The organism is Micromonospora sp. C81 (assembly GCF_018070425.1).
GTDB lineage: Bacteria > Actinomycetota > Actinomycetes > Mycobacteriales > Micromonosporaceae > Micromonospora > Micromonospora zamorensis.
The window spans coordinates 1-57,671 of record NZ_JAGPXS010000006.1 but is presented as its reverse complement, the minus strand read 5'-3'; the positions used below and the strand labels follow the sequence as shown (position 1 = coordinate 57,671).

Annotated in this window: 47 protein-coding genes and 5 pseudogenes (1 of these 52 running past the window's edge); 33 read left to right on the top strand and 19 right to left on the bottom strand. The window is 68.7% G+C overall.

The genetic code is table 11. The features are described 5' to 3' along the window. From KBX46_RS12900 to KBX46_RS12885, 4 genes are all read left to right on the top strand, one after another. Positions 1-688 carry the 3' portion of an ABC transporter ATP-binding protein gene (locus KBX46_RS12900; RefSeq protein WP_210792666.1) on the top strand. It extends 389 nt beyond the left edge of the window, so 688 of the gene's 1,077 nt are visible here — the last part of the coding sequence; its start codon lies off the left edge, out of view; it ends in the stop codon at positions 686-688. Between the two features lie 150 nt (positions 689-838). After that, a complete protein-coding gene (locus tag KBX46_RS12895) occupies positions 839-2,299 on the top strand; it encodes an NAD-dependent succinate-semialdehyde dehydrogenase (protein ID WP_210792665.1) in 1,461 nt (486 codons plus the stop codon). A gap of 105 nt (positions 2,300-2,404) precedes the next feature. Continuing rightward, positions 2,405-3,658 (top strand): iron-containing alcohol dehydrogenase, encoded by a 1,254-nt coding sequence (locus KBX46_RS12890; RefSeq protein WP_210792664.1) that lies wholly within the window; start codon positions 2,405-2,407, stop codon positions 3,656-3,658. 343 nt (positions 3,659-4,001) lie between these two features. After that, a complete protein-coding gene (locus KBX46_RS12885) occupies positions 4,002-4,205 on the top strand; it encodes a cold-shock protein (protein ID WP_013283833.1) in 204 nt (67 codons plus the stop codon). 82 nt (positions 4,206-4,287) lie between these two features. On the opposite strand, the gene KBX46_RS12880 is transcribed toward KBX46_RS12885, so the two are convergent. After that, positions 4,288-4,644 (bottom strand): nuclear transport factor 2 family protein, encoded by a 357-nt coding sequence (locus tag KBX46_RS12880; RefSeq protein WP_210792663.1) that lies wholly within the window; start codon positions 4,642-4,644, stop codon positions 4,288-4,290. Between the two features lie 262 nt (positions 4,645-4,906). On the opposite strand from KBX46_RS12880, the gene KBX46_RS32870 reads away from it, so the two are divergent. Continuing rightward, the gene (locus KBX46_RS32870; RefSeq protein WP_255508804.1) at positions 4,907-5,041 is read left to right on the top strand and encodes a hypothetical protein; all 135 of its coding nucleotides are present in this window, start codon (positions 4,907-4,909) and stop codon (positions 5,039-5,041) included. Between the two features lie 336 nt (positions 5,042-5,377). Here KBX46_RS32870 and KBX46_RS12875 read toward each other — a convergent pair whose 3' ends face one another. The 5 genes from KBX46_RS12875 to KBX46_RS12855 form a co-directional block, all read right to left on the bottom strand. Beyond that, positions 5,378-6,016 carry a CGNR zinc finger domain-containing protein gene (locus tag KBX46_RS12875; RefSeq protein WP_210792662.1) on the bottom strand — a complete coding sequence of 213 codons (639 nt, stop codon included), beginning with the start codon at positions 6,014-6,016 and terminating at the stop codon, positions 5,378-5,380. A gap of 662 nt (positions 6,017-6,678) precedes the next feature. Then, positions 6,679-7,662 carry an alpha/beta hydrolase gene (locus KBX46_RS12870; protein WP_210792661.1) on the bottom strand — a complete coding sequence of 328 codons (984 nt, stop codon included), beginning with the start codon at positions 7,660-7,662 and terminating at the stop codon, positions 6,679-6,681. Beyond that, positions 7,662-8,069, bottom strand: a complete 408-nt coding sequence (locus KBX46_RS12865) for a RidA family protein (RefSeq protein WP_088947628.1) — start codon at positions 8,067-8,069, stop codon at positions 7,662-7,664. Before KBX46_RS12865 ends, KBX46_RS12870 begins: the two co-directional genes overlap by 1 nt. Before the next feature lie 110 nt (positions 8,070-8,179). Beyond that, complete coding sequence (locus KBX46_RS12860; RefSeq protein WP_210792660.1) at positions 8,180-9,424, bottom strand: cytochrome P450; 1,245 nt, start codon at positions 9,422-9,424, stop codon at positions 8,180-8,182. Next, the gene (locus tag KBX46_RS12855) at positions 9,421-12,669 is read right to left on the bottom strand and encodes a non-ribosomal peptide synthetase (protein ID WP_210792659.1); all 3,249 of its coding nucleotides are present in this window, start codon (positions 12,667-12,669) and stop codon (positions 9,421-9,423) included. Before KBX46_RS12855 ends, KBX46_RS12860 begins: the two co-directional genes overlap by 4 nt. Before the next feature lie 174 nt (positions 12,670-12,843). Here KBX46_RS12855 and KBX46_RS12850 point away from each other — a divergent pair, with 174 nt between their 5' ends. The 5 genes from KBX46_RS12850 to KBX46_RS12830 all read left to right on the top strand — a co-directional run bounded on the left by KBX46_RS12850 (position 12,844) and on the right by KBX46_RS12830 (position 21,538). Beyond that, positions 12,844-15,852 (top strand): type I polyketide synthase, encoded by a 3,009-nt coding sequence (locus tag KBX46_RS12850; protein ID WP_210792658.1) that lies wholly within the window; start codon positions 12,844-12,846, stop codon positions 15,850-15,852. A gap of 79 nt (positions 15,853-15,931) precedes the next feature. Continuing rightward, positions 15,932-17,899 carry a non-ribosomal peptide synthetase gene (locus tag KBX46_RS12845; protein WP_210792657.1) on the top strand — a complete coding sequence of 656 codons (1,968 nt, stop codon included), beginning with the start codon at positions 15,932-15,934 and terminating at the stop codon, positions 17,897-17,899. A 5-nt stretch (positions 17,900-17,904) separates the two neighbouring features. Beyond that, positions 17,905-18,651 carry a thioesterase II family protein gene (locus tag KBX46_RS12840; protein WP_210792656.1) on the top strand — a complete coding sequence of 249 codons (747 nt, stop codon included), beginning with the start codon at positions 17,905-17,907 and terminating at the stop codon, positions 18,649-18,651. Next, positions 18,648-20,063: a glutamine synthetase family protein gene (locus KBX46_RS12835; protein WP_172862006.1), complete on the top strand. Its 1,416-nt coding sequence runs from the start codon at positions 18,648-18,650 to the stop codon at positions 20,061-20,063. Before KBX46_RS12840 ends, KBX46_RS12835 begins: the two co-directional genes overlap by 4 nt. Before the next feature lie 206 nt (positions 20,064-20,269). Continuing rightward, positions 20,270-21,538, top strand: coding sequence for a helix-turn-helix domain-containing protein (locus KBX46_RS12830; protein WP_210792655.1), 1,269 nt, complete (start codon positions 20,270-20,272; stop codon positions 21,536-21,538). 50 nt (positions 21,539-21,588) lie between these two features. Here the strand turns inward: KBX46_RS12830 and KBX46_RS12825 are convergent, their stop codons facing one another. Together KBX46_RS12825 and KBX46_RS12820 are read right to left on the bottom strand one after the other, a co-directional pair. Next, positions 21,589-22,725 carry an aminotransferase class V-fold PLP-dependent enzyme gene (locus KBX46_RS12825; RefSeq protein WP_210792654.1) on the bottom strand — a complete coding sequence of 379 codons (1,137 nt, stop codon included), beginning with the start codon at positions 22,723-22,725 and terminating at the stop codon, positions 21,589-21,591. After that, complete coding sequence (locus KBX46_RS12820) at positions 22,722-23,930, bottom strand: fatty acid desaturase family protein (RefSeq protein WP_210792653.1); 1,209 nt, start codon at positions 23,928-23,930, stop codon at positions 22,722-22,724. Before KBX46_RS12820 ends, KBX46_RS12825 begins: the two co-directional genes overlap by 4 nt. Positions 23,931-24,292: 362 nt before the next feature. Here KBX46_RS12820 and KBX46_RS12815 point away from each other — a divergent pair, with 362 nt between their 5' ends. Together KBX46_RS12815 and KBX46_RS12810 are read left to right on the top strand one after the other, a co-directional pair. Next, positions 24,293-25,546 (top strand): helix-turn-helix transcriptional regulator, encoded by a 1,254-nt coding sequence (locus tag KBX46_RS12815; protein WP_088947619.1) that lies wholly within the window; start codon positions 24,293-24,295, stop codon positions 25,544-25,546. Between the two features lie 4 nt (positions 25,547-25,550). Next, a complete protein-coding gene (locus KBX46_RS12810) occupies positions 25,551-26,432 on the top strand; it encodes a GNAT family N-acetyltransferase (protein ID WP_210792652.1) in 882 nt (293 codons plus the stop codon). 70 nt (positions 26,433-26,502) lie between these two features. On the opposite strand, the gene KBX46_RS12805 is transcribed toward KBX46_RS12810, so the two are convergent. Continuing rightward, positions 26,503-27,780 carry an alanine racemase gene (locus tag KBX46_RS12805; RefSeq protein ID WP_210792651.1) on the bottom strand — a complete coding sequence of 426 codons (1,278 nt, stop codon included), beginning with the start codon at positions 27,778-27,780 and terminating at the stop codon, positions 26,503-26,505. A gap of 266 nt (positions 27,781-28,046) precedes the next feature. On the opposite strand from KBX46_RS12805, the gene KBX46_RS12800 reads away from it, so the two are divergent. Next, complete coding sequence (locus KBX46_RS12800; RefSeq protein ID WP_210792650.1) at positions 28,047-28,958, top strand: TauD/TfdA family dioxygenase; 912 nt, start codon at positions 28,047-28,049, stop codon at positions 28,956-28,958. A gap of 212 nt (positions 28,959-29,170) precedes the next feature. Here the strand turns inward: KBX46_RS12800 and KBX46_RS12795 are convergent, their stop codons facing one another. Genes KBX46_RS12795 through KBX46_RS12785 form a run of 3 tightly spaced genes read right to left on the bottom strand, consistent with a single transcriptional unit; the run spans position 29,171 to position 32,280 of the window. Next, complete coding sequence (locus KBX46_RS12795; protein WP_210792649.1) at positions 29,171-30,121, bottom strand: GNAT family N-acetyltransferase; 951 nt, start codon at positions 30,119-30,121, stop codon at positions 29,171-29,173. A 4-nt stretch (positions 30,122-30,125) separates the two neighbouring features. Then, positions 30,126-31,379 carry an ATP-grasp domain-containing protein gene (locus KBX46_RS12790; RefSeq protein WP_210792648.1) on the bottom strand — a complete coding sequence of 418 codons (1,254 nt, stop codon included), beginning with the start codon at positions 31,377-31,379 and terminating at the stop codon, positions 30,126-30,128. Between the two features lie 40 nt (positions 31,380-31,419). Beyond that, entirely contained in the window at positions 31,420-32,280 is an 861-nt protein-coding gene (locus KBX46_RS12785; protein ID WP_197699617.1) for a TauD/TfdA family dioxygenase, read from the bottom strand. 311 nt (positions 32,281-32,591) lie between these two features. Here KBX46_RS12785 and KBX46_RS12780 point away from each other — a divergent pair, with 311 nt between their 5' ends. The 6 genes from KBX46_RS12780 (at position 32,592) to KBX46_RS12755 (ending at position 39,470) form a co-directional block, all read left to right on the top strand. Next, a complete protein-coding gene (locus KBX46_RS12780; protein WP_210792647.1) occupies positions 32,592-33,833 on the top strand; it encodes an MFS transporter in 1,242 nt (413 codons plus the stop codon). 2 nt (positions 33,834-33,835) lie between these two features. Beyond that, on the top strand, positions 33,836-35,074 hold the full coding sequence (locus tag KBX46_RS12775) for an ATP-grasp domain-containing protein (RefSeq protein ID WP_247667469.1): 1,239 nt from the start codon (positions 33,836-33,838) through the stop codon (positions 35,072-35,074). Between the two features lie 78 nt (positions 35,075-35,152). Continuing rightward, on the top strand, positions 35,153-35,587 hold the full coding sequence (locus tag KBX46_RS12770; RefSeq protein WP_210792645.1) for a VOC family protein: 435 nt from the start codon (positions 35,153-35,155) through the stop codon (positions 35,585-35,587). Positions 35,588-35,628: 41 nt separating this feature from the next. Further along, positions 35,629-36,165: an alpha/beta hydrolase gene (locus KBX46_RS12765; RefSeq protein ID WP_210792644.1), complete on the top strand. Its 537-nt coding sequence runs from the start codon at positions 35,629-35,631 to the stop codon at positions 36,163-36,165. A gap of 216 nt (positions 36,166-36,381) precedes the next feature. Then, complete coding sequence (locus KBX46_RS12760) at positions 36,382-37,722, top strand: MFS transporter (RefSeq protein ID WP_308159482.1); 1,341 nt, start codon at positions 36,382-36,384, stop codon at positions 37,720-37,722. Beyond that, positions 37,719-39,470, top strand: a complete 1,752-nt coding sequence (locus KBX46_RS12755) for a glycoside hydrolase family 2 protein (RefSeq protein WP_210792643.1) — start codon at positions 37,719-37,721, stop codon at positions 39,468-39,470. The genes KBX46_RS12760 and KBX46_RS12755 overlap by 4 nt, the downstream gene beginning before the upstream one ends. Before the next feature lie 36 nt (positions 39,471-39,506). Here the strand turns inward: KBX46_RS12755 and KBX46_RS32495 are convergent. Next, a pseudogene (locus KBX46_RS32495) lies at positions 39,507-39,732 on the bottom strand (transposase); the annotation flags it as partial. Positions 39,733-40,789: 1,057 nt separating this feature from the next. Here KBX46_RS32495 and KBX46_RS12750 point away from each other — a divergent pair. From KBX46_RS12750 to KBX46_RS12735, 4 genes are all read left to right on the top strand, one after another. Next, positions 40,790-43,000 (top strand): S8 family serine peptidase, encoded by a 2,211-nt coding sequence (locus KBX46_RS12750; RefSeq protein ID WP_210792642.1) that lies wholly within the window; start codon positions 40,790-40,792, stop codon positions 42,998-43,000. 407 nt (positions 43,001-43,407) lie between these two features. Next, a complete protein-coding gene (locus KBX46_RS12745; RefSeq protein ID WP_210792641.1) occupies positions 43,408-44,091 on the top strand; it encodes a hypothetical protein in 684 nt (227 codons plus the stop codon). A 9-nt stretch (positions 44,092-44,100) separates the two neighbouring features. Beyond that, positions 44,101-44,418 carry a hypothetical protein gene (locus KBX46_RS12740; RefSeq protein WP_210792640.1) on the top strand — a complete coding sequence of 106 codons (318 nt, stop codon included), beginning with the start codon at positions 44,101-44,103 and terminating at the stop codon, positions 44,416-44,418. Between the two features lie 42 nt (positions 44,419-44,460). Further along, complete coding sequence (locus KBX46_RS12735; RefSeq protein ID WP_210792639.1) at positions 44,461-45,210, top strand: hypothetical protein; 750 nt, start codon at positions 44,461-44,463, stop codon at positions 45,208-45,210. A 12-nt stretch (positions 45,211-45,222) separates the two neighbouring features. On the opposite strand, the gene KBX46_RS12730 is transcribed toward KBX46_RS12735, so the two are convergent. After that, positions 45,223-45,852, bottom strand: a complete 630-nt coding sequence (locus tag KBX46_RS12730) for a hypothetical protein (RefSeq protein ID WP_247667457.1) — start codon at positions 45,850-45,852, stop codon at positions 45,223-45,225. A 65-nt stretch (positions 45,853-45,917) separates the two neighbouring features. Here KBX46_RS12730 and KBX46_RS12725 point away from each other — a divergent pair, with 65 nt between their 5' ends. After that, a complete protein-coding gene (locus KBX46_RS12725) occupies positions 45,918-46,175 on the top strand; it encodes a transcriptional regulator (protein ID WP_099852337.1) in 258 nt (85 codons plus the stop codon). A gap of 63 nt (positions 46,176-46,238) precedes the next feature. On the opposite strand, the pseudogene KBX46_RS33120 reads toward KBX46_RS12725, so the two are convergent. Together KBX46_RS33120 and KBX46_RS33290 are read right to left on the bottom strand one after the other, a co-directional pair. After that, positions 46,239-46,439 (bottom strand): annotated as a pseudogene (locus KBX46_RS33120) (hypothetical protein); the annotation flags it as partial. 163 nt (positions 46,440-46,602) lie between these two features. Next, the gene (locus tag KBX46_RS33290) at positions 46,603-46,968 is read right to left on the bottom strand and encodes a transposase family protein (RefSeq protein WP_374224964.1); all 366 of its coding nucleotides are present in this window, start codon (positions 46,966-46,968) and stop codon (positions 46,603-46,605) included. Positions 46,969-47,182: 214 nt separating this feature from the next. Here KBX46_RS33290 and KBX46_RS12710 point away from each other — a divergent pair, with 214 nt between their 5' ends. Both KBX46_RS12710 and KBX46_RS33285 read left to right on the top strand, forming a co-directional pair. Beyond that, positions 47,183-48,847, top strand: coding sequence for a hypothetical protein (locus tag KBX46_RS12710; protein WP_247667456.1), 1,665 nt, complete (start codon positions 47,183-47,185; stop codon positions 48,845-48,847). A gap of 62 nt (positions 48,848-48,909) precedes the next feature. Then, a pseudogene (locus KBX46_RS33285) lies at positions 48,910-49,029 on the top strand (IS701 family transposase); the annotation flags it as partial. A 418-nt stretch (positions 49,030-49,447) separates the two neighbouring features. On the opposite strand, the pseudogene KBX46_RS12700 reads toward KBX46_RS33285, so the two are convergent. Further along, positions 49,448-49,616 (bottom strand): annotated as a pseudogene (locus tag KBX46_RS12700) (SDR family oxidoreductase); the annotation flags it as partial. Positions 49,617-49,619: 3 nt separating this feature from the next. On the opposite strand from KBX46_RS12700, the pseudogene KBX46_RS12695 reads away from it, so the two are divergent. From KBX46_RS12695 to KBX46_RS12680, 4 genes and pseudogenes are all read left to right on the top strand, one after another. Next, positions 49,620-50,307: pseudogene (locus KBX46_RS12695) on the top strand (alpha/beta hydrolase family protein); the annotation flags it as partial. A 264-nt stretch (positions 50,308-50,571) separates the two neighbouring features. After that, positions 50,572-52,476: a hypothetical protein gene (locus KBX46_RS12690; protein WP_210792636.1), complete on the top strand. Its 1,905-nt coding sequence runs from the start codon at positions 50,572-50,574 to the stop codon at positions 52,474-52,476. Further along, positions 52,473-52,985 carry a hypothetical protein gene (locus tag KBX46_RS12685; RefSeq protein WP_210792635.1) on the top strand — a complete coding sequence of 171 codons (513 nt, stop codon included), beginning with the start codon at positions 52,473-52,475 and terminating at the stop codon, positions 52,983-52,985. Before KBX46_RS12690 ends, KBX46_RS12685 begins: the two co-directional genes overlap by 4 nt. 555 nt (positions 52,986-53,540) lie before the next feature. Next, positions 53,541-54,251: a hypothetical protein gene (locus KBX46_RS12680; protein WP_210792634.1), complete on the top strand. Its 711-nt coding sequence runs from the start codon at positions 53,541-53,543 to the stop codon at positions 54,249-54,251. Positions 54,252-54,628: 377 nt separating this feature from the next. On the opposite strand, the gene KBX46_RS12675 is transcribed toward KBX46_RS12680, so the two are convergent. Together KBX46_RS12675 and KBX46_RS12670 are read right to left on the bottom strand one after the other, a co-directional pair. After that, positions 54,629-55,237: a hypothetical protein gene (locus KBX46_RS12675; protein WP_210792633.1), complete on the bottom strand. Its 609-nt coding sequence runs from the start codon at positions 55,235-55,237 to the stop codon at positions 54,629-54,631. A gap of 28 nt (positions 55,238-55,265) precedes the next feature. After that, a complete protein-coding gene (locus KBX46_RS12670; protein ID WP_210792632.1) occupies positions 55,266-55,736 on the bottom strand; it encodes a hypothetical protein in 471 nt (156 codons plus the stop codon). Between the two features lie 393 nt (positions 55,737-56,129). Here KBX46_RS12670 and KBX46_RS12665 point away from each other — a divergent pair, with 393 nt between their 5' ends. The 3 genes from KBX46_RS12665 (at position 56,130) to KBX46_RS12655 (ending at position 57,508) form a co-directional block, all read left to right on the top strand. Then, positions 56,130-56,306, top strand: a complete 177-nt coding sequence (locus tag KBX46_RS12665) for an AbrB/MazE/SpoVT family DNA-binding domain-containing protein (protein WP_210792631.1) — start codon at positions 56,130-56,132, stop codon at positions 56,304-56,306. After that, entirely contained in the window at positions 56,296-56,484 is a 189-nt protein-coding gene (locus KBX46_RS12660; RefSeq protein WP_210792630.1) for a hypothetical protein, read from the top strand. Before KBX46_RS12665 ends, KBX46_RS12660 begins: the two co-directional genes overlap by 11 nt. Before the next feature lie 658 nt (positions 56,485-57,142). After that, positions 57,143-57,508, top strand: a complete 366-nt coding sequence (locus KBX46_RS12655) for a VOC family protein (RefSeq protein ID WP_210792629.1) — start codon at positions 57,143-57,145, stop codon at positions 57,506-57,508. The last annotated feature ends 163 nt before the right edge of the window (positions 57,509-57,671 follow it).

Below are 57,671 nucleotides of genomic sequence, written 5' to 3'. Positions count from 1 at the left end.
TCCCGCGCAGTTGTCGGGCGGTGAGATGCAGCGTGTCGCCCTGGCCCGGGCGCTGGTCCGTCGCCCGCGCGCGTTTCTCATGGACGAGCCGCTGACGAACCTCGACCTCAAGCTCCGCGTCGAGATGCGCACCGAGCTCACCCGCATCCACCGGAGCCTCGGAGCGACCTTCGTCTACGTGACCAACGACCAGGTCGAGGCCCTGTCCATGGCCGACCAGGTCGCGGTCCTCAAGGAGGGGAAGGTGCAACAGGTCGGAACGCCGACCGAGGTGTACGAGCGTCCAGCCAACCAGTGGGTCGCAGGATTCGTCGGGAGCCCGCCGATCAGCCTGCTCGCCTGCCACGCCGAGGGTGATCGTCTGGTCGGCGCTGAAGGGTGGACGCTCCCGAGGCCCCGCTGGGCCACGGCCGAGGACGGTCGTGCGCTGATGCTGGGCCTGCGCGCGGAGGACCTGTCCGTCGAGCAGCGTGGGAACGCGTCGTTGTCGGGTGAGCTCTACGGGCTTGAGCCGCTCGGTGACCGGACAGTGGTCGACGTCCGAGTGGGGACGGAGATCCTCAAGGTCAAGGCACGACCCACCGTCACCGGTACGCCGGGCGAGTGGCTGCTTGTCACTGTCGACCTGGATCGTGCGCACCTGTTCGATGCGGACACCGGGCTGTCGCTGTCCGAGGCGGGGCGGTAACCGCGCCGGGCGGCGACGGCAACATGCGCCCGTACGGGGCAATCGAGCGTCGGACCGTCACCAGTGTGCACGGCCTGACGACGGTGGGACGGCCGTGGCGATCGCTGAGGCACGCCGGACATCACCAGGAAGATCACAGGAGGCGACGCGATGAGTGACCCGATGGACGTCCTGGCCCCCGAGCACCGGCGGCTCCGGATCGGCGACGCCTGGCGCGACGCCGCAAGCGGAGCCACCTTTGCCGTCGAGGACCCGGCCACCGGCAAGACCATCGCCGAGGTGGCGGACGCCGACGTCGTCGACGGGCTCGCCGCTCTGGACGCGGCGAGCAAGGCAACGGCGGAGTGGGCGGCCACCCCGCCGCGGAAACGGTCGGAGTTGTTGACCGCGACGTACCGGGCACTGACCGAGCGATCCGAGGAGGTCGCCCGGCTGATAACGCTCGAGATGGGCAAGCCGCTCGCCGAGGCTCGGGGAGAGGTGGCCTACGGCGCCGAGTTCTTCCGATGGTTCGCCGAGGAGGCGGTACGTGTCGAGGGGCGCTACAGCACCGCTCCGGCAGGTGGATATCGCATCCTCACCGTGCCGAAGCCGGTCGGACCGTGCGTCTTCGTGACGCCCTGGAACTTTCCGTTGGCCATGGGTGCCCGCAAGATCGCTCCTGCGCTGGCCGCGGGCTGCACGACGATCACCAAGCCAGCGGCCCAGACGCCACTCACCATGCTGTTCCTGGCCCGCATCATGGAGGAGGTCGGCGTTCCCCCGGGCGTCGTCAACGTGGTGACCACCAAGCGCGCCGGCGCGGTGGTCTCAGCACTGCTGGCCGACAGTCGGACCCGCAAGCTCTCGTTCACCGGGTCGACCGAGGTCGGGCGCGTGCTGCTACGACAGGCTGCGGACAACGTGCTGCGTACCTCAATGGAACTGGGCGGCAACGCGGCCTTGATCGTGTGTGCCGACGCTGACCTGGACGTCGCGCTCGACGGTGCCATGGTGGCCAAGATGCGCAACATCGGGGAGTCCTGCATCGCGGCCAACCGGATCTACGTCGAGGAGCCGGTGCGCGAGGAGTTCACGGCGCGCTTCGCCGAGCGGATGGGCGCGCTTGCGGTGGGCCATGGTCTCGACGAGGGTGTGGACGTCGGGGCGTTGATCGACGAGGCCTCGGTCGCCAAGATCGACGAGCTCGTCGCCGACGCGGTCGATCGCGGCGCCCGGCTCCTGGTGGGCGGCGAGCGCCCGGATGGGCCGGGCCACTTCTACCCGCCCACCGTCCTCGTCGACGTGCCCGAAGATGCGCGGATGCTGCAGGCGGAGATCTTCGGCCCGGTGGCGCCGATCATCTCGTTCACGTCCGACGACGAGGTGATGGCGAAGGCCAACGACACCGAGCATGGCCTGGCCGGATACATCTTCACCCGTGACCTCCAGCGGGCGCTCCGGTTCGCCGAGGGGCTGGAGACGGGGATGCTCGGCATCAACCGTGGCCTGATATCGGACCCGTCGGCTCCGTTCGGAGGCGTGAAGCAGTCCGGGATCGGCAAGGAGGGGTCGCACGAGGGCGTCCTTGAATACCTCGACCTCACCTATGTGGCGATCGACCTACCGTGACCGCCTGCGCCTTCCGGGCCAACCTTGTCGACGCCGTCCCGGTCTCGCAGGTGACCTGGACGTCCGCCCAGCACATCGCCGCCGACGTTCCGGAGAGGCACTGACATGCTTGAGACCTTCCGCGGACCACGCCAGCTGATAGTGGGCGAAGGGGTCGCGCAGAACATCCCACGAGTGGTGGCCGAGAGTGGCTCGCGAGTCCTCATCGTGACCGACCAGGTTCTTCTGGGGCAGCCGGGCGTGGCCGAGATCGTGGCCGCTGTGCGGGAAAAGGTCAAGGTCGTCGGGGTATTTTCCGACGCGACTCCAGACGTGCCACTCTCCGATGTGGCCCTGGCGGTCTCGGTCGCCGCCGAGGTGGACGCCGACGTGATCCTCGCCATCGGTGGTGGCACGGTGATTGACCTCGCCAAAATCGTCGGCGTCATCCGGCGCCACGGTGGGACGCCGCGCGACTTCTACGGCGAGTCGAAGGTGCCGGGGCCGACGCTTCCTCTCGTCGCGGTCCCGACGACGTCAGGCACCGGCTCCGAGCTCACACCCGTCTCGGTGTTGACCGACCCGGACCGCGAGCTGAAGGTGGGGGTTTCCAGCGTCCACATCGTTCCCGACTTCGCCATCGTCGACCCCGAACTCACCTACACCTGTCCTGCGAACGTCACCGCCCACTCCGGCATCGACGCGTTCTGTCACGCGGTGGAGAGCTACACCGCGCGACCCCGGGCCCACGGACCGCGGGACCCGGTGGAGCAGGTGTTCCTCGGCCGCAATCCGATCACCGACCACTACGCGCTCCTGGCCGCGGAGCGGATCGCCCGTAGCTTGCGGCGTGCTGTCCGGGATGGAGGCGACACGGACGCGCGCGCGGACATGTCCTACGGCTCCATGCTCGCCGGGCTCGCATTTTCCCACGCGGGCAATGCGGCCCCGCATGCTCTCCAGTACCCCATCGGCGCAGCCACGCACACCCCGCACGGCCTGGGCGTCGGGCTGCTACTGCCCTACGCGCTGGACGCGGCCAGGGATGCCATCAGCGATCGGTTGGCCATCCTCGCCGCGGTGTGCGGGCTCGACGTGAACGGCGCCTCGGATGCCGAGGCCGCAGACACGTTCCTCACCTGGCTCGACGGGCTCCTTGCCGACATCGGCATCCCTCCCACCTTGGCGGACATCGGCGTGGCACGCGCCGACCTCCCGCGCTTCGCGGAAATGGCCAGTGGGGTCACCCGCTTGATCCAGAACCATGCAGGCCCGACCGACACCGCCAGCCTGACCGCGATCCTCGAAGCGGCCTGGACCGGGGATCGGACCCGACACGTCCTGACTCCGAGCGGAGACAGTGACCGCCCTTCCACATGACGACGAGTCCCCTGTGGGGCGGCCAAGGCGAGCGCGAGCCGGCCGCCGGGGTGATCGCGACGGCGACGGCCTGGTCGACGTTCGCTTCACGGTTGTGGCCCCCGGCGGCATCGATGAAGCAGCCAGGTGACCAGGTCCACTCACCTCCATCTGAGCGGCGGCTGATCATGTGCTACGGTAACCGAGTTGCAGTTTTGATTTCCGTAGACGTTTTTCAGCGCCTGATGGGGTATCAAACCCATCCAGGCGCTTTTTCGTTTTCGTGTCGTTTCGACGCGGGTGATCAACGCAGCGGCGTAAGGGTCCGCACAGTGCGGTCTCTAACAGCCTGCGAGGAGCAGACATGACTACAGGTACCGTGAAGTGGTTCAACGCCGACAAGGGCTTCGGCTTCATCAGCCCGGACGACGGCGGCGCCGACGTCTTCGCCCACTTCTCCGCGATCTCGGCGAGCGGCTTCCGTAGCCTCGACGAGAACCAGAAGGTGGAGTTCGACATCACCCAGGGCCAGAAGGGCCCGCAGGCGGAGAACATCCGCCCGCTCTGATCCACACTCTGCTAACGGCGGCCCGACTGATTCAGCGGGCCGCCGTTCGGCGTTTCATACGCTCACCACGGCATCTCAACGCTCACTGGACTGGGACGAAGGTGGCGGCCAACACCCGCCAGTTGCCGTCCTCACGCACCCACAGCCGGGTGTAGCGCAACCGCGCGGACATAACGGCACCGCCCTGAACGGCATCCACCGCAGCGACCGTGCGGGTCACCCCGGTCTCACCGTCTTCCTGGACGTCGAGCGACTCCTCCACCAGGTTGGTGATTCGCAGGGCCCCCGAGCGGTAGCTCTCCAGGTCATCTTCCTTGGTAAAAACCGTGCCATCCGGTCCAGCACCCACGACCTGGGGGTGCAGAAGCGCGTCGAGGGACTCGACATCGGCGGCGCGCTGAGCGGCTTGAAGCTGCCGTTCCGCAGTCTGGAGATCCATCCAGCGATCCTCTACAGCGCCCCGCACCAAGACAAGCGGATTCGCTCGCGGCAGAACGGCAACGTCAGCCCAGCTCGGTGAGGCGACACGAACCATCGCCCGTCACCGGCGATGCATGCCAACGTTGGTAAGAGCTGGAACAGCGTAGGGTCAGTGTGCAGTGAAGACTTCGCGCCGCCGCGCGAGTCTTCCGTCACCTGCACGCCGCGATCAGGCGAGTACCACGCTGCACGTTCACCGACCTGCTCCAGGAGGTTCGATCATGTCCAAGGACTCGACGAGCAAGGCGAACGTCAAGAAGAAGGGTAAGACGATCAAGGAGAAGCAGACTGCGAAGCGCCTGAAGCGCGACGAGCAGAACGGGAATTCTTCAAACATCGTGTCCACCGGGCGCTGACGCCGGCAGCATCGCTCAAATGTCCAAGTGCGGCGATGAAGGTGGGGGCTGACGATCGTCGGATCCCCACCTGCCGCAGCGGCATAGATCTGCGGCGAGGGCCGCTCGGCTGCCCTCGCCGACACCGCTCGGGAAGTTGCACGACACTGTCGTCCACACCGATGCCCCGTCGATGGAGTCACGTCCGGGCGGTCGCTGCCAGAGCGGACAGTGCCGTGCTCACCACGTCCGACACCGACGGGGACATCCGCACGCGCTGAGCGCGAGGCCCAGCGGCGACCCGCTCAAGGGCACCCCCGCCGGCCCGGATCGCCGGGGGCCGACCTCCCGGCGCTGTCAGCCGCTGGTCGCGCTGGCCGACATACGGGCGCGGTACGCGGCGACGGCCGCACGATTTCCGCAACGACCGTCGCAGTACCTCTTGGACCTGTTCTTGGAGAGGTCCACCATCACGTTGTGGCACTCGGGGTGGGCGCACGAGCGTAGCCGGCGAAGCTCTCCCTGACGAAGCAGGTCGGCAACGGCGATCGATGTTCTGATGGCAAAGCGGGCCGCTAGTGGCGCATCCGCGGGCGCGACCTCCAAGCGGTAACCCCACTTGCCGCATTTGACCAGCTGTGGAAGTGCATTGAACTCGTGGAGCAGTTGATTGACCACGCTCGCCGCGGTGTCTCCGGTTGCCTGCCAGAGTTCACGGAGGCGGGGGCGGAGGCTGCGGAGCGTCTGCAGGTCGTTCCTGCCACAAGCCGGCCCCTCATCCCAGGCCAGGATCTGGACAATGCGTCTGAGCACGGCATCGTCGGGCTGGACGCCGTCTCCTCCGGTCGTGTTCACCAGCGCCGCAGCGGCAACCAGTGCCCGTGCCGCGTCATGAGGGAGGACGGTGCTGGCCCCCTCATGCCCACCGGTGTCGGATCCTGTCCGCCATCGGAGCGCGTCTCCGTTGGCCAGGTCCGGTTCGTCGAAGGAGGCCATCAGCTGGTCACCGCCGACATCTCGGACGGCAGGCGAACCCGGCCGCGAAGCCCTGGCCTGTGACGTGATCCGGTCGATGGCACTGGCCTGATCGGACAGGAGCCGTACGGACCGAACCACCCCGCCTGCGACGGCTGGCTCCCCGCGGGTCCGGTGAGCCGCGCTGTCACCGTGCGCTGGAGGTCGGGGCCACCGGCCAGTCGATGTCGGAGGCCGAGGCGGGGCTGGTCGTGCACAGCACGGAGACGAGGACGGCAACGGCGATCATGGCGCACCTACGCACAGTCAACTCCAGATTTGAGGGATGCGGGTGAGGGCAAAGCCGGCGGTCGTACCGCGTCGGGTTGTCCGCTCTGGTACGACCAACCTATCTGGAGCACCATGGCTTGGCAAGGTTTTGCCAGAGGTTGGCACGAGTGAATCTCCGTTTAGGCAACTGCGGTTAAGGTGCGGAAATACGCCACAGATAGGGACAGGCCGGCCATGCCACCGGCACGTAGTCGCACGTTCATCGACCAGAGCACAGCCACGGAAGACCTCCCGTGTTGCCTCGCATATGCCAAGCCCGTTGTCTCGGACAGCGCAGATCCCCACCCATGCGTCGAGCCGGGGCCGCCCACACGGCGGTGACCCGGCTCCCCGCGGCTGCTGGCCGGCCTCGGTCAGCCGAGCACCCGCTTCAGCCAGCCAACGCGGGCCTGGTGGGCGGTTCGAGACACCGTGGCGGTAGGTACCCACTCGTCGAAACTGTGGAACGCGCCCGACCAGACGTGCAGCTCGGCCTGCCCACCGGCACGCCAGATCCGGCTCGCGTACTCGATGCCCTCGTCGCGCAGCGCCTCAACCGAGCCCACTTCAATGAAGGCTGGCGGCAGACCAGACAGGTCCATCGCCCGCGCCGGAGCGGCGTAACAGGACACTGCCGGCAGGCCTCGGCGCTCGCCGAGCAGCGCGGTCCAGCCCGCTTCATTGGACAGCCCGTCCCACAGGCCGACCCGGCCGAGCTGACGGCAGGAGTCCGAGGCGCACCGGTCGTCCAGCATCGGGAACTGCAGCAGCTGCCCCTTGGGCCTGAGACCACCGCGGTCCCGCGCGAGCAGGGCCAGGCCGGCAGCCAGGGCGCCACCGGCACTGTTACCGCTCAACACGATCCGGTCGGGATCAAGGCCGAGGGAGGTGGCGTGACTGGCGAGCCACAGCAGCCCGGCATAGCAGTCCTCCACCGGGGCCGGATCCGGGTGCTCGGGCGCGAGCCGGTATTCGACCGACACCACGGCGAGGGAGAGCGCCTGAGCTCGGTCGAGCTCGCCGATGAGCTCGGTGCTGCGGTGGCTGCCGGCCACCATGCCGCCGCCGTGGGTGTGATAGACCACCGGAACCGGCGTGGTGACGCCCACCGGTCGGCAGATCAGCAGAGTGATGTCAGGGGCACCGGCCGGGCCGGGGACCTTCCGTTCCTCGATCTCGAACGCCCCATCGCGGCGGATCTGCGCGTCGGTCAGACGGCCGGTCCGGGAGCGTTGCCGTCGGTCGGCGATCAGGTCGACGGTGAGTGGCATCGGCAGCTCGGACAGGATCGCCGACAGCGGACCGGCCAGCTCGGGGTCGAACGGTGGTGGGACTGCGGCGGCCACGGTCCCGGTCATCACGCCTCCTCCAGCAGTGCCAGAGCGTCCACTTCGAGCAGCAGGTCCGGGCGGTAGAGCGCGACCACCTGCACGACGGTGCTGGCCGGTGGCCGGGAGGTGTCGATGAACTCGTCGCGCACCGCCAGCACCGTCGGTACGAACGCGACGTCGGTGACGAACCAGGTGAGCTTGACGACGTCGTCGAAGCTGCCGCCGGCTGCGGCGAGACAGCGGCCCATGTTGGTGAAGACCTGCCGCGCCTGCGCCTCGGGATCGCCGGGGCCGACCAGCTCCCCATCGGCGTCGAACGCCATCTGCCCGGCGATGGCGGCGAGCCGGCCCCGCGCGACGACGACGTGGGTGTAACCGGAGCTTGGCTGCACACCGGCGGGCTCGGCCAGGTGGGTGATGCGGGGTGTTGGCACAGTGTCCTCCCGAGGATTCGGTGATGGTGCGGGCGTACGCGACCACCGCGGCTCCAGGACGCCGAGTGATCGGGGCCTGATTGCCGGGCGGGCGCGGCGGTGGTCGCCGGTTACCGCGCCCGCAGCCGGACCGGCAGGCTCTCCGTGCCGTTGACAGCGATCGAGCTGACGCGGCGGGCGGGGCCGTCCAACTCGATCGCGTACGCCCCGTCGAGCAACTCGGAGAAGAGCACCCGCATCTGTGCCCGGGCCAGCGTGGCACCGATGCAGAAGTGCTCACCGACGGCGAGGGCGATGTGCCGATTCGGCGTACGCGTGATGTCGAACTCGTACGGGTTGGTGAACACGTCCTCGTCACGGTTGGCGGAGGGAAGCCAGAGCACGACCTTGTCGCCGGGGGCGATGCGCTGCCCGCGCAGTTGGTACGGGCGCGTGGCGGTCCGCACGCTGTGGGTGGCGCTCGATGTCCACCGCATGATCTCCTCGATCGCGCTGGGCAACAGCGCACGGTCCTGAGCGAGGCGTTTCCACTGCTGCGGGTGTTCGAGTAACGCCTGTGCCCCGCCAATGAGGGCCAGCCGGCCGTTCTCGGTGGCGCCGATGAGGTTCTCGCAGTTGAGCACGACCTCGATCTCGGTGAGCAGGTCACCGCCCACGGTGCCGTGCAGCAGCGCGCTCACCAGGTCGTCGGTCGGTTCCTCCATCCGGCGGTACAGCAGGTCCATGAAGTAGTCGACGATGTCGGGGTGGGAGACGAGCGAGCTGTGGGCCGCGAAAGCCTCGTCGGTCCATCGGTACAGCTTGTCGTGGTCGGCTTCGGGCACCCCGAGGATGTGCGCGATCGTCATCAGGGACAGCCGTCCCGCCACGTCGGTCGCGAAGTCGCAGGTGTCCTGCTCTGCCGCGCGGTCCAGGACGCCCTGGACACTGGCGCGCACGTAGCCCTCCAACGCCCGCACCGCGCGGGTGTTGAACCAACCGGCCATCAGTGTCCGCAGCTGCTTGTGGCGGGGGGCGTCGGTGAGCGCGAGCGTGAGGTTGCCGCCCGGATCGGGGCCAGCTGCGGCTGGCCGCAGCAGCACGCCCTGCGCCGAGCTGAACGTGGCGCTGTCCTGGTAGACCGCTCGGATGTCCGCATGCCTGGTCAGTGACCAGAATCCGGGCAGCTCGGTCGCGGGCTGCCAGTGCACCGGGGCTTCGGCGCGCATCCACGCCCACAGTGGGTGCGGATCGCCGGTGGCGTACAGGTCCGAGTCGGTGAGCCGGGACAGCGGCGGCGTGCCGGCAATGGCCCGGCCGGACGCGTCGATCTCCGCTGGCTCGGTGGTGGTGGCCGGAATGGTGCTGATGGTCATGGCCGGACTGCTCCCGTCGCCTGGCTGTACACGTACTCGGAAAAGTGCTTGGCGAGGTCGGCCGCGGTTTTCCCGGTGACCACCGCGGGGTTGTAGGTGACCTCCAGCCGCAGGCCGTCGCCGTCGGGCCACAGCTCGGCGTGCAACTCCAAGGGCAGGTCGAGATACGGCTGCCGGACGAAGGTGACGCGGGCGTCCGGAAGCTCCAGCTCGGGTACGGCATTGTTCTGGTAGGCGAACAGCGTCTGGTACGCCGGTGGCCGCCCGGTCTCGCCGAGCAGGTGGAACCCGGCCAGACTCTGGGCCGCGAGCATCTGCTGGACGGTACGGCCCACGATCCGGACCGCACCGGTGTCACCGGCGCACGCGGCATCGCGCAGTCGCAGGCAGACCATGGTGATGTGGCAGCCGATCGCGCGTACCAGGGCAGGGTCGTCGCGGCGGGCCACCGGCACCCCGAAGGCGACGTCCCGCTGGCCGGTGACGTCGGCGACGCTGGCCGCCCAGAGGGCGAGGAGGACGACGAAGCGGGTGACGTTGGCTGCTGCGGCGGCGGCGTCAACGGCCGCGAGGGCGTCCGCGGCCAGCCTGACCTCGACCCGCTCGGGTTGCCGGCGCGACCTGATCGGCACGATCGCGGTTGGTGCCGTCGTGCCTGTAGAGGGGTCGAACGCGGTCATACCGTCGGCTGCGGCGCTCTCGGCGGGTGCAACGCGGCCGTCGGATTCCGTGCCATCGCCGTCGAGGGTTGACGGATCGGACGACCACCGCAACGGCGGCACACCCGCCAGGGCGGCGCGCACCTCGGCGAGGCGGCGTTCGGGCTCGGCCAGTCGGCAGCGGGCCAGTTCGGCGCGGACCAGGTCGGCCAGGGCGGGGCCGGGCCCGAGCGCGACCGCGAGCCGGTCGGGGTCGGCGTCGCCCAGGGCGATCCGGTACGCGGTGCCGAGATCGTTGGCGAGGACGGCCTCGGACCAGCCGTCGAAGGCGACGTGGTGCACCGCGCATCCGAACACGGCCGTGGGCGCTGCCGGCTCCAGCACGTCGACAGGCACGAGGACGGTGTGCCACACCTGGGCGTCCTGCGGTGCGAGCGGCGCGGCGAGCGCCTCGCGGGCGGCGGCGAGGGCCGCGTCGACGCCGGCCTGCGGCGGCAGCACAGTCAGCGCGGGCGCCGGCACGTCGTCGGGACACGCCGCCGGCTCCGGGTCGAGCAGGTATGCCGCGCGCAGTGACTCGTGCCGCAGGTGTACGGCAGCGATCGCGACGGACAGGGCCGACCTGTCGAGTTCGCCCTCGACGACCCAGCTGAGCAGGCAGTGCCCGGTACGGTCGGCCGGGTTCAGCAGTTCCCGGGTCAGTTGCATGACCTGAACGGCGGTCAGCGGGGCCGCGTCGTCGTCGGGTACTGACAGGGCCGCCTCCCGCCCTGCCCCCGCGACGGCGGTCGCGTCGGACAGCCGGCGAGCGAGGCCGGTGACTGTCGGGCACTCGTACACCCAGGACACCGGCACCGGAATGCCGGTGCGCGCCGAGAGACGGGCACACACCCGGCCGGCGTCGAGCGAGGTCAGGCCCATCTCGGGGAACGGCGTGTCCAGCGGGATCGTGCCGACACCGAGGACGGCGGCGGCGCACTCGGCGACGTCGCGCAGCACCGGGTCGCCGAGGGTGGCCGGGTCGCAGCCCGCGGCCGGGTCGGAGTTGACAGCGGGGGGTGTCAGCAGCGCCAGCAGCGCCCGCTCGTCCAGCTTGCCCTGGGCGGTGAGCGGAAACGCGGCGACGCTGACCACTGCGGCCGGACGGTGGTAGGCGACGAGCGCGTCGCGGATCCGGGACGACGCCTCGGGCAGCGGGTCACCGTCGCGGACGGGCACGCAGAACGCCACCAGCTCCCGGTCGCCGCGGCCGGTGGCGCGGGCCACCACCCGGCAGTGTCGTACGTCGGAGAGCAGTTCCTCGATCTGGCGTTCGACCTCGGCCGGCTCCACCCGGTTGCCACGGATCTTGAGCTGACGGTCGGCGCGGCCGGTCAGGTGCAGCAGTCCGTCCTCGTCCCAGGTGCCGAGGTCGCCGGTGCGGTAGACGCGGACGTCACGATCGCCGACGCGGATCCGGGTGAACTTGGCGGCGGTGAGGGCGGGGTCACCGAGGTACTCGATCGCCAGGCCGTCGCCGGCCAGGCAGATCTCGCCGGTTTCGCCGACAGCGCAGGGGCGCTGTCCGTCCAACACGTACACCTCGGTGCCGGGCACGGGTCGCCCGAGTGGAATGCCGCCGGGCCGCTCGCAGTCGTCGGCGCGGATGCGGTGGGTGGTGGCGAAGACCGTGCACTCGACCGGGCCGTAACCGTTGAGCAGGACGGTGTCGGGATGCAGCGCCAGGAACCGGCGTACGTGCGGCACGGACAGCCGCTCCCCGCCGATCATCACCTGGTCCAGGCCCTCGAACGCGTCGGGCGCCTCGTCCATGATCAGGTTGAACAGGCTTGCGGTGCACCACGCGGTGTTCGCACCGTGCCGGGCCACCCCGTGGCGCAGGGCCGACGCCGACAGGTAGGGATCGGCCACGATCACCGAGGTGCCCCCGTTGAGCAGGGCGGACCACAGTTCGAGGGAGAACGCGTCCCAGGGGGTGGCGGCCGCGAGCGGGATCACCGTCCGGTGGTCGAAGCGGGCGAAGCCGCCGGGCTGCAACAGGCGGGCGGTGGCCCCGTGCGGGCTGACCACCCCCTTCGGCCGGCCGGTCGTGCCGGAGGTGAAGAAGACGCAACACGGGTCGGCAGCGGCGACGGCCACGGACCGGAAACCGGGGCCCGCGCTGACCGGTGCGGCCGAGATCGGCCATGCCGGCACCGCAAGGTCCCCGGCTGGTTCGGTGCCGGTGACCACCAGTGGGGGCCGCAGGTCCGTGAGCACGGCGTCGAGGCGCGGCGCGGGCCAGTCCGGCGGCAGCAGGCAGTAGGCGGCTCCGGTCTTGAGCACTGCCAGCAGCGCGACGACCAGGTCGGCGCTGCGTGGCAGCAGGATCGGCACCCGGTCGCCGGGTCGCACCCCGGCGGCGACCAGGCCCGCCGCCCAGGCATCCGCGGCGGCGTCGAGCTGCGCGTACGTGATCGTGCGAGGGCCCTCCACGACGGCGGCGGCGCCGGGTCGGCACCGCGCCTGCCGGGCCACGGTCTGGTGCAGCCCTTCCGCCGGAGCGGTGTTGGGCGAGCCGACCGACCATCGCGGGTCTGCGTGCACGCTGTTTCCCCTCGTCGGTACCTCTCGGGGTGATCAGGCGACGTGCGTCGCCATGTTCAACACGAACGTTGCCATGACATTGCCTAATCTGGCAACCTACTGGCAAGCCCGGGCATGTAGACCGCATCGATCCACGCCGGACGGTGCTCCTGGTGACCGATCAAAGGTGGGTGCATGGCACGCGACCGTTCCCTCGACATCGCCGTATCCGGCATGGCCGGCAGGTTTCCCGGCTCATCGGAGCTGACCCAGTGGTGGGACGCTCTCACTGCCGGCCGGGTGCTCACCCGTCGTTACCAGCGACAGGAACTCGCCTCCGAAGGGGTGCCCCCGGACCTGCTCGACGACCCGGACTACGTGGCGGTGCACGGCCACCTCGCCGACGCCGACCGGTTCGACCACGTGCTGTTCCGGATGAGCCCGCGCGAGGCCGAGATGCTCGACCCGCAGCACCGGCTGATGCTGGAGTGCGCCTGGTCGGCCCTTGAGGACGCCGGCGCCAACCCGCTCGACACCGGCCTCACCACCGGTGTGTTCGCCAGCGCCAGCAGCAGCGACTACCTGCGGCGGATGGTGGCCGGCGGCCAGCTCACGCCGCTGACACTGGAGGACGCGCTGCACGGCACCGAGCCCGACTTCCTGGCCAGCCTCCTGTCCTACCGGCTGAACCTGAACGGCCCCGCACTGGCGGTGCAGACCGCCTGCTCGTCGTCGCTGGTGGCGGTACACCTCGCCGTGCAGGCACTGCTCAACGGCGACTGCGACCAGGCGCTCGTGGTCGCCGCCGGGATGGCCTTCCCACAGGCGGGGCACCTGCACGTGCCCGGCGGCATCCACTCCCCCACCGGTCACTGCCGCCCGTTCGACGCCAGCGCCGACGGCATCGTCGCCGGGTCCGGTGTCGCCTGCGTGGTGCTGCGGCGCCTCGCCGACGCCCTCGACGACGGTCCCGCCCCGCACGGGGTCATCCTGGGTACCGCCATCAACAACGACGGCTCGGCGAAGGCGGGCTACTACGCGCCGTCCGTCGAAGGCCAACAGGCCGTCATCCGCGCTGCCCTGCGGGCCGCCGACGTCGACGGCGACTCCATCGGATACCTGGAGAGCCACGGCACCGGCACCCGCATCGGCGACCCCATCGAGTGGGCGGCCGCATCCGCGGCCCTGCGCGCGAGTGGTGCCCGCCCCGGCCAGGTCGCTGTGGGCGCACTGAAGGCGAACACCGGCCACCTCGACAACGCCGCGGGTGTGGCCGGCCTGATCAAGGCGATCATGGTGGTCCGGGAAGGGGTGATCCCTCCGGTCGCCGGACACAGCACGCTCAACCCGCTCCTCGAACACGACGGGTCGCCGCTGTACGTGCCCGAGCAGGCTCGGTCATGGCCCGGCACGGAACCTCGGCGCGCCGGGGTCAGCGCGTTCGGCGTCGGCGGCACCAACGCCCACGTGGTCGTGGAGCAGCCCCCGGTCGACAGCACCGCCCCCCGCGGCGCCCGCCCCGGCCGCCACCTGGTCGTGCTGTCCGCAGCCGATGATGCCGCGCTCGACCGCGCCGCCACCCGGCTCGCCGCGCACCTCCGCACCCACGACGTCCTGCCGCAGGACGTGGTGCGCACCCTGGCTACCGGCCGAGCACACCTGGCCGAGCGACTCGCCGTCGTGGGAACCGACACCGACGAACTCGCCGAGCGGCTGGAGTCCCGTGGCACCACCGCGCACGGCCGCGTGCCCACGACCGGCCCGGCACCGCTGGTGTTCGCCTTTCCCGGGCAGGGCGCCCAGTACCCCGGCATGGCCCGGCCGCTGGCCGCCGACCTGCCGGGCTTCAGCGCCGCGCTGGCGACAGTGCTCGACGAGTACGACCCCACCACCGCTGAACTGGTCGGCCGCGCGCTGCTCGACCCCGGGTTTCCCGCCGACGACCTGGCCGAGACCGCCCTGGCCCAGCCCGCCCTGTTCGCTGTGGAGTACGCCGCCGCGATGGCGCTGCGCGAGCTCGGCCTGCACCCGGCGGCCGTCACCGGGCACAGTCTCGGCGAGATCACTGCCGCGTGCGTGGCCGGTGTGCTCGACCTGGCCGACGCCGCCCGGCTGGTGACCGTGCGCGGGGCGGCCATGCAGCAGTGCCCACCCGGTGCCATGCTCGCCCTGACCTGCGGCGAACAGGAGACCGCTGACCTGGTACGCGCATCCGGCCTGGCGCTGGAGACCGCCGCCGTCAACTCTCCCGACCACACCGTGGTGGCCGGCCCGCCGGACGTCGTCGACACTTTTGAGGCCTGGCTGAACGGCCGGGTGCGTGCGCGGCGGCTGCGCTGCCGGCGCGCGTTCCACACCGCGCTCGTCGACGCCGCGGACGCGCCACTGCGGGAGGCACTGGCCGGGATGCGACTCGGACCGCCCACGCTGCCGTGGGCAACCAACAGCGGTGAACTGCTCCTCCCGGGAGCCCCTGTTGGCGCGACCCTGTTCACCGCACAGGCGCGCCACACGGTGCGGTTCGGACCATCACTGCGACGGCTGGCCGAGCGGTTCACCGATGCGGTCGTGGTCGAGGTCGGGCCAGGCCACGCACTGTCCACTCTGGTGGAGAGCGGCGGCCTCACCGCCGTGCCGCTGTGCGGCGGTCGGCCCGGCGCCGACGACGAGGCGATGCCCGACGCCCTGGGACGACTGTGGACCATCGGTCAGCCGGTGGACATCGACGCGACGTGCCTCACCGGGCGCCGCGTCCACCTTCCCGGCTACGCCTTCCACGGGCCACGCCACCTGGCCGCCGAGGCCAGACCGGCACCCGCCGGGCACAACCCGCCGGCTGTCGTCCCGCTGCCCGTCACCGCCCCGGCGCCGGCTGCGACCGCGTTCGCGACCGGGCGCGACAGCGGCATCGGCGCGGCGCCCGGCGCCGACCGACCGGCCAGGGCCTTCGAGCAGGACGTGCCGTCGCTGCTCGGCCGGCTGTGGACCGATCTGCTCGGTCGGGACCAGTTGTCCGATGACGCCGACTTCTTCGCGCTGGGCGGCGACTCGCTGAGCATCACCCACCTGGCTCGCCGGCTACGTACCGAACTCGGCATCCGGGTGCCGATCCGCGACCTCATGACCCGCCCGACGCTCGGCGATCACACGTCGATGTGCCGAGCCCTGGTCGACAGCGACCGCGCACCTGTCGCGGTTGGCTGATCGACGCCGGGGCGGCCGCCGTCCGCCGCTACCGCACCTCCGTCCGCACCCTTGTCACCAGGGAAGAAGGAGCTCGTCCATGACCACGCTGTCGATAACCCCGCCGCTGGGCACACCGTCCGACCTGCCGTGCCCGGCGTACCTCGGCGGTCCCCTGCCGGACGGTCCGCTGCCGCCGGTGCCGGACCTGGTGACCGCGGTGGCCGCGCGCACGCCGTCCCGGCCGGCGGTGCGCTGCGGCACCGACGAGATGAGCTACGCCGAACTCGGCGCACGCAGCTCCCGAATCGCCGCCGCGCTCACGAACGCCGGTGTGGGCCGCGGCGACCGGGTGGCGGTCCTCGCCGAAGCCAGCACGGCCACCGTCGCCGCCATCCTCGCCGTGCTGCGCTGCGGCGCGGCGTACGTACCCCTGGACCCCGGCCAGCCCGACCAGCGGTTGACCGAGATCCTCGCCGATGCCCAGGTCAGCGCGGCCCTGGTCAGTGACGGCACCGCGAACCGTCTGGCGGGCACGGGCCTGCCCCTGGTGCCGGTCACGGCAGGCGACACCGCCGCCGGCACCGACGGGGCACCGGTCGACGTCCCCGTGCTGCTCACCGACCCGGCGTACCTCATCTACACCTCCGGCAGCACCGGGGAGCCCAAGGGCGTGGTGGTCGAGCACGGGCAGTTGGCCGCCTCGACCCTGGCCCGGCGCCTGGTCTACCCGGGCGAACCCACGTTCCTGCTGGTGTCCCCGCTCAGCTTCGATTCCTCGGTGGCCGGCCTGTGGGGCACGCTGACCGCAGGCGGCTGCCTGATCGTGGCAACCGGCGCGCAGGTACGCGACCCGGAGCAGTTGGTCAGACTGGTCGACGACCACCGGGCCACCCATCTGCTGTGCATCCCCTCGCTGTACAGCTACCTTCTCGATGCCGCCGCGCGCATGGGAGGGGGCCGCCTGGAGTCGCTGCGAACCGCGATCGTGGCCGGTGAGGCCCTGCCGCAGGAGCTGGTGGAGCGGCACTTCGTCGAGACCTCCGGTCGCTGCGAGCTGGTGAACGAGTACGGCCCGACGGAGGCGACCGTGTGGGCGACCTACCAGCGTTTCACCGCACCAGCCCCGGTGACCATCGGCCGCCCCATCCCCGGCGCCCGGGTGTACGTCCTGGACGAGCAGCTGTGCCCGGTCCCCGTCGGCGAGTCGGGCGAGCTGTACGTGGCCGGCGCCGGTGTGGCCCGCGGCTACCACGGGCGGCCCGAGGCCACGGCCCGGGCGTTCCGCGACGATCCGTTCGCGGCCATCCCGGGCGAGCGGATGTACCGCACCGGTGACCTGTGCCGGTGGACCAACGACGGCACCCTGGAGTTCCTCGGTCGCCGGGACCATCAGGTCAAGGTCCGCGGTCATCGGATCGAGCTTTCGGCCGTCGAGGCACAGCTGTGCGCGCTGCCCGGCGTCCGCGAGGCCGTGGTCGTCCCCGCCGCCGGTGACACCGAGCTGGTCGGCTTCGTCCTATCTCTCGCCGGAGCTGCTCCGGAGTCCCTGCGAGGGCAGTTGGCCGACCGGGTTCCGGCGGTCATGGTGCCGAGCCGGATCGTGGTCCTGGACCACTTCCCGCGCACGGCCAACGGCAAGACCGATCGGGCCGCACTGCGCAGCCTGGCCGACGCCGGCCCCGTGACCGCCGAGGCGGCGACGCCGGCCGGACCGGCCCGGCCGCCCACAGCGGACCCGGCCGAGCTGGCCGTGCAGGTCAGTGCGGCGTGGACCGATGTGCTGCAGCGCGACGACGTCCCCGCCGACGTCAACTTCTTCGACCTGGGCGGTCACTCGCTGGCGATGTTCCGGCTACGAGACACGCTGGAGCGGCGTACCGGGTGCCGACTGTCGGTGGTCGCCCTGTTCCAGCACACCACTGTGGCGTCGCAGGTGGCGCTGCTGCGCGACGGCGGCGACGCGGCCGACGCCGACACGGCCACCGGCGAGGCCCGCTCCGCCCGTGCCCAGCGGGCCCGCGCGCTGCGCGCCCGGCGTACCGGCCTGATGCAGGAGGCAGAGTGATGACGATGCGCGAATCCACCACCTGGCTGCGGTGCCCCGCGCCGCTCACCGACCCGGACGTGCGTCTGGTGTGCTTCCCCCACGCGGGCGGCTCCGCCGCCATGTTCCATTCGTGGGGCGGGCGTCTGCCCGGCGTCGAGGTGCACGCTGTCTGCTATCCCGGCCGCGCGCACCGGATCGCCGAACCACCGCCCACCGACCTTCGCCGGCTCGCCACGCAGATCACCGACGCGCTGGTGCCGTTGGCGGACCGCCCGCTGATCCTGTTCGGTCACAGCATGGGCGCGGCCATCGCCCTGGAGACCGCTGTCGCGCTGCAGGAGCGTGGGATCGAGCCGTTCCACCTGTTCGCGTCCGGATCGCGCGACGCGCCGTACCCAGGGCCGGAGCAGTTGTCGGACCCGGACGACCTGAACGACGCGGCGGTCGTGCAGCGCCTGCTGACGCTCGGCGGCACCGACCCGGAGTTGGCCGCCGACCCCGAGTTCCAGGAGTTGGTCCTGCCGTACGTGCGTGCCGACGGCCGGATGTTCCACGCGTACGAACCGGGCGCGGGGCCGATGCTGCGGTGCCCGGTGACGACGATCGTGGGCGACGCCGACGACGACGCCGACTGCCGCCCGTGGTCGACGCTGACCACCGGGACGGTCCGCGCGTACGGTGTCCGTGGCGACCACTTCTACCTGGTGGCCGAGCCGCCGCTGGCGCTGCTGGGCGACTGCCTGCCCGCGCCGGTGAGGAGTGGGCCGTGACGATCACCTCCGCCGCGCTGGGATCTGTGACCACCGGCCTGCCCCGTTCGCCCGCCGACGATGTCGGTCCCGTGGACGGGTCGCCGCGCCGGACCGCGGCGGACGTCCTGGCACTGGTCGAGCGGCACGACCTGGAGATCGTCCGCTTCCTGTGGGTGGACCACAACGGGATCCTCCGGGGCAAGGGCGTGGGCCGGGAGGTGCTGCCCGGCCGGCTACGGTCGGGGGTGCCGCTGTCGGTGGGTCGCCAGGCGGCGAGCCTGCTGGACCAGGCCCAGCCGGTGCCGGGGTTCGCGGTGATGGACGAGGTGCGCATCTCCGCCGACCCGGACACCCTGGCGCTGCTGCCGCACGCGCCGGGCTCCGCGGCGATGCTCGGTGACCTGCTCACCAGGGACGGTGCCCCGTGGGGTGCGTGTCCGCGAGCGTTCCTCCGCGACGCCGTGGCCGAGGCCCACCAGGAGGGGTACGCCGTCGTGGCCGCGTTCGAACCGGAGTTCACGCTGCTGCGCGACGGGGTGCCGTTCGACGACGGGCTCACGCTCGACAACGAGGCGTTCGACGTCACCAACGGCTACGTGATCGCGCTGATCCGCGCCCTGCGCTCGGTCGGTGTGGCGGTGGAGCAGTACCACCCGGAGACCTCTCCGGGCCAGCACGAGGTCACGGTCCGGCCCGCCCCGGCACTGCGTGCCGCCGACAACCACGTGTGGCAGCGGATACTCACCCGTGGTCTGGCCCGGCAGCACGGGCTGCGCGCCACGTTCGCCCCGGTGCCGCTTTCGGGGCTGCGCGGCAATGGCAACCACCTGCACGTGTCCCTCTGGCGCGACGGCAACGCGTTCGCCGCGCCCGGGGCGGGACTGTCGGACGTCGCGCACCACTTCATCGCCGGGGTGCTGACGCACCTGCCAGCGCTCACCGCCCTGCTGTGCCCCAGTGTCAACAGTTACGCGCGGCTGGTGCGGGGCAGGTGGGCCGGTGCCTACGGGTGTTACGGCTTCGACAACCGCGAGGCCGCCGTCCGGGTCCCGTCGGTGCTGGGCGGCGACGAGTCCGGCACCACCAACGTCGAGATCAAACCATGCGACGGCACCGCCAACCCGTACCTGGCGCTGGGCGCCGTCATCCATGCCGGGTTGGACGGGGTACGGCGGCGGCTCGATCCAGGCCCGCCACTGACCGTCGACCCGAACACCCTGTCCGACGCGGAACTGCGGCGCCGCGGGGTCACCGTCCTGCCCGCCAGCCTGGCTGAGGCGGTTGCCGCGTTGGAGCGCGACGAGCTGTTGATGTCGGTGCTGGGTTCGCCCCGCCGGGACCTCTACACCGCGATCAAGCGCGCAGACGTCCGCGACCTGGCGGCGATGCCCGAGTCGGAGGTGTACGCCCTGCACAACACCCGGTTCTGACCCGGATACGCAGGGTTGCCGACGCGGCAATGCGTCGGCAACCCGTCGAGGCAACCCCTGTGCCGGCACGCTGTCACGCGGCCCGTCGGCGTGGCTATACTCCTTTTCAACCACATACCGTCGGTGGCAATGCCGAGTCATTACCGGCGGTCATACCTGCGGCGCTTGATGTCGGTTGTCGGAGACCTTGGCCTTGGGGGTTGGAGATGCTGCAGCAGTCCGAGTTCGGGCCCCGGCTTCGCGCACTGCGCGAAAAGCGCGGCCTTTCCCAGGCGGCGCTGGCAAAGGGTGGAATCTCCACCGGCTACCTCTCCCGCCTCGAGTCGGGGGCCCGGCGTCCGACCCCCCGTGTGGTGGCGTACCTCGCACAGCGCCTCGGCGTGCCGGCCTCGGTCCTGGAAGACCCGAACGCCGACCCGGTGAACGTCGTGCAGGCTTCCCCGTTCACCCAGATCCTGGCCGCGATGATCTCCGCCAGCGGTGACGACCGCGTCGCCGAACCACTGGCCGAGGCGCTGCGTACCGACGGCCAGCGAGACCCGGCCGAGCGTTGGCAGGCGCTCTGGCTGCTCGCGGAGATCCGCGGTGACGCCGGCGAGCGCGACGAGCAGCGCCACCTGTTGGAGGAGCTGGTCAAGCTGAGCACGCAACTCGGCGTCGCGCCGCTGCTGGCCCGCGCGCAGACCCAGCTGTCGCGTTGCCTGCGCACCCTCGGCGACACCACCGGCGCCCGGGAGTACGCGCAGCAGGCGCACAGCATCGCCGACGAGCTGTCGCTCACCGACCGCGCGGCGACCCTGCAGGCCCTCGTCTCCGCGCTGGCCGAGGCGGGCCAGCTCGATGAGGCCCGCACCCATGCCGACGAGTTGTGCCACCTCACCAAGCCTGCGGGCGGGACGCTGCACGTCGAGGCGCTCTGGTCGGCCGCGACGGTCCGCACCCGGCAGGGTGACCACGCCGGCGCCATCGCGTATCTGGAGGAGGCGTTGTCCGGCGCGAACAGCCGCAACGACCTGCAGCTGTGGATCCGGCTGCACCTGGCCGCCGCCTCGCTGTATCTGCAGATCACTCCGGCGCAGCCGTCGCAGGCCCGCACCGCACTCGATGCTGTCGGCCCAGTCCTGAACCTGATCGGCACCGAGCGTCAGCACCAGGAGTTGCAGAGCCTCCAGGCTCACCTGGCGTTCGCCGAGGGGCGGCTCGACGACGCGCGCGTGCTGTGCGAGGCGGCCGCCACCCAGCGGTCGCTGCTGTCGTTCCGCGATCGGCTCAAGCTCGCCGCCCTGCACGCGCGCCTGTCCATTCTGGGCGGTGAGGCCGACGGCGGCATACGGGCGCTGCAGGACCTCGCCCGCCAGGCCGACGAGGCCCACAACGTCGAGCTCGCCGCCGAGCTGTGGCGCAACCTCGCGGAGACCCTGGCCAAGCCGTACGGTGACGGCCCTGCCCTCGCCGGCCGAGCCGCCACCGGCTGAACCGGTCCGGTGCCCGTTCGCCCCTCGGCGGCAGGCCATTTCAACATCGGTCAGGCGGCGCAGACACGGCGCAGCGACCGGCCGAACGCCTCGATGTCGGCAAGGCTGTTGTAGTGGTGCACCGACGTGCGCACGAACCGTTCGATCCCGGCCGCGGCCAGGTACAGCGGAGTGTGCGCGCCCACGCCGACCCAGGTGTTGAGCCCGTCGTCGGCGAGGGCGTCACGGATCCGTTCCGGCGGCAGCCGGTCGTGCGTGAAGGACGCGATGCCGCCGTGTCGGCTGCCGGGCATCAGTGGCCGGGCACCGGGTGTCTGCCGAATGGTGGCGGTCAGTGCCGCGTACACCTCGGCTGTCGGCGCCGGCGACGCGGCGCGGGCGTACTCGGCGGCGGCGAGCAGGCCGAGTATCGCGGCGTTGCCACGTTCGGCGGTCTCGAACCGGGCCGCCGTGTCCACGTCGCACCGGTGCTCGTGCAGCGACAGCGCCTGCGCGACGTGCAGGTCGTAGAACACGGGGTCGATCCGGTCCCACAGGTCGGGGCGTAGGTAGGCGAAGCCGGTGCCGCGCGGGCCGCGCAGGAACTTGCGGCCCGCCGCGGTGAGCGCATGGCAGCCGATCGCATCGACGTCGAGGCGGATCTGGCCCACCGTCTGGCACGCGTCCACCACGTACACCGCCGCGGAGCCGGCCAGCAGCGCACCGATCTGCTCGACCGGCTGGATCAGCCCGACCGCCGACGGCATGTGGACCACGGACACCAGCGCCACCCGATCGTCGAGGTGGGCGCGCATCCACTCCAGGTCGAGGTCGCCGGTGCCGCCCACCGGGATCACCTCGAGGGCGCACCCGCGGCGAGCGGCGAGCCGCTGCAGGGCGATGAGGTTGCCCGCGTACTCGTACGGGGTCGTCCAGATTCGACTGCCCTGGGGCAGGGTGAGATGGCACGCGATCCGGCACCACGCGTCGGTGGCACTGGCGAACAGGGCGATGTGCGCCGCTTGCGCACCGACAAGGTCCGCGAGCACGGCGTACACCCGGTTGGTGAGATCGTCGGCACGGGCCTGTTCGGCTTCGTACGGCCCGGCCGTGGCCTCCGCCTCGAGGTAGCCGGTCATCGCGGCCGTGACGCCGGGGGCCGGCAGGCCCGCGCCGGCGGTGTTGAGGTGGATCATGCCAGCCGTCATCGTCGGGCCCTGGCCGGTACGGGCGACTCCGCGGGCTCCGGCGGCGCCGCCACTGGCCGTGCTGGAGCGGGCACCGGTGCCGGCTGTGGTTGCGGTGGCGGCGTCCACGAGTGCCTGGCCAGCGCGGCGATCTCGGCGAAACTGCGCTGCCCTGGGTCGCCGGGATCGCCGCCGGTGCGACGCCACTCGCGGTATTTCCCGGCGTAACTGATCAGCGTTTCCTTGTCCCTGCGGCCCGGCGAGCGGGTCATGATGCCAGCCCACATCCCGTCCCACAACGCGTAAGCCGGATCGCCGAGCAGGATCCGGTGGGCCTTCTTCATGTTCCAGAAGGGCACGCCGGTGTTGAGGTGGTGAACCAGGTGGTAGTTGTCGTTGTGGCGCCCCAGCAGGAACCGTTCGATGGCCCAGCCGTGGCGGTTGCGGGTCATCAGGATCTGCCTGTTCTCGCTCTCCGGCAACGGGAAGTGTTCGGCCAGTTCGGACAGCCAGCCGATGGCGACCGCGGTGGTGAACAGCGGCACAATCCAGAACAGGACGAATTCGAGCAGGTAGCCGCCGGACACGATCGGGGTCAGCAGCACCGTCCATACTCCGAGCAGCAGCCAACGCTCGGCCCGCAGGCTGATCGGCATCGAGACGGCAATCTGGTCCTCGCGGAACAGCAGCCGGTCCTCCACCACGTAGCGGACATACTCGAGGGTTCGCAGACCCAGAGCCGCAAGAAGAATGTTGCGCAGGAAGAAGGCCCGGTTGGAGCCGCCCGGATCGTAGATGCCGCACTCCACGTGGAAGCTGTAGTCGGGGTCCTTGTCCCGGTCACCGAGGTAGCGGTGATGGAGGCCGATGTGTGAGCTGCGGTAGGGGTTGTGCATGTGGAACACCAGGTGCCCGGTGAAGACCGTGCTGAGCACCAGGTTCAAGGTCTGATTGCGTGCCAGCACCTTGTGCGACGCTTCGTGCAGGAGGTTGACCAGGGCACGCTGGGTGGACCCGATGAGCACCAGGGACACCGGGTAGAACCAGTACGACACGCCCACGCTGAGGTACACGGCGAATGCCACGACCGCGTAGTCGAAGAGGACGCCGAGTATTCCGTGGTGGTTGTCCAACCGGCACAGCTTGCGCAGCTCGCGCCGGATCTCGGGAGACAGCTTGCTGAAGTCGAGGTCGGTGGGCGGGCTGAGGGTGTTCACCGAGGCCATTCGAGACTCCTCGCAGAGGGCACGCGCCGGAATGTGCACGTGGCAAAAGGCCGCCAGCAGTGGCGAACCCAGCGCCCGCTGGCGACCGGCCGCGGGACCAGCCGGCGGCTGGCGGAATGGATGGCGAGCTGGGACAGGGTGGCGCTCAGCGACGACGGTAGAGGACGGCAACGTCTTTGACAATGCTGTTGCCTGACGTTGACAAGGCCGCTATTCCACGACTACGGTCAAGCCACCAAGAGGCGCTGGGGGGATCACATTCGTGATGCCGCAACCCGTCTGCATTCTGCCGTGATTGCGTGTCTCGGCAGATGTGAGTCGATGCCGAGTGGCACCGCCTCCCACACCTCAGGGATGAGACATTGGATCAGCCGCAGTTCGGTCGACGCTTGAGGGCCCTCCGATTGGGACGCGGACTGTCGCAGGCTGCACTCGCGGGGGATTACATCTCCACCGGCTATTTGTCGCGGCTGGAGTCGGGCGCCCGGCAACCCACGCCACGTGTGGTGGCATACCTGGCAGAGCGGCTCGGGGTCGAGGAGGCCGCGTTCCTCTCCCAGCCGATGTCGGCAACACTGGCAATCGTGCTCGCCTCGGTCACGTCGGGTGTGCAGACCGACAGCGCCGAACGCGTGGCCGAGGCGCTCCGCCTCGACGACGGACGCGCGCCGGAGCTGCGCTGGCAGGCCCTGTGGCTGCTGGCCGGGCTGCGCAGTGACGAGGGCGCGCACGAGGCGGCGTACGCGTTGCTGACCGAGCTGCTCGCGCTGGCCGAGGAACTTGACGTGCCCGAACTGCTGGTGCGCACGTGCACCCGGATGTCGCGATGCCTGCGGGTCCTCGGCGACATCGTGAAGGCCCGCGAGTACGCCGAGCGGGCCGTCAAACTGTCCACCGCGCTCGCTCTGCCGGACCGGACGGCCGCCCTGCACGTGCTGATCCCCACCGAGGCCGAGGCGGGCCGGCTGAGCGAGGCACGCCGGCACGCCGACCTGCTGTGCGCCCTCACCGAAGGCACTCCGGGCACCGCGTACGTGGAGGCGCTGTGGGCATCGGCGACGGTCAGCATGCGCCAGGGTGACTACCGTGCCTCGCAGGAGATGCTGGAACAGGCGCTGCGACTGCTGGACAGCCACGAAGATCTCAAGCTGTGGGTGCGACTGAGGCTCGCCGCTGCTTCGCTGTATCTGCAGAGCACCCCGGCGCAGGTTGCGGAGGCACGTGCCCGCCTGGAGGAGGTCGCCCCCGTGCTGCGGATGATCGGGTCCGAGCTGCACCAGCAGGAGATGCTCTCCCTGCAGGCACACCTGGCGTTCGAGGAGGGGCGGTTCGCCGAGGCCCAGGATCTGGCTGGCAGGATCGACGACTCGGACGGGCGCCTGTCGTTCCGGGATCGGCTGCGGATCGAGGTGCTACGCGGCCGACTCTCCATCGTCGGAGGCGACACCGAGGCCGGCATCGCGCACCTGCAGCGGCTGGCGCACAACGCCACTGCGGCGCACAACCTGGAGTTGGCGGCGGAGGCCTGGCGCAGTCTGGCCGAGACGCTGTCGGCGTCGGCCAGGCTACGGGGAATGAGCGCACGACCACCGGCGAGCAGCGGAAAGGACGGTTGAGATCGTGGGAGAGACGCAGATCAGGCCGATGCGGGTCGAGGACGTGCCAGCCGCCGAGCGAGCCTCGGCGGCGACCTTCTTCGAAGGCGACCGGCTCAGCCGCCGGGTGAGCGAGCCGGAGGTTCAGCCCCGGTCCGCCGCGGTGGGCAAGCAGTGGATCGACCGGATGTCGTACCTCGTGGAGACCGATCCGGGCGGCTGTTGGGCGGCCATGGACGGTGACGACATGGTCGGCTTCGCCATCTCGCAGAATCGGGAACAGGTCTGGTATCTGGCCACGTATGGCGTGCTGCCCCAGCACCAGGGGCGCGGGCTGGGCCGACAGCTGATGGACGCCGTCCTGGCCCATGCCGATGGGCGTCCGGGGCTGTTCTCGTCGACAGTGCACCCCGGGGCCACCCGCCGCTACCGGTTGGCGGGTTTCCTGCTCTATCCGCAGATGCGCATGGTGGGCACCGTGGACCGGTCCACGCTGCCGACGGTCTCCGGCCTGAGCGAGGGCGACGAGAACGACATCGAGTGGATGGATCGGCTGGACGTGAGCCGGCGCGGCGCCGGGCACGGCCCTGACCACGAATACATGATTCGCCGGATGCGTCTGGTGGTGTCCCGGCAGTCGGGTCGGCAGGGGTACGTGTTCATCGACGAGGATCTCGGGCAGGCGAAGCTGCTGGCGGCCGAGGACCCGCAGACGGCGTCCTCGCTGCTGTGGGAGGCGCTGGCCTCGTCGCACGGGCCGACGCTGATCAACTGCATCACCACCGCCAACCACTGGGCGATCGACGTGGGGCTCGCCGCCCGGCTGGACATCGGCCAGGAGGGCTATCTTGCGCTACGGGGCATGACGGAACCCACGCCGTACCTGGCCAGCGGCCACTTTCTCTAGTCAGCGGGGCCCGAGCCGTCCGGTGTGGGCGGCGTCGCCACGGCGGCGCCGCCCACACCGGGCAGCCTCGTCAGAAGTAGGTCCGGACGAAGTCGACAACGGTTTCGCCCCGCACGACCGGGATCAGCTGCCACTTGTCGAAGGCCGTGCACGGGTAGGACAGTCCGAGCATGACCCAGTCCCCCACCGCGAGCCCGTGCCCGGCGGGCAGCGTGAGGAAGGCGTGCTGGTCGTTGACCGCGCGGATGGCGCAGTCGGCCAGCTCACGGATCTCGCCGTCGACGCCGCGGACCAGCTGCGGTTCCGGCGGCCAGGCATCGAACGACAGGTCCCGTTTGCCGGCGGTCAGCAGGGCCAACCCTGGCTCCGGCATCGAGGTGACCCGCGCCCACAGCTTCAGGGCCGGCCGTAGCGAGCCGTTGGCGGCCTCACCCCGCGAGAACGGGGACATCCACCGGTAGAAACCGTCGTCGTGGGTGACATAGCATCCGCTGCGCAGCACGGTGGTCACCGACATGCCCGGCCACGGCCCGCCGAACACCTCGGCGACCTGGTCGAAGAAGCAGCTGCCCCCTGCGGTGAGCAGGATCTCGTCGGTCTCGAACAGTCCCTCGCGATGCAGGGCGATGGTCAGGTCGCGCATTCGGTGCAGGAATTCGTTGACCACCGAGATGCTGTGCGGCGACGGGTCGTTGACCAGCACACCCTCGTAGCCCCCCACCCCGATGAGACGCAGGAGTGGGCTGGCCGCGGCCGCGCGGGCCACCGCCGTCGCTTCGGCCACCGACCGCGCCCCGGCCCGTCCGGAAGTCCGGCCGACCTCGACCAGGACATCCACCGGCGCGGCGCCCACCTGACGCAGCGAGGCCTCCATCTGGGTCACCACCTCGACCGAGTCGACGAAGCAGACGAACTCGAACCCGGGGTCCGCGGACCGTTCCTCGTCGACCCAGCGCAGCCCGGCACTGTCGACCAGTTCGTTGGCGAAGATGACCCGGGACACCCCGAAGGCGCGGTACACCCGCAGCTGGGCGGTGTTGGCCGCAGTCAGCCCGTACGCCCCCGCCTCGATCTGGCGAGCCCAGAGCTGCGGCGCCATCGTCGTTTTCGCGTGCGGGGCGAGCTGCATTCCCCGGTCGGCGCACCACTTCGCCATCGTGGTGAGGTTGTGGGTCAGGGCGTCGTCGTCGAGCACGAGCATCGGCCCGAGGAATCCGTCCTCGAACAGGTTGAGCCCGCGTTCCGCGGCGTTGGCGATGGTGCAGCCGTCCAGCGCCACCGGCAGCCCCTTGTACCTCCAGGTGATCAGCTCCTGGCGGATCGCCTCCACGGCCTCGGTATCGATCATGTTTAGCCCTCCCACGAGACGATGCGCTTTGCCAAAGCTTGCCAGACTTGGCAACGACCAGCAATCGGCGAACGCCGAGCCGAGGTTGCTGCTGACTGAAAGTAGTTCTCATACTGCGGATTCAGGCGTTGCCAGGGCTGGCAAGGCTTGGCAATATGGCTCTCAAGACCGGCGGCGTTGGCCAGGCGCCCAGACGTGGAGCGTGTGCACCTCCCAGGCTCCACGCGGGCAGAGCCGTCGACTCCGACAAGGAAGGGCAGGACCAGGTGACTCACACCATCGAGAACCCCGTCAACACCCGGGTCCGGATCCGGCAGGTGGCGGGCAACATCGGCGCTGAGATCCTCGGCGTGGACGCCTCCGAGGACCTCAGCGACGATGTGATCCGCGAACTGAGGCAGGCGCTACTGACGCACAAGGTGATCTTCATCCGGCGTCAGGATCTGGACTACGACCGTCTGGTGGCGTTCGGCAAGCGGTTCGGCACCCTGACCCTGGGGCACCCGATCTACGGCGGCCCCGAGGGCAAGCCGCTGCTGCGGGAGATGGACTCCCGCGGCGAGGGCACCCGCGCGAACTACTGGCACGCGGACTTCACCTACATGGACAACCCGCCGGCCTTCGCCTTCCTGCACAACGTGGTCTGCCCCGAGGTCGGCGGCGACACGATCTGGGCCAACACCGGTGCGGCATACCGGGACCTGCCGGAGGGACTGCGCACGCTGGCCGACGGACTGCGCGTCGTCCACTCCAACGATTCGGACTTCACCGACGCCACCTACGACGGCGACGTGCGGACCAAGTACCTCAAGAACCGCTTCGCGGCCGAACACCCGGCCGTCCGGGTGCACCCGGAAACCGGCGAGCGCTGCCTGCTGCTGGGCGGGTTCGCGCGGGCTGTCACCGGCTACACCCCGCAGGCCGGCCGCGACCTGCTCCGGATCCTGACGGAGTACGCCACCAAGCCCGAGTACACGGTGCGCTGGAAGTGGCAGAAGGGCGACCTGGTGATCTGGGACAACCAGGCGACCCTGCACTACGCGATCAAGGACTACACCGAGCACCGCCGCGGTGAGCGGGTCACCGTCGCCGGCACCACCACTGTCGGTGTCGACGGCGCTCCCGCTGTCACATTGCAGGGCAACACCTCCGACTTCGTGGCGGGCGCGGGCATGTAGCCCACCGCCAACGTGAGCGGGGCCAGTTCCCCGGGTGTGCGCCGGTCCGCCGGCGTACACCCGGGGTTCGCCGTGTCACCGGCACCCGGCGAGCCGCCATGGGATTCATCAGGCGGCGGGGGTGGTGGAACACGACGACGGCTCCCGGCGGGACCGGGAGCCGTCGTGTCAGTCAGTCCAGGAGTGTCGGCAGCGGGGACAGGCAGCGCCGCTCAGGGCAGCGGGACCGCCGCCGAGGCGGCGCGCTCACCGGGCGGCACCTGGACCACCGCGTCCAGGAACGGGGCGGCGATCCGCTTCAGGTCCACCGGCTCGTCGCTGATGACGTACCCGGTCAACTGCCGCTCGTGGCGCCGGCCGGGCACATACCCGAGCATCAGTCCGGGCCCGCTCAGGTGCGTGCCGGTCATGACCAGGTCAGCGAGGTCGCGGCCCTCGGGGTCGTGATTGTCCTGCGACGGCACCGGGTGGAAGCCCATGGCGACCTTGAATGGGAACAGGCCCATCTTGGTCAGGTGGCCGTACAGGTTGGGTTCATCGCCCAACGTCACCCACTTGAAGCCCTTGTCGCGGGCCACTCGCATCGCCCCGAAGTAGAGGGTGCGAGCCAGGCTGGCCCGGCGCCACTCCTCGGTCACGGCGGAGAAGCGGATGCGCACCGTCTCCTCGTCCGGGCATTCACGGACCAGGCACCCGCCGGCGATCTCCGCGCCGTCCATCGCGAAGACGCCGTAGTACTTGTCCGGACCGTCGAGCATCGCGTCCCGGTACCGGCACGCGATAGTGATTCCGTAGGTCATCTCCGCCACACGCGAGCGGTACAGGTCCAGAAACCGGTCGAGCAACGGCGCCGGCAGGGTGTCGTGGACAGTCAGGGTGAGCGCGGCCTCGGCCCGCTGGATGGAGCGCCTGATGTCCTGGCGTGGCTTCGTGGCCAGCCGGGCCAGGAACTCCTCCTCGTCCGGGCCGAGTTCGGCGCGCCACGACAGCAGTTCCGGCTTGTGGACGAAGCCGAGTCCGGCGAGTTCGGGCAGGAGATCGTCCGGGGGGTTTGGCAGGCGTACCACGTCGATGTGCTTGTCGCTGCCGCGCCACGGCCGCTGCGCCACCTCCTCCGGGACGATGTCAGCGACAGCCAGGCCATGGTGGTCGGTGATCCGCACAGCGTCACCCCCTCGTCTCGGCCAGGACAGCCGTCGCAGAGTCGCCGACCGGCTCCGCTGCCACGTCGATGCGGTACCGGCGCGCAATCTCCGCGCATCGCTCGGCCACCTGCGCCTCGGTCGCGGCCCGGATCAGCACGATGCCGGCGTAGACCGAGGAGTCCACCGGACCGGCGAGGTGGTCGCCGACCTTCGTGCTGATCTCGACGTACTCCACGCCGGGCGCGGAGCGCAGGTCGGCGGCGGCACTGATCGCGGTGACAGTGCCCACCGGCCGGGGCAGCATGTACTGGATCATGTAGTCGGATCGGGACGGGACGTCCAACTCGACCGGGTCGCCGATGGACGTGGCGATGAGGGCGTCGGTGGTGTCCACTCCGTACTGGTGTTCAAGCTGGAGAGGGATTCCGCCGCCAGCGGTCCGGCAGGCGATCTCACCGACCAGGTAGCCGCGCGAGGACTTGAGAACCTCCAGGTGGGTGACGCCGTCGGGGAGCCCCAGTGCGGTGATCACCCGATCGTGCAGGTCGCAGATCAGGCGGGCGTCGGCGTGGTCGTCCGGGAGCGTGTACGAGCCGATCACGCCGCCGAGGCTGTCGAGGACCGGGGCGAGGTAACGGGAGGCGGCGGCGAACACCGCCTTGCCGTCGACGACGACCCCGTCGCAGTGGAACTCGGTGTCGATGTCGACGAACTCCTCGGCCAGCATCGGGCTGTCCAGGTCGCTCAGACGGGCCAGGGTCTCCCCGGCCATGATCGACTTGGCGTGCTCGGTGTCGCGGACGACGAACACGTTCTCCGAGCCGCCGCCGAAGGCGGATTTGAGCACGTACGGCCAGCCCAGCTCGTCACCGACGGCGACGAGCTGACCGAGCGTGTTCACCCGACGGAACCTCGCCACCGGCAGCCCGGCCGCGGCGACCTTCTGCTTCATCACGAACTTGTTGGAGAACGCGTTCGCCACGTCGAAGCTCGGCCCGGGGATGCCGAAGTAGGAACGGATGAAGCCTCCGGCAGGGACGCTCCACTCCGACGGGGCGACCACGTAGTCGAAGGGATTACGCTCCCGGATCCGCAGGGCGGCCGCGCGTACCAGATCCAGGTTCTCGATGGTGTCGACAACCTCCAGGTCGGTGCCCGCGTCGTACCAGTCGAGGTAGCCGGGCATGGAGATGACCGACAGCAGGATGTCGTCCCGTTCCTGGAGTGCGCAGCCGACGGCCTTGCGACCCGAGTTGATCAGCAGCACGTTCTTCATGTCACAGCCTCTTCCTCACGGTCCGACAAGGGCCGTGGCGTCAGCGCAGGCCGGCGCTGTATGCGGAGGTGTCACCGGCGATGGTGACGCTGGCCTGGCCGTCGATGCCGACCGGGGTCTGGCCGATGGTCGTCAGTCGCTCGCCACGACGGCGCTCCCGGCCGTAGTCGTAGATCGCGTAGTGCATCGTCGCCTGGTTGTCCCAGATGACGAGGTCGCCGACGCGCCACTGCCAGCGGACGGTCTGCTCGGGCTGGGTCACGTACTCCTGCAGCAGCCGGATGAGGTCGCGGCCGGCGGCCGGGGTCATCCCCACGACGCTGCGGGCGAAGCCGCCGAGCAGCAGCGCACGCTCGCCGGTCTCCGGGTGCACCCGGACAGCCGGGTGCTCAGCGACGTAGGCGGTGGACACGTAGTCGTCGCGGTGGTCCACGGTGTCGTCGGTGAAGTCGGAGTCGTTGCTGTGCAGGATGCGCAGCTCGTCGGCGAGTGCGCGCAGCGGAGCGGGCAGCGACTGGTACGCGGTGACGCAGTTCGCCCACATCGTGTCCCCGCCCACCGGCGGAATGATCTTGGCATGAAGGAGGCAGAACGCGGGTGGGCGCTCGATGAAGGTCAGGTCGGTGTGCCAGTGGTTTGCCTTCGTGCCATGGGCGGAGTCCATCTCGCGCAACGCGGGACGGCGCTCCGGTGCGGCGTAGATGGGGTGGCTGAGCGTGAGCTCGCCCAGCCGCTCGGCAAACGCCTGCTGGCTGTCGTAGTCGAGGTTCTGGTCGCGGAGGAACACCACCTTGTGCGCCAGCAGGGCGGCACGGACGGCGGCGACGGCGGCGTCGCTGAGCGGTCCGCTGGTGTCGACACCACCGATCTCGGCGCCGATGTTGCCCGCGAGCCGGGTCACGGTGACGGACGATGGGGCCACGAGGGTCTGCGCCACGGTACTGCCTCTCTCTCGGATGAGTGTGGGTGTGGATTGCGCCTGGCTCGCCTGGCACGCACAAGGCCTGGCCATTGTTGCCAATCCTGCGAAGCGGGAGCACCCCTCATCGCGCCACCATCGTGACCGCATTGCCAAGATTTGGCAAGGCGTGGCAACATGACTGTCGACGGATAGCCGCGCCGGACGATTTCCCCAACGGAGTCCGCCGCACCGCCAAGGCCCTGCCCGACACAGCGAGAGCCGCACCCGGCCGCGACGGCGATGGGAAGATCATGAGAAAGTTCTGGTTGTACACCGGAGCGACGGCCATCTCCATGGCCGGAAACACGTTCCTGTACCTGGCCGTGCCCTGGGCGCTGCTCGAATCCACCGGCTCCAGCCTGCTCGCCGTCACGAGCATGGCCGCCCAGACCGCGCCCTTCCTGCTTGCCCCGCTCCTCGGCGCGTTCATCGACCGGCACGACCGGCGCACCCTGTTCATCGCCGGCGAGATCGTCCAATGTGCCGCCGTGGCGATGATTCCCTTGCTGCTCCTGTTCGAACAGGTCGCCCTGGTCTTCGTCATGCTCGCCGTCATGGGCCTGGCCAAGGTGGTCTCCGACGTGGCAGGCGACTACGGCCTGATCCCCGCCCTCGTTCCCCGCGAACGGCTCGACCAGGCAGCCAGTTGGTTCAACTCCGCGCAGCTCGTCGCCCGGTTCGCCGGCCCTGCCCTGGCCGGTCTGACCATCGCCGCCGCCGGCGTCACGTGGGCCCTCATCATCGACGCCGGCAGCTTCCTCGTCACCGCCGTCGCCGCCCTGTTCCTACCCAAGGTGCGCACCGTCATCGAACGCCACGGCCCCACCATGCGAGAGCAGATCCGCGAAGGGATCGCCTACTTCCGGGCCCGACCAGACCTGCGCCGGCTCACCGCAGCCGTAGCCCTCTACAACCTCGGCGCCGGCGCCGTCGAACCCACCATCCTCACGATCGGCACCAACCAGTGGAACTGGTCCCCTGGTGCGCTCGGTATCGCCGTCTCCTTCGGTGCCGTCGCCGCTGCCATCGGCTCCTGGGTCAGCCCTCTGGCACCGAACGGGCCGCACCGACGCCACCTGCGCATCGGCGTGTGGCTCGGCGTCGCAGCCCTCGGCTCCGTCGGCCTGCTGCTCGTCGCGCCCATCCTCGTCGTCATCGCGTTCTGCCTGCTCTGCTTCGGCGAAGGCGGTGTCAACGCCACGACCATGGCCTACCGCCAAGCCGAGATTCCCGCCGAATTGTCCGGCCGGGTCAACGCCGTCATCCGTACCTTCATCACCGGCACCGTGCCGCTGTCGTCACTGCTGCTCGGCCTCACCGTCGGCCTCACCGGCTCCGTGTTCGTCTTTCTGCCCGCCGCCGTCACCGCCGTACTGGCCGTCGTCATCTGGACCAGATCGCCCACCCGCACCAGCCGGTCCACCGACGCCAGACCCGTCCGGACGGAGACCCCCGCCATGGCCCACGCCGTGCCTCAGGAAACGGTGGGGTGACCATGCCCAACGTGCTGCTCGTCAACTCCAACTGCCGCACCGGAGCCCGGCTCCTGCAGGACCGCCCCGACGTCCGGCTCTCCGTCATCACCATCGACAAGTACCGGCACTTCTACGACCCGGGCACCGACGTCGAACTCGTCGACTCCGTGGCCGACCTCACCGGCGTACGGCTCGCCGCCCTGCGAATCCGTGAGAGGCACCCCTTCGACTGGGTTGTCGCACCCTCCGAATGGAGCGTCCAAGCCGGCGGCTACCTGCGCTCCTACCTGGGCCTGCCCGGCCCCGGATATGAGGTCGCCAACGCGTTCTCCAACAAGTTCGTGATGAAGCAGAAACTCGCAGCCGCCGGCCTGCCCGTCACCGCGTTCCGGCGGATGGAATCCCTCGACGACACGGTCGAGGCCGCCCGGCACCTCGGCTGGCCCGTCGTCGTCAAACGCGCGTGCGGCGGCGGCGCCGGTTACGTCGTCGTCATCCGCGACCCCGACCACCTGCACGACGTCTTCGCCGACGACAGCCGCGCCGCCATGCGCACCGCGCCGTTCCCTCTGCTGGCCGAACAGATGGTCGACATCGAAGCCGAATACCACTGCGACGGCGTGGTCATCGACGGTCACGTGCGGTTCGCGCCCGTGTCCCGCTACTTCGCGCCCGTCCTCGACAGTGTCGGCGGCGTCATCGGCTCGTACACCCTGCCCGACCACGACCCCGAAACCCACCTCATCGCCGACCTGCACACCCAGGTCGTCGACGCCCTCGGGCTCCGCGACGGCGTCACCCATCTCGAAGTCTTCAAGAGCCCGGACGGCTACCTCATCGGTGAGATCGCCTGCCGCCCCGGCGGCGGCGGCATCACCGCGCAGATCCGCCACCAGTACGGCATCGACCTGTGGGACACCTTCCTCGACCTCGCCACCGGCGCCGGCGTTGACATCGCCCCCGCACCCCGCGACGACCACATGATCCAGTACATGCTGCCCCGCCCCGCCGGCACCGTCACCGCCATCACCAGCCGAGAGGAACTGCTGCGCCTCGACTGCGTCGTCGACGCCACCATCACCACCCGCGTCGGCGACAACGTCAGCGGGCCGCTCGACTCGTCCGTCTACGCCGGCGTCGTGATCATGCGGGCCGCCACCCGCGGCGACATCGCCCGCAACGTCGCCGCTATCGACGCCGCCTTCCAGATCGCCGTCGCCGACGGCCGCACCACCGTCCCCAGCGGAGGCAAGGTCTAGGTACCGCCCGATGCCGATCCGGACGCGACGTACCCCGGTTAGATCTAAAGCATCAGAGGGGTGCATTACGGTCCCGGCATGGCAGTCACCATTGGTCTGACGCTCGACTCCACCGACGCTCAGGTGCTCGCCCCGTTCTGGAAGACGGCCCTGGGCTACATCGAGGAGCCGCCGCCCCCGCCGTTCACGACGCGTGAAGAGTGGCTCGCACAGTTCGACCTGCCGGAGGACGACCTTCCCGAGCATTCCGCGTGGCTGTGCGATCCCGACGGCATCGGCCCCCGCCTCTCCATCCTCAACGTCCCCGAGCCCAAGACCGCGAAGAACCGACTCCACATCGACATCCGGGTGCCGGGCCACGGCAGCCCCGACGAGCGGTGGGCGCGGATCCTCGCGGAGGCCGATCGCCTGGTGAGGTCCGGCGGGACGGTCCTGAGAGCGGACGACCGGCACCACGTGGTGATGGCCGACCCGGAGGGAAACGAGTTCTGCGTCGCGGCGTCGGCGGCGTAAATGGCGGCGGGTCGGCGCCGGCCTCGGTAACGTCGGCGGGCATGTCTGACGTCGTCGTGATTCCGGGCCGCGCATTCGGGCCGGGCGCACCCCTGCTCATGTACGCCGGCGATGTGGCCGAGACGCGCGGGGCGACGGTACACCGCCACTCGTGGTTCCAGGAGCCACCAAGCCCGGATGAGCCAGGGATCGAAGGCTGGGTGCGTGCCGAGGTCACCCCGCTGCTCGACACTGTCGGTGGTCGACCATTGCTGATCGCCAAGTCGCTTGGCACGAACGCGGCGTCGATCGCCGCCGAGAGATCCCTGCCCGCAGTGTGGCTCACACCCATCCTTACCCTGCCGGGGGTGGCCGACGCGCTGGGTCGGGCGACCGCGCCGTGCCTTCTCGTCGGCGGCACCGCTGACAAGCTGTGGGACGGCGACATCGCTCGCCGGCTGTCATCCCACGTGCTGGAGGTCGCCGGAGCGGATCACGGCATGTACGTACCGGGTCCGCTGACGGAGTCGATCGCGGTGCTCAGCCGGGTCGTGGTCGCCGTGGAAGGGTTCCTCGACGAGATCGGCTGGCCGAGCTGAGGGTCCTGGTGAGCTGAGCCGCCCAACGCTCAGCCGAATAGAGCACGGGGCCTGATAGTGCAGGCCGGGTTGCCGAGCCTGGACGGCGCAGTCGCGGCGCTGGTCGTCGGTGGCCGGGCCGGTTGAGTACGACCACCCGCAGCCGAGACACGGACATCTGTAGAATCTCTCTCACTTTCGGGCTGCCCCCGGCTCGGCTAGCAAGGACGGTGCGCTGTGCCCGTACCCACCGCCACCGGTCCCGCGACGTTCTCCCCCGCCGGCCCCGGTGACCCGCGGCTCGGCAGACGCGCCTGGACCTCACTGGTGCTGCTCGGCTTCGTCGGCCAACTGGCCTGGGCGGTCGAGAACATGTACCTCAACGTGTTCGTCCACGACACGATCACCGATGATCCGACCGCCATCGCCTCCATGGTCGCGGCGAGTGCGCTGGCCGCGACGGCGGCCACCGTGCTGATCGGAGCGATTTCCGACCGGTCCGGCCGTCGCCGGGCCTTCATCGCGGGCGGCTACCTCGCGTGGGGTGTCGCCACCGCGACATTCGGCCTGCTCACTGTGGACGCTGTTGCCGCACTGGCACCAGCGGCCGACGCGGTGCTACTGGCACTGCTCGCCGTAATCGCATTGGACTGCCTGATGTCGTTCCTCGGCTCGGGCGCCAACGACGCCGCGTTCCAGGCCTGGGTGACGGACGTGACCCGACCGGCGAACCGAGGCCGGGTGGAGTCGGTGCTGGCCGCGATGCCGCTACTGGCCATGCTCGCCGTCTTCGGCGGGTTCGACGGTCTCACCCGCGCCGGCCAGTGGCGGACGTTCTTCCTGATCGTCGGTGGGATCACCGCCGCGGTCGGGGTGCTGGCCTGGTTCCTGGTCCGCGACGAGCCCGTGCCCGTCCGTCGGGGCGAGCGCCTGCTCGGCTCGATGCTGTACGGGCTGCGCCCGGCTGCCGTACGCGCCAACCCCCGGCTCTACTTGGCGCTGGCCGCATGGTCGATCTGGGGTGTCTCGACCCAGGTCTTCCTGCCATATCTGATCATCTACCTGCAGCGCTACCTGGACATCGGTGGCTACGCCCTCGTGCTCGGCGTCGTGCTGCTCGGCGCCTCCCTCGTCAGCGTGGTCGTGGGCCGGTTCATCGACCGGATGGGCCGGGTCAGTTTCCTGCTTGCCGCCGTCGCCGTGTACGCGGCCGGTCTGTTCTCGATGTACCTGGCCCGTGGCACCGGCCAGGTGATCGCTGCCGGACTGCTGATGATGTCCGGCTTCATGCTGGTGCTGGCCCCGATCGGGGCGCTGGTACGCGACTTCTCCCCGCCGGAGCGCGCCGGCCACGTACAGGGCCTGCGCATGATCTTCGCGATCCTGCTGCCGATGGTCGTCGGGCCCTACCTCGGCGCGGCGGTCATCAACGGCACCGGTGAGACCTACACCGACCTCGGCGTGGTCAAACAGGTGCCGGCGCCGGGCATCTTCCTGGCGGCGCTGGCAGTGCTCGCCCTCATCGTCGTGCCGGTGCTGACGTTGCGCCGCCGGTACGACTCGGCGACGCGCGGATGATCCGGCCACTGCTGACCCCGTGGGGCGAGACGCTCGACCCGGACCGGCCGTTGCCGGAGTATCCCCGCCCGCAACTGGTCAGGGACAGTTACCTCAACCTCAACGGCCGCTGGCAGTACGCGATCACCGACAGCCACCAACAGCCGCAGGGGTACGACGGGGAGATCATCGTCCCGTTCTCGCCGGAGACGCCTCTCTCGGGCGTCAACCGGCAACTGCTACCGGGCCAGACACTGTGGTACAGCCGGATCTTACGACTGCCCGACGGTTTCCGGCCCGACCCGTCGGCGCGGGTGCTGTTGCACTTCGGGGCCGTCGACCAGACCTGCGAGGTTCTTGTCAACGGCACGCCGGTGGGCAGGCATACCGGCGGCTACCTGCCGTTTCACTGCGACATCACCGGTGCGTTGCACGACGATGACAACACGCTGGCCGTCGCGGTACGAGACGACACCGACACCGCTCACCACTCGCGCGGCAAGCAGCGGCTGCGCCGCGGCGGAATCTGGTACAGCCCGCAGTCCGGGATCTGGCAGACCGTCTGGGCCGAGTGCGTGCCCGCGCGGCACGTACGGCGACTCAGCCTGACCCCGCTGCTCGACGAGGGCTGCGTCGAGGTGACGGTGCACGCCGACCCAGGCGCCCTCGATGCGACGGTGACGATCCTGGCCGGCGACGACGTGGTAGGCGTGGCGCAGGCACCCGCCGGACTGCCGGTTCGCGTTCCGGTCCCTGCGGCACGGCGGTGGAGCCCCGAGGACCCGTACCTCTATGGGGTGGTTGTGGACCTGGGCGACGACCGGGTTCGCAGTTACGTCGGCATGCGCTCCTTCGGGGTCGGCCCCGCCCCGGACGGCACGCCACGGCTGCTGCTCAACGGCGCACCGTACTTCCACGCCGGCATCCTCGACCAGGGCTACTGGTCCGACGGCTGGTACACGGCCCCCTCCGACGAGGCCCTGGTCCACGACATCGCGACCATGAAGCAACTCGGCTTCACCATGCTCCGCAAGCACATCAAGATCGAGCCGGCGCGCTGGTACTACCACTGTGATCGTCTCGGCATGCTGGTCTGGCAGGACATGGTCAACGGTGGTGGCCGGTATCGGCCGCTGGTGGTCACCGCTCCGGCGGTCAGCCCGCTGCGGCTGAGCGACCGACGCCGGCGGTGGTTCGCCCGCGACGACGACGCCGGGCGCGAGCAGTTCCGGGCTGAGCTGCACGACACCGTCGAGCAGCTGCGCAACGTCGTCAGCATCGCCGTGTGGGTGCCGTTCAACGAGGGGTGGGGTCAGTTCGACGCCGCCGCGATCGCCGCCGAGGTCGCCGCACTGGACCCGACCCGCAGTGTCGACCACGCTAGCGGCTGGCACGACCAGGGCGGGGGCGACCTGCGCAGCCTGCACGTCTACTTCCGCCGCTTCCGGGTGCCGCGGCGCGGCCGCGACCACCGGGTGCTGGTGTTGTCCGAGTACGGCGGCTACACCCTTGCCGTCAGCGGGCACACGTCGACCGATCGCGAGTTCGGCTACCGCCGTTTCCGCGACGCGGCGTCGCTCGGTGCGGCTTTCCGCCGACTGCACGCCGAACAGATCGCTCCGGCGATCGCCAAAGGTTTGAGCGCCACGGTCTACACCCAACTCTCCGATGTCGAAGACGAGGTGAACGGTCTGCTCAGCTACGACCGCCGGCTGCTCAAACTGCCCGCCGAGCTGGTGGCAGAGGTCAACCGGCAGCTACGTCTCTGACGAGGGCTACCAGCGGTTACGTGCCTCCTCGGCCCAGCCGAGCAGATACGAGGTCGCTACCACCACACCAAGGCCTGCTCAGCCCGCCGGCGGTGAGTCAGCTCAGTCCGGGAAGTAGGAGCCCTGGCGCAGTTCGGGATCCGAAGGTCGATCGTTGCGGCCCGGGCATCCCCGCTCCCTCTGCCGGTAACCCGTTACGGGAGCTGGCCCGCTCGTCGCTGCGCTGCCGGTAACCCACGCCACAGACCGCGTCGGCTTCGGCGGGTCACTGCCTGCGCGGACGTTCTGATCATCGCTGCAACAGATTCGGCGACGTGCCCGCGATCTGCTCGCACAGCAGGTCAGCAGGGCTCACGCTTCTCAGGTACGGCCATCGCGCATCACACTCCTTCACTCGGACTTTGCCGCCTCGAAGGGTTTGTGCGGTGGCCGTCTCTTATCTGCGCAAGAAGCCCATCATGGACAAGTCGGGCACCACTTCCGTGGATGTAACCTGTGGCCCAGCGCACAACAGTTACATAAAAGATATGGACGGTCACTCAAAAACCGTTTCTGTAGACAGCTTTGCCCCCTTGACGAAGGAGTTCCATCGCAGTCTAATTTGGTGACCATGGAGGGAGGCCCACTCGTGGGAGCGATCCAGTCCGCCGTTCTGACGTGGCAGGGGTTCCCTCTGATCGCGGTTGACGCCACAAAGGTGCGCGCACCGCGTGGCTCGCAATGGCTGTTGCCGGTTACCGGGCTTGTGCCGTCTGCACTGCCACTGGCTTGAAGCGTTCCCGGCGTCGAAGTCACCCTCGGTGCCGGCCCCAACAGCAGTTGGCACCCGACGTTCATGCTTCGGCTCACGCCACAGTCGGGATCCCGAATAAAGCCGTCGACATCCGCCTGACAGAAGCGGCAGAACGGCCCATTATTTTGTCCCGACCAGCGCGGGTATCCCATAGCCCTGGGACGCAACGGGCCGCCCTGGTCCGTTAGATATCTCGACCCATCGGAAGGAGTCGGAGATGAGCATGAGGTTTGTGAATCGGCGGCAGTTTCTGCGTCGGCTGGGAGGTGCCCTTGCTGCCGGAGGCAGCATCGCGTTTTTTCCGGCGGGGTTCGCCTCGGCATCGCCTAAGGCCGGTCCGACATCAGGCGCTGGCCACACAGGCGGCGGGCCGGCGTACCCCGGAGACCCCGGCTTTGTCGCCACTAGGCCAGGGGAACTAGATGCCGCTAAAGCCAGTTGGGAAACGCCGGAATATGGTTACTATACCGGCCATAATCCTTCTAACCCTGGCGCTGCGGTCGATTCCCCATGGCAACTTGTCGCGGTGAACGCGTCCACCGCCTACGCCCTGGGGTACCGCGGGCAGGGCGTCGCGCTGGGCATGATGGATTCGGGCTACAGGGCTACACACGAAGCATTTCAGACCGGGCTGATCGTTCCGGTGAGAGCAGAGGGCGTCTACGGCACGTCCGGCTTCGGGTACCGAAACGCAGCAACCCCGGCGAACCCGTTTACCGCAGGCCAGCCGTTCACCGTGGCCGGTGATCAGGCGAGAACAAGTGACTACGGGCACGGGACCGGCATGCTTGGGGTCACCTCCGGCATCCGCGATGTCAAAGACCAGCACGGCATCGCCTTTGGATCGAAGATGTATGTCGCCATGACCGGCGGTTCCGACACCCAGTCCCACGGCCCCTTCCACGATTACGTGTACTGGCGTACCGCCAACAGGGCCTTGGTCGACGCGGGCGCCCAGGTCATCAACAGCAGTTGGGGATCGTATGTCCAGACTATTGACAGGACCCGCTTTGACGGCCTAGGAAACGACCTTGGAGTCAACGGCAACCTCGCCAACGCCTACCAACTGCGTGGCAAAGACAGCGCCAGCGCCACGGCAATGGCGACCATTATCCCCAACGAGTACTTGAAGGATCTGGAGTACCAGTATTTCCTCTTCAAGAAGAGCTATTCCAAAGACGGCATTCAATACAATCCGAGCTACGCCGGACGATCCTTCATGGATGCCATCTGGGACGCTATCAAGGACAGCGGTACCGTCAACGTAAGGTCGGCCGGCAACAACGACTGGAGCAACCCGTACTTCCGCCCGGCGTATCCCATCTTCAATCCCCTGGCGGAAAAGCAGTGGGTATGCGTCGGCGGGGTGCAGCCTCCCACTGCGGCCAATCCTGAATACACGAAGCAGTCCGGGTACAACGAGGCAGGGCTCGCCAAATGGTGGACCGTGTCCACTCCGTCGAACAGTGTTCGGACCACGAACAGCGGTGGTGACACCAACTATTCAAACTCGAACGGCACATCTCCGGCAACGCCAGTTGCGACAGCGGTGATGGGGGTTCTGCTCTCCCGCTATCCGAACATGGACGCCAAGCAGGTCCGTGAACTGATGTTCACCACGGCGAACAACAAGATGTCCGACGGTGTGAGGTTCCTCGGCACGGGTCAGACCTCCCCCTCCGGGGCATCCACCGCCTGGACCGCTCCCGACGGCGTTCCGGACGCGCGCTGGGGCTGGGGCATCCCCGATCTGGACAAGGGCATGTATGGCCCCGGCCAGCTCCTGGGCCCCATGACCTACAACATGGACAAGGCGCCCCTGGACGTCTGGTCGAACGACATCAGCCAGATTGCGATCAAGGAAAGGGAGCGGGAGGATCGGGAGTGGCTGGCGGCCTACAAGAAACAGGGCATCGCCTTCGCCGGTGAATTCAGCCCTAACGTACTGAGCCCGGACGGCAAGCTCAGCGAAAACGCCTTCATGCTTCAGGGCATTCTGGCTGATCCTTACGTCCAAGCCATCACCAACGGCCACCCGGAACTGTACGACAAGATTGGCTATGAGGACGCCACCAAGTGGCGTAAGGAATGGATGGACGCGCGCGCGGCCTACATTCAGAACAACATCGACAACAACCTCTACACGGCGTCTTTGATCAAGCAGGGCTCCGGGATGCTGATCATGTCGGGCCACGCCACCTACGAGGGCGGCACGACTGTGGAAGGCGGCAAGCTTTCGATCGCCGGCTCGCACGCAAGCTCGATCCACGTCAAGGGCGGCACGCTCGGCGGCAGCGGTTTCGTGGCAGGCAGCATCGACGTCGACAGCGGCGTGCTGCAGCCCGGTCTGTCGTCCGGGGAAGCGGCGTCAGCGGTGTCCATCACTCTGACCGACGTCGCGCCGGGCAACGTCCTGAACGTCGGCGGCGACGTGACCGTCAGCCGAGCGGGTCGCCTCGCCATCACCATCTCCGGCGACCACGACTACACGAGCGTGCGGGCCGCGGGTGACCTGGTGCTGAGCGGCGAACTCACCCTGGACATTCGCGCGCCCCTCACTCCCGGCACGGTACTGACGATCATGAGCGGCGACTCGATCAGGGGCAACTTCCATTCCCTGCCGGAACGGCGGGTCCTGAACGCGGGCCACCACATGTTCAGGGTGTCCTACCAGGGCGGCGACATGACGCTGACCGCCCTGCGGACGCTGCCCGGGGCACGGTCCGGCGGCGCCTAGCCGCACGTAACCTGGCCAGCCAGGCTCAGGTTCACCTGAGGCTGGCTGGCCAGGCCTTCGCCCAACGTGAGAGGTGGTTCTTGCCGTCGCGGTAGGACTTGAGGAACATCGCTGCCTGTTCGCTCGTCCACGACTGCCCTTGCGCTTGTGCAGTGGTGGCAGCGTCGTCAACGCGGCCGCGCCTGTCCTGCTCCAATACTCGATCGCGGCTCGTAAGCTGCGGTTTCGCGGGTCGGGCCCATGGTGGATGGTCGCGCACCGTCAGGCGTGGCTTCCCGGGGCATCTCTGCCGCGCCCTTGTCCCTCGCCGTAGCGAGACGTCCCGCCCAGCGCCTGGGGTCCCCCGGATCCTGGCCATTCACGTACCGTGGTCCTACCTTGCCGTGGCGGGCGCAGCACGGAAAGCGTTGACCGAGCAGGAAGCCGGGGGGCGAATGCAGCAGGGCAGCAGGCATGAACGCCTCAAGCTGGCGAGTCTGGACTTCCTGGGCGACGATTCCGCCTTGCGCGAGCAGGCCAATCGTGTGTTGCGCGAGACGGAACGTGAGCTGCGCCCCGAGGAGTGCTCCGGGGCGGACCAGACCGGCTCCGTCCGGATCATGGTCGACACCCAGCGAGAGGTTTCAGCTGTCACGATCGCTCGCGACTGGCGCAGCCAGTTCGGCCCCAGTGGGTTCGCCGATGCGCTCTTCGAGGCGTATGTCGCCGCCGTGCAGACTGCCCTCGAATTGGCGGCGCTCCTCCGTCTGCAGGCGGAGGAGAAAGGTCCCGCAGCGCCGGAACAGGAGCCGCGCGACAGGAGTCCCGAGCGGGACGTCGACGAATACACGTGGCTGCGCGACACCTGGCAGACGCTGCACGACCTTGACGAGGAGCTGGACGCCGCGACTCGCCTGTCCGGGTTGAAGGGCGAGTCCAGCATGTCGAGCCCCAACGGCTGCCTGACGTTGCACATCCGCGGAGGCGGCATCACCGGCATCACCGGTGACGTCAGGTGGATCGCACGGGCAGACGTGGATCAGTTGCAGTTCGAAGCCCGTTCCCTCTTCCGCGCGTTCGCGCTGGCCAGCGCCGGACGGACTGGATCGTGAGGCAGTGAGATGGCTGAACTGAACGTCATCACCGACTCGCTACGCGATGAGGGAGGTAAGTGGCTGTCGCTGTCGGACCGGGTCGCTGCCATCAAGGTCGCCGCGGAGCAGCTGCACCTCGACCCGTCGGCCTTCTTCATCGGTGACGCGAACGTCCTCATCCACTCACTGGCATACAGGGACTTCCACACCTTCATGGTCGCCGTTCTGAATGGGGCGGTGACCGAGTTCGAACAGGTGGGCGAGGCCCTGCGGCACATCGCCGACGAGTACGACCGGGCCGACGAGGTCGTCTCACTCGACCTCAACAAGATCTACAAGGCCTAGCGACCCCACCGCGCGACGTTCGGAGAGGGCACGGAGCACCACATGCAGCCAGGCACCACTGATCTCGAGTACGGGGAACCGTTCAACAAGGCGTTCGACCACATCCGCGCCGGCATCGACACGGCGATCGCCAAGTTCAACGAGATCGTCGAGCAGGTACAGCAGTGGAAGTGGCTCCTCGGACCCGCAGCACTCTTGTGGATCAAGCACAGCCTGGACAGCACCAAAACGGCACTGAACGCCGTCCTCGACCGCGTCGAGCAGGCCTTGGAGCATCAACTGCCGGTGCTCTCGCTGATCGAGGTCAGCTTCCGCTGGGTCAACGACGTGAAGACCCCGGTCTCCGACCTTTCTTCCGCCACCACCGACCCAGCGAACGAGAACCTGCCCAAGTGGACCGGCGACGCCGCGAGTGCCTACAGCGCCAAGGCACTCAAGCAGAAAGCCGCAGTCGACGAGTCCGTCGTCAAGTCGGAGTTCATCAGCCAGTGGCTGTTCACGATCGCCAAGGCGAACGTCGACTACGCCGTCGAACTCGCGAAGATCGTCACGGGGCTGGTCGGCAAACTGGCGCAGGCGGCGTCCGAAGGGGCAACTGTCATCGACCTACCGTGGGCCATCTCCACCCTCGCCGAATCGGTCGGAGACCTCGTCACCGCCGGCCTGGACATTCTGCTCACCATCGGCCAGCGCTTCGTCGACGCGCTGGGCAACATCCGAGACATCGCCACGCAGGTCGGCGACCACTCGAAGCTACCCGGTGGGCGGTGGCCCGAGGCCGTCCGAGGATGACCAACGGGCGCATCACACAGTGGGTACGGCCGCCTGGGTCGCCTTGAGCAACGTCAGCGCCTTCGATGCGAGTGTTTCGGTGGCGGCGTACGAGGTTCCGCCGACGGCCAGCCAGACTTTCACCACCAGGTTGCCCGTGCGCGCGCGGACCATATACTCGGCGTACTTGAAGCCGGGCTCGGAGCGCCTGGTGAAGGCTTCCGCTTCGTCGCCCACACCGGTGATGCCGCCGGCTGGAGTCATCACCGTCACCTGCGCCGTGGCCCGGTAGAGCAGCCGAGCCTCCTGCTCGCTGACCGGCGTGGACGCCTCCACCCGCAGGTTCGCCTGATGCCCGTCCTTCGTCCGCATCTCGAACAGACACGCCGCACCCGGCTGCCCCAGCGGCGGCTTCGGATCGGTGCGGGCCACCGTCAGGGACAACTCCGCCAACGGCCGAAGATCAGTACGCTTGCACAACTCCAGATCCTGAGCGCGATAGACGGGGCCGGCCGATGCGGTGGGCGCGGTGGAGGCAACACTGCTCGTGGCCGGCCCGGCGGTCGGCGCACCCGCAGGGGCCGAGGCACCGTCGCAGGCGGCAGTGGCGAACACCGCAACGAGCGCCACGACAAGACGAGAAGCACCGGCCGACGCAGACACGTCTCGAACATACCGGCTGCGAAGCTGGCAGACTGCCCGAGCGACGAGCCACTATGGTGCCGGGTATGACCGCCGCAGAGACGCCGGAGCAAATCGCCCGGACCCGCATGGTCACCGCCCGGGGGGTCCTGCAGGGCCACGCCGATCTTCGGACGTACCCCTATCGCCTCTTGGCCGTGGTCTCCCATCACGGCATCGGCGGCGACAAGGTCAGCGAGGCGGTTGCTGCCGCCGAGGTCCTCGGCCAGTTCGGCTGGGACCTCGTCAACATCTCGGAATTCGCCTCCAACAAGGTCGTCTACGCCTTCCTGCGGAGACGATGACGAGATCCAGCACAGTGATACCCAGCCGAGTCGATGGTGCGGCACGGTGTCGTCGAGGGCGAAGCGGGCCGCGATCCGCCGGGACTCAGTGCACGCCTCGGTGTATTCGGCGACCACGTCGGCGATCATCTCGTCCTCGGTGACCTGCCAGCTGGCGCCATCGCCGCGGGAGTTCCCGCTGAACTGTTCGCGGGGCTGTTGAGCAACGTTGATCTGCGCCAGGCCGATCTGTTCTGCCTGGTCCAGTGCGGCCAGCAGGTGCACCTGGGCCCCGGTCGGCCCACTGCCGCGCAGTGTCTTGCCGTCGACCCCGATCACTCGCCTGCCGGCCCCGGTCAGAACCGCCCGGCTGAGCGGCCAGCGCCACACCGCAGCATCGAGGGCGCCGGCGTCGATACCGGTCAGTACCCGGGACAGGGTGCTGTCGTCAGGCACCCGCTGGGCAACGGTGAACGCGTCGCGGGTTTGCACCGAGACGATCCCACGCCGCGTCCGGCAGGTCGGCGGCCCATTTGACGGTCTCCATGACGCGGCTCGATCCCGAAACCACCGCCGCGATCGCGATCGCGAGCAGTCCCGGCAGCGGATGGATCCGGCCGCCGGCGTCCCGTGGGTCCGGAACCCGGGCGAGGGCCTGCAGCAACCCTGGCGTGTCCTGTTCGGACAGCGGCAAAATTCGCCGCTGCACCGATCGCAACTCCTGCGTGACAAGACGCCTTTGATAAACAGCGTAAGTCCCAGCTACCGGAACTACATTGATCGATGCCTTGACTCCATGCGCCGCCCTGCTCATGATTTACTGCGGCGGTTCAACAGTTAGGGTCAATGTGATGACGCAGGTAGAGCCACCGGCAGGAGGCCCCACATCAGCCGTCACTCTCAGCGAGCCTGAAAAAAATGGCGGACTCGCGCGTGCCAGTTCAGGCACGAGGGATTGGCTGACACGTGGGGCCCATCGGCGGGAACTGAGCATCGCGAGCCTCGGTTCAGTGCTCCTCGCTGTCGCGATGATCTGGCTGATTCCGCCGTACGCGGTTCGCGTGGTGACTGCCGGCGCCAAGACTGTGCCGATCGCCGACCCGGCCCACACCATCGTCGGTGACGTGGGTGACCCGACGGCCCAAGCATGGCTGGTGGGATGGGGTGGCCACGCACTTACCAACGGTCTGCGTGGCCTGTGGGACACCAACGCTTTTTATCCCGACAAGTACGGCCTAGCCCTGAACGACAGCCTGCTCGGCTATGCCCCGGCAGGGCTGATAGGCAACGGTGTAGTCGGCGCCGTGCTGCGCTACAACATCCTGTTCGTGCTGGCTTTCGCGCTCGCCTTCCTCGGCGGCTACGCGCTCCTGCGCCAACTTGGCGCGAATAAGGTCGCCGCCGCAGTAGCCGGGGCCGCCCTCGCCTACGCGCCCTGGCGCTACGGCCACGACGGCCATCTGAATATTCTCTCCACCGGTGGTATCACTCTGGCCCTGGCGATGCTGGCGCGCGGCCACGGACTCTCGTTCACACGCGGCTACCTTGCCGAACGAGTCCGGCCGGGATGGGCGTTCGCTGGCTGGCTCGTCGCGGCCTGGCAGGTCAGCCTAGGCTTCGGCGTGGGGCTGGGATTCGTATACGTCCTCGCCGCCCTCTGCCTGATCACACTGATAGCCTGGCTGATCCACCGCCCACGCCTTGGCCTCCGGCTGATCGTCGGTGATCTGATCGGCGGGCTGGTCTTCACCGCAGTGACCGGATACTTCGCGTACGCGTACCAACACGTGCGTGAGCTCAACCCACATGTCACCCGGGACTGGGACTACGTCGCGTACTTCTCCCCGACACTGCGCGGACTTCTCGTGGCGCCGCAGTCCTCGCTGCCCTGGGGCACCCTGCACAACGACGCCCGCACCGCTCTTGGTGGCATACCGACTGAGAAAGTGCTGCTGTGCGGGTATGCACTGTATGCACTGGCCTTCGCCGGCCTGTTCCTATCCCGCTGGTCACCGGTGCAACGGCTTCTGCTGCTGTTTGGGGCGGTCGTCGGAGTGTTGTTCGCGCTGGGCACGAACGGGCCGATCTACCGCCTGCTCTATCTTTACGTGCCCGGGTTCGATGGATCCCGTACACCAGGCCGGTTGATCTTGTGGCCCACTCTCTGCCTGGCCATTCTCGCGGCCGGCCTCGTTACCCACCTGGCCGACGTGGCTCGCAGGGGCGCCAAGCCGAAATGGTCGGTGGGAGCGGCACGGCTACTGACCGTTCCGTTGCTGGTCCTCGTGCTAGCTGAGGGCCTGCCTGACCTGGGCCACCCCCAAACCCCAGCCAAACCGGCCGCGATGGCGCTAGCCTCCGCGCACGCTCCGATCATGGTCTTGCCGTCCGACGACAGCGTCGACCTCAACGTCCTACTTTGGTCGACCGACGGTTTTCCCGCCATGGTCAACGGTGCGGCCAGCTACACCACACCCAACCGTCAGGCGATCCGCGACGTTATGGCGACCTTCCCCAGCGAGCCGGCCTTGGATCGGTTGCACCAGCTCGGCATCCGCAGCGTCGTCCTGCTGCGCAACCGACTCCAAGGCACGCCATACGAACCATTGCTTAACATCCCCGACGTACCCGGCATCACCCGCCACGACGTCGGGTCAGACGTGGTTTACACCATCGACACCAACACGAAGTGATGTTGGGCGTGTCCTCGCCGTGGTGCTTCGGCCTGGCCGGCATCCAGGACGAAGACCTGATCCGTATCACCGGGACCCGGTGGGCGATCGAGGAGTGCTTCCAGACCGCCAAGACCGAGGTCGGCCTGGACCACTACCAGGTGCGTCGATACGACGCTGCTACCGCCACATAAGGCTCGTTCTGTGCGCCCACGCCTACCTCGCCGTCACCGCCGCCCACGCCAAAAACGGGGTGCCGAATCCGATCACGGCCTCATACCCCTCACCCTGGGCGAGGTCCGACGTCTCCTGGCACACCTGATCACCACCAACCGACCCGTCGACCACACACATCGATGGCCACGATGGCAACGCCGACACCAATACCGCGCCAAAGCAGCCCACTACCAGCGAAGACTCCAACTCCACCAGGTACGGCTGGAGTACTACGGCCAGGAACAGGGGTGGCCAACTGGCGGTCCTGCCGCAAATCGAAGGCTCATCCGGCCGCCCGATGCAGCGACAGCCGCGACATCTCCAGCGCTTGACGCGCAATCAAGAGCAGAACTGCCGCTCCATCCAGGACGCAGATGAGGCGACAGGTCAGAGCGTTGTGCAGCAGGTGACGATGGCGCCACCGTCGCGCAGGCGACCGGCCGCCTCGGGCGACGACGAAGGGGCCTCGAACGTTGGTGCGGTGCATCCGGTCGAACTCGTCGAGGTCAAGTTCGGCGACCGGCTGGAGGACCATGGTGCCGGCGGCGTTCACGACCACGTCGACACCGCCGAACGACAGTCCGCCCACCTCGACTCACGGCGCCTGAACCTCCCGCCGGACGACCCCCGCACACCGCTGATCTGGCGCATCCGGGTGGACGACCTGAAGCGCACCCTCGACCAGCTCGACCTGCTGGAGTCGTCCGTTCCCAGCCTCGCTGGACGTCTCGACCGCACCCGAATCGCCGTGGCCGGCCACTCGTGGGGCGCCCAGACGGCGAGCACCCTGCTGGGTGCCCGAGTCCTCGACGCCGACGGCAACCCTGGAGAGGACATGTCCGACCCACGGATCAAGGCCGGGGTCCTGCTGGCCGTGACCGGCCGGGGCGGAGCCGATCTCTCCCCGTTCGCGGCCGAGCACTTTTCCCTTCATGAGCCCGAGCTTCGCGGACATGACCACCCCGACCCTCGTCGTCGCTGGCGACCGGGACGACTCCCCGTTGTCGGTCCGCGGCCCGGACTGGTTCACCGACGCGTACCACCTGAGCCCGGGCAGCAAGAGCCTGCTCACCCTGTTCGGAGCGGAGCACTCCCTCGGCGGCGTCTCCGACTACGAAGCCAAGGAGACGACTGACGAGAGCCCCGACAGGGTTGCACTGATCCAGCGGCTCACGTGGGCCTACCTTCGGGACGCCCTCGGACTCAAGGACTCCACCTGGCCAGCACCGGTCGAGAGCACCCTGGGCCGCCTCGAATCCAGGTAGAGGCGCGCCGGAACGTCCTCGGGTCGAAAGGCGTCAGCCGGCTCTGGCCACCACGGCCAGCGCCGGCTCGCGCGCAGCTCGGCGAGGTGGGTCGCCATCCGGAGCAACCGCACTGCCGACGCAGAAAGCAAGGAGAGCACCTGGCGAGCCGCATCAGCTACGGCCTGGGGTCCCCCATAGTTTGGTTTCAATGCACCCGTCCGGAGGATGTGATCCGTCTCACCTTCCGCGAGGCTATCGCTACCCAACGAAACGATAGCTTCGATGCCGCTGCTGGTTGCGGAAGGGGTTGGTCCGGTGGGGGGTTCCAGACCGGCGATAGCATCAGTTACCTACCTGATCCTGGCGGCACTCCTGGTTGCCGTAGCCGTCGTGGACGGGCTCGCCGGATGGCTGATGCCATCCACGCCGGACCGTCCAGTGTGGCTTGACGAATCGGCGGCACGGATTGGCGCGATGGTACTCGCGCTGGTTCTCATTTGGCGGGCACGACGGGCGGCAAAGCGTCACTGGAGGACGCAGCAGCGCTTCCAGGAGGCCCCGGGCAAGCCGACGATCGATCCGGGGGACCGGAAGACGGCCGACCGGGAGATCATCGAGGCGATGGTCCGGGTCAGCAAGAAGTACCCGAGCTCGTCGATCCGGCTGTTCGGGCAGATGCTGGTGGAGCCCGGCCGTTACCAGGTACGAGTGACCGACGAAGTTGAGCCGGTTGGGGAATGCCTTCGCGTCACCGTGTCGACGACGTACACCAGTTCACTGGACGACCTGTCCGAATTGAGACGCCAGGCGGGCGAGCCTGCGATCCCGACCCAACGGCAGTCCGTCGCCACAACCATGATGAGTTCCGCCCACCCGTCGTCGAGGTCAGCGGAAGGGATTGATTCCGACAACAACGCCGGTGGCAGCGGCGCGCCGACGGCGGTGTTGACGAGGACCAGTAATCAGAACGGCGCGGAGCCGACCTTCATCCTCGTGCCCATGATCACCGCCACAAAGGGCACCATGATGGACAACGTGGATACCTCTGACGGTGGAGGCAGCGCTCTACCGTTCCTGTCCCAGGAAGATGCGCGAGGCGTGGTGGCGCACGTTCTGCAGGCCGAGTTCGAGAAGACCTTCGGCCAAAACCACCGTTCGGTGCTCTACGCGTTGCTGCGGCTCGTTTTCCGGCAGGGTCGCGTACGCCTCGCGGACGCCCACACGTACTTCGACCGGGCGGTGGCATCGGTACGGGAGAACGCCGACGAGAAGCAGCTGACGAAGCTGCGGCGAATCTGTGCTTTCCTGGTGCGCAACTACGTCATCGTCGCTGAGGCGCCCCCACCGACGGGCTACAAATGGGTCCTCCGGTACACGAAGACGATCCCGGTGTACGGGCGCGTGGACACCCGCGGACGTCGGCGTCGCGTCAAATACGGCCTGCAACCGAATTCATTCGTCATCCCGCTCAACCTGCCATTCACCACCAACAGCTATCACTTTCGAATGAACGCCGGGCCTAACAGCTACGTGAAGGCGCATTACGTCCAGTCCGCGAAGACGGGCAGCACCATTCACCAGGACGAGATCAAGAAGATGAGTAACCTGGCCTACCTACGGGTTCGTCACCATCAGGCCCTGCCGTACGCGCACCTGTACACGCGGCGCTTCGACACCTGCAAACCGAAGGATCTGGTCATGCAGATCATCTTCGACGAGGTTCCACCTGGAGCACTCGGGCTCACGCGTTGGCTGGCCACCCTGTCCGCGTTCGTGATCACCATGCTCGCATTCGTCGTTCCCAGCAACGGAGGGGACGTGTCCGGGGATGTCCTGGCCTTCCTCCTGGCGATCTCCCCAGTCGCCGCCAGCTTCGTCGGATACTCGATGGAAAAACTTCAGCGGTCCTCGCTGACAACTTTCGTCGGTCTGCTCATCACCGGCCTGACCTCAGTCGCCACCGCCATCCTGTACGTCAGGGAGGCCCCCGAGCAGATGATCAGGGAAGTTGGCCCTCCGGTGCTGGATCCATTGCTCGGTCACCTTTCCGTCAACGTGGGCGTGTTGTTCGTCGGCCTCGCCGCGATCATGAACGCGATGTATCTACGCTGGCGACTCAAGGACGAGTTGACTCATTACCTCCAACTCCTGACGGCCAAGAACACCACGGCGAGGATGTTCCGATGACCGACGCGCACCGGGGAGAGGAAGCGCCGACGACCCCATTTGGCCTTGACTCCGGAGATCCAGACGACCTGATCCTGGACCTGGACGAGAAGTCGGGTGTTGGCCACGTGCTGCTGAAGTCGCTGCCGTACAACGCCGTTGTCGCATATCGCGGAGAGCCGACGGCGTCCGAGCGGGCGATGCTGTCCTGGCACATGACTGACAAGGAGCGGTATGAGTTTGCGGCCAACGTGGAGCGCGTCAGCAACCGACTGCGCCACATGACCCAGCAGGAAACTGAGGACTTTCTGACCGCGTTGGACGAGGAGACCAGGCGGCTGAACCTGGACCTTGAGATCCGCAGCGAAGATGTGCCGGGCTCCCAGGACGGTGCAGCCGCTTCGCCCGCAGCGGAGCCGTCCGCCAACCCCTCACGCCACAGCGGGAGCGGTCCGCTCCACAAATTGAACCCGACCAGGTTCCTGCCCGGCCTACTGGCTCGCCGTAGCGACCGCGTCGCCGAAGGCTGAATCTGGCGCGCTCCCGCCGCACTCTCCGATGGCGGCGAGGTGGATGGTGGCTTCGCGCCCCACTCCCCCACCATCGGGGACGTCCCATCACCAAACAGCGTGCGCCTACCCGTCGACTGGCCTACCGCAGGCAAGGGGTTCGTGTCGGTGGGACCGCGACCACGAATCCATGGTCGTCGTCCGGCAAGACCTACAGCTGGCACCCAGATAACCCCCGATGCCGATGCCGCGCGCCGTTGGGGTTCGGTTCGTGTACGAGGGGCGACACGAGGCCATTGCCCCACCGCCGATGACGCTCAGCACAACTCTCAAGCTCACGCACGTCTAGCTGTGATGGTGCTATTCGGCTCGCCGAAGAGGTCACACGCAGAAGTGCCTGTACAGCGGGCGCCGGCTGGCTCATACCGCCCGTCCGTGCCTTTGCCGACCACACGTTCAAGCCCAGCAGCAACAGTTCGATCTAGCTACCGATCTTCCTCGTGACGACCGTCGTTCAACCTGGCTTACCAGAGCTGTCCCGGTCGGACCTTGCGCTGATGCTGTATCTGTTGAGGCGTGGGTATCCATCCCGAGACGAACGTACTGCCCCCGCTCTACTCCCAACTGTCGGGCGTACTGGCGGGCTTCGCGCTTGCCGGATTCTCCATCTTCCTTGCGGCAGATGATCTTCCGCCGCGAGCCGGAAGCGTCAGTGCAGCGTTGTTCTCCTCATTCGTATCGTTCGTATTACTCGCAGTCTTATACACGACACTGGCCGACGACCCGTCGTCCGCCAGAAGGGCCGTCGGGCTGAACATCTACGGCCTTCCGTTCGGACTGGCCATCGTTAACCTCGTATATACCCTGACGCTCGTGGCCACAGATCGACCCGCTCTGACTGCCACTGTTAACATCGGCCGCTTGCTCGTCGTCGTATTCGGGCCAGTCATCGTCATGTCGCGGCTGGTAGTTGCGGCACAGAAAGTGCCCATCTACCCCGGCCAGGGCCAACTGAGCCTTAGGCTAGGCTGGTCCTTGACGGCGGCGCAGTTGCTCGTGGGCGTCGTAGCAATAGTTGCCGCAGCGATGCTCGACTCGATGCCAAGCCTCGGCGTACTTCCCGCCTTCTTCGGCTTGGGAGCGGCGACACTGGTGGGTCTTCTGTCAGCCTTCGTGCATGCTCAACATTCGGAAGTAAGAATTCGTCCAGCCCACCTGCACGCATTTCTTGCGTCGTCATTTGCCGCCCTGTCCGGCTTTGCCGTGCTGACGGCCCTTGCCCTGTAGAGCACCTCTCGAACGACGGTCGGCCAGAGGGGTCGTACTGCGGTTTCTAAGGATGTCTCGTAACCCCGTGAAGGCGTTGCCTGGCAACGGTGCTGGTGTCACCTCGCGAGGATGATGTTGTGGATATGGGCGACCCACGGAAGCGGTGGAGGTCAATGCGCTGGCGGCGCGGCGGCAGTCGCGCAGGATCTTGAAGGAGATCGTGCGCGCCCCGGCCGACGAACAGCCGGCGCCACCCCGCAGCCGGTCGAAGACGATCACAGTACGAGTGCGCTTGCCTACACGCGATCCGGCAACTGCCCGGCCAAGCAGGACGCAAGCGGCTTGGGGCGCCCGCGGCCACCCGGGGAGCCGATGGCCGGCCGGGGCGGTTGTCGTCAGCCGGCCAGGAATCCCGCAACTGGGCGCAAGCGGTTCAGCAGGTTGGCCGAACGGCCGTACTGGACCAGGTCCCGGTCGAACCCTGCGTGCCGCTGCTGCATTGCCTGCACGCCCGGGTCGGCTTGGAAGCCGCGGTAGGTGGAGAACATGGCGCTGGCGCGCTGGGCGGCCAGCAGCCCGATCAGCACGGAGTTGCTCACCTCGACGACGTAGGCGGACCAGCCGGACTGGCGCCGGTGGAGGGTGCGGCTGTCCGAGAGACCCCATGAGCGGGCGTGCGCAACCCCGGAGAGCAGGTCGTAGAGGGCGGGCTGATCGCTGAATGTGCCGGGTACCAATGCACTGACCTTAGTGCTGGTCGGGATTTCGTCGCCGCCGCGGACCACCCGCACCGCGTCGTCGGATTCGAACCGGTGGTTGGTCCTGGTGGACAGCCAGGCACCGACGAGCCCTTCGGCGCTGCCGTGCCGATCGAGATCGTCGAGCGCATACGGCGCCACCAGGCGGCCCAGGCGGGTGGCGAGGTCCGGCGGCAAGGCGAGGCCCAGGTTGGCGTACCGCTGTGAGACCTCCGTCAACCGATGCGCTTGGTGCCGTTGCCGCATCCGGCAACGATGGACCTACGGTTGTCGATCAAGGATGGCTGTTGCCGCGTCCACCCCGAACGGCTGACACCTCGTGCCGGGCGAGGTCGGCGAAGCGCCCCACCGCCTCCCGGCTGGCAACGTCGCTGGCCTTCAGCTCATCGAGGCTCGCCGCCCGCTTGATCGCGTGCGTGGCCTCCCGCGCCCGCTCCGCGCGGGCCGCGATCTCCCGGTCGCCCGCGACCAGCACCACCTGGAAGTACGCTGCCCAGACCGCGCTGCGCAGCGTGTACACGTGCTCGGCCTCGGCGCCCGCGCGGCCCTCGTGCTCTAGCAGCCACCGGTCCATGAGCGCGCTGCGGTAGTTCATCGTCACCGCGGCGAACGTGCGGTACGCATCCAGACGGGCGTCGTGCACCTTCGCCGAGGCGGTGTTGCGGCGCTGCAGCAGCTGCGTGAGCAGGGCACCGATGACCGTCCCGGCCAACGCCCCTGCGACGCCGACGAGCACGGGGATCATCGATTCACGGTACCGGACCGCCGGCGCCGGCAGCGGCTCAAGAGGAGCGGAAATTCATGATGCCGGTCAGGTCGGTGACGATCCGCACCGCCGCGCCCAGGCGGCGACGATGACCCGCGTGCGGCGCAGCAGTCCGGCCCCGGCCGAGCAGATGATCGCGGCTCTCACCCCCGCGCCCGCCCGCCACAGCCACCGCTGCCCCGGCTACCTTCACCTCCTACCGGGCCTGACCAGGCCGAGCCGTACCTAGAGGCCGGCCAGCTGGACCCGTTCGGCCCCATCTCGGCCCGGCCGCTGCTACACCAGCTGGGCTGGCCACCCGGACACCGCATCACGTTCGACATCGCACACGGCACCATCACGGCCACATCCAGCCCGGCCGGACAGCACACCATGGGCGCCTCCGGTCTTCTCGCCATCCCGGCGCCGATCCGGCAGCTGTGTCACCTGACCGCCGGCGACCTCGTCGTCCTCGTCGCCCAACCCGGCCGTGACCTGCTGCTGATCCATCCAGCCCGCACCGTCGCCCGGCTCCTCGCCGACCCGTTCGCCGCCGGCGATGCCGGCTGACCGCGAGCGGCTCGACGCGGCCTGGACGGCCCTGGCCGGGCTCGGCGTCACCCTCGCCGACCTGCAACGCGACGCCCGACCGGCGCTGCCCACGTTTACCGACTATCTGCCACAGGTGCCCGCCGCAACCGGCCCGGGCGTGCTGCTCGCCTACTGCAGCTGGATCGGGTGGGGATAGCCGGCAAGCCGAGGCGTGGCGGCGGAAACACCCCTGCGGTCAGAGGGAGCGACTACTCGCCCTCGCCGACGTCCGACCGCATCGACCACCAGCACGAGGGACTTGAACCCCATACAGCCTCCTGTCGAGCCTCGTTCAGGGCTTGTCATTACTTGTCAAAACCCCTTGTTACCATCCGTCACCAAATCGGGCTTGCCATTGGTTGTCATAAATAGGCGCTGAGCTGCACAGAAACGATCAGACACTAGCCGCTTCTTGTCACTGATTGTCAACGGCAGATGGGGGTTTTCGGGGGGTAAACGGGGGCCGGCCGACATGACAGCGCTGCGTCCCACCCGCCCCGCTCCACCACCATCGGGGACGTGCCGTCACCAGGAAACAGCGTGCGCCTGTCCGTCGCGACTCGCCTACTCGGGCAAGGGGTTGGTGTCGGTGGATCGCCACGGACTCATGGCCCACGTGGGATACGCCTTATCGGCGCCATCCCGCCCAGCTGAAGATCAGCCCACCTTGACGGGTCCCGGGCCAGGCGTTCGGGACCCGTGTTTACGCACGAGCCCTCTCAGCCGGACGCGCCTCCGCGACCCGACGTGGTGCGCGCTCATGCCGAGTTGAGTGCTCCCTGACAAGGGCTTGGGGCATGGCTACGTTAGGGCCCATGACGACGACCTGGGGCCGGTTTGCCGGCGTCACGATAGATTGCCAAGACCCACAGAAGCTGGCTGACTTCTGGTCCGCCGTGCTCAGCGGCCGGGTGATGGAATCCCTACCCGGCTGGCGGCGAGTCATCGTCACCGACGGCGGGCCGGTGTTGACGTTCCAACCGGTACCGGAGCCCAAGGTCGGCAAGGCGCGTCTGCACTTGGACATCGCTGTCGCCGACGCTGGTCAAGCGATGGACCGGATCGGGACGCTGGGCGGCCGGTGGACCGGCGAACGGCACGACTACCCGGAAGGCGCGGTATTGGTAATGGCCGACCCGGAGAGCAACGAGTTCTGCGTCGTGCAGCATTACCAAAAATGACGTCCCGGCGGCACGGCCGGCGAAAGAACGCGCACATCTGGCACCCCTCTGTGTCAAGAGGCCGCGGTGAGGGCTGTTCTAGGCTGGGGTGTGGCGGGTCCGGGAAGTGACTTTTCCGAAGTGTCGATCTCGGGGTTCAGGTCGGCCGCGCTGGATTGCAGAG

Bases quoted from the DNA above. Each gene is read 5' to 3' on its own strand.
- KBX46_RS12755 (WP_210792643.1), top strand. From the start codon at position 37,719: ATGATCCGGCCACTGCTGACCCCGTGGGGCGAGACGCTCGACCCGGAC.
- KBX46_RS12850 (WP_210792658.1), top strand. From the start codon at position 12,844: ATGGCACGCGACCGTTCCCTCGACATCGCCGTATCCGGCATGGCCGGC.
- KBX46_RS12765 (WP_210792644.1), top strand. From the start codon at position 35,629: ATGTCTGACGTCGTCGTGATTCCGGGCCGCGCATTCGGGCCGGGCGCA.
- KBX46_RS12895 (WP_210792665.1), top strand. From the start codon at position 839: ATGAGTGACCCGATGGACGTCCTGGCCCCCGAGCACCGGCGGCTCCGG.
- KBX46_RS12820 (WP_210792653.1), bottom strand. From the start codon at position 23,930: ATGGCCTCGGTGAACACCCTCAGCCCGCCCACCGACCTCGACTTCAGC.
- KBX46_RS12880 (WP_210792663.1), bottom strand. From the start codon at position 4,644: ATGGATCTCCAGACTGCGGAACGGCAGCTTCAAGCCGCTCAGCGCGCC.
- KBX46_RS12660 (WP_210792630.1), top strand. From the start codon at position 56,296: ATGCCGGCTGACCGCGAGCGGCTCGACGCGGCCTGGACGGCCCTGGCC.
- KBX46_RS12845 (WP_210792657.1), top strand. From the start codon at position 15,932: ATGACCACGCTGTCGATAACCCCGCCGCTGGGCACACCGTCCGACCTG.
- KBX46_RS12685 (WP_210792635.1), top strand. From the start codon at position 52,473: ATGACCGACGCGCACCGGGGAGAGGAAGCGCCGACGACCCCATTTGGC.
- KBX46_RS12690 (WP_210792636.1), top strand. From the start codon at position 50,572: ATGCCGCTGCTGGTTGCGGAAGGGGTTGGTCCGGTGGGGGGTTCCAGA.
- KBX46_RS12740 (WP_210792640.1), top strand. From the start codon at position 44,101: ATGGCTGAACTGAACGTCATCACCGACTCGCTACGCGATGAGGGAGGT.
- KBX46_RS12775 (WP_247667469.1), top strand. From the start codon at position 33,836: ATGCCCAACGTGCTGCTCGTCAACTCCAACTGCCGCACCGGAGCCCGG.
- KBX46_RS12885 (WP_013283833.1), top strand. From the start codon at position 4,002: ATGACTACAGGTACCGTGAAGTGGTTCAACGCCGACAAGGGCTTCGGC.
- KBX46_RS12870 (WP_210792661.1), bottom strand. From the start codon at position 7,662: ATGACCGGGACCGTGGCCGCCGCAGTCCCACCACCGTTCGACCCCGAG.
- KBX46_RS12675 (WP_210792633.1), bottom strand. From the start codon at position 55,237: ATGCGGCAACGGCACCAAGCGCATCGGTTGACGGAGGTCTCACAGCGG.
- KBX46_RS12670 (WP_210792632.1), bottom strand. From the start codon at position 55,736: ATGATCCCCGTGCTCGTCGGCGTCGCAGGGGCGTTGGCCGGGACGGTC.
- KBX46_RS12655 (WP_210792629.1), top strand. From the start codon at position 57,143: ATGACGACGACCTGGGGCCGGTTTGCCGGCGTCACGATAGATTGCCAA.
- KBX46_RS12780 (WP_210792647.1), top strand. From the start codon at position 32,592: ATGAGAAAGTTCTGGTTGTACACCGGAGCGACGGCCATCTCCATGGCC.
- KBX46_RS12770 (WP_210792645.1), top strand. From the start codon at position 35,153: ATGGCAGTCACCATTGGTCTGACGCTCGACTCCACCGACGCTCAGGTG.
- KBX46_RS12875 (WP_210792662.1), bottom strand. From the start codon at position 6,016: ATGGCCTCCTTCGACGAACCGGACCTGGCCAACGGAGACGCGCTCCGA.
- KBX46_RS12710 (WP_247667456.1), top strand. From the start codon at position 47,183: ATGATCTGGCTGATTCCGCCGTACGCGGTTCGCGTGGTGACTGCCGGC.
- KBX46_RS12840 (WP_210792656.1), top strand. From the start codon at position 17,905: ATGCGCGAATCCACCACCTGGCTGCGGTGCCCCGCGCCGCTCACCGAC.
- KBX46_RS32870 (WP_255508804.1), top strand. From the start codon at position 4,907: ATGTCCAAGGACTCGACGAGCAAGGCGAACGTCAAGAAGAAGGGTAAG.
- KBX46_RS12665 (WP_210792631.1), top strand. From the start codon at position 56,130: ATGGGCGCCTCCGGTCTTCTCGCCATCCCGGCGCCGATCCGGCAGCTG.
- KBX46_RS12830 (WP_210792655.1), top strand. From the start codon at position 20,270: ATGCTGCAGCAGTCCGAGTTCGGGCCCCGGCTTCGCGCACTGCGCGAA.
- KBX46_RS12890 (WP_210792664.1), top strand. From the start codon at position 2,405: ATGCTTGAGACCTTCCGCGGACCACGCCAGCTGATAGTGGGCGAAGGG.
- KBX46_RS12805 (WP_210792651.1), bottom strand. From the start codon at position 27,780: ATGATCGATACCGAGGCCGTGGAGGCGATCCGCCAGGAGCTGATCACC.
- KBX46_RS12790 (WP_210792648.1), bottom strand. From the start codon at position 31,379: ATGAAGAACGTGCTGCTGATCAACTCGGGTCGCAAGGCCGTCGGCTGC.
- KBX46_RS12725 (WP_099852337.1), top strand. From the start codon at position 45,918: ATGACCGCCGCAGAGACGCCGGAGCAAATCGCCCGGACCCGCATGGTC.
- KBX46_RS33290 (WP_374224964.1), bottom strand. From the start codon at position 46,968: ATGAGCAGGGCGGCGCATGGAGTCAAGGCATCGATCAATGTAGTTCCG.
- KBX46_RS12825 (WP_210792654.1), bottom strand. From the start codon at position 22,725: ATGACGGCTGGCATGATCCACCTCAACACCGCCGGCGCGGGCCTGCCG.
- KBX46_RS12735 (WP_210792639.1), top strand. From the start codon at position 44,461: ATGCAGCCAGGCACCACTGATCTCGAGTACGGGGAACCGTTCAACAAG.
- KBX46_RS12860 (WP_210792660.1), bottom strand. From the start codon at position 9,424: ATGACCATCAGCACCATTCCGGCCACCACCACCGAGCCAGCGGAGATC.